The organism is Formivibrio citricus, assembly GCF_900115065.1.
Taxonomy (GTDB): domain Bacteria; phylum Pseudomonadota; class Gammaproteobacteria; order Burkholderiales; family Chitinibacteraceae; genus Formivibrio; species Formivibrio citricus.
Map to the genome: position 1 here is coordinate 1 of NZ_FOVE01000009.1, position 55,671 is coordinate 55,671.

A 55,671-nucleotide genomic window follows, 5' to 3' on the forward strand; every position below is an offset into this window, starting at 1 on the left:
TTTCCCTGGGACTTCAAGTCCCCTGAAGGGTCGTTCGAGACCAGGACGTTGATAGGTCGGGTGTGGAAGCGCAGTAATGCGTTAAGCTAACCGATACTAATTGCCCGTGCGGCTTGATCCTATAATCTGAAACGCGTAAGCGAACAATCAAACCTAGTGTTACTTCTTCCAGATTCAGTGTGCTGTTCAAAGAACAGCCCACAACCAGTTATGTCTGGCGACCTTAGCGAGGCGGTCCCACTCCTTCCCATTCCGAACAGGACAGTGAAACGCCTCAGCGCCGATGATAGTGCGGAGCTCCCGTGTGAAAGTAGGTCATCGCCAGACTTCCCCTCAGAAAACCCCAGCCCAAAAAGGCTGGGGTTTTTGTTTTTAGCGGCGCCAATTAGATCGATTCGGCTTGGGCAGAGAATTGCAGCAGCGCCGCGCCTTCCCTTGAGCATCTTTCCCTGATGGCGGGATCGAGCGAGTTCAGCCAGCGCGCAGGCAACGCTCCCGGCCCGTAGTGCGCGCCGGCCAGCATGCCGGCGATTGCGCCGGTGGTGTCGGCATCCCCTCCGCGATTGACCACTTCTACCAGACATTCCTCGAAACTGTCCGTATCGAAAAAGGCCTGCAGCACTGCCTGGCTGGTGTCGACCACGTAGCCGCTGGGGTAATCGCGCCGCTTGGGGCGAAAAGCGAAGGCCGGATAGGTCTTGGCGAACGGATGGGCGATTTCATGCAGCAACTGGCGCTTGCTGGCGCCATCCAGCACCGCGCGCATGAGACGCATGAAAAGCTCGCCGGACTGGTCGGACAAATCGTTGTGGTGGGTGGCGTGCGCCTGTGCGCGCCAGCCGGCCATGACCGTGTCGAAGTCTGCGCCGTGGGTTGCAAGCGCGACGGGGAGACAGCGCATCAGCGCGCCGTTGCCCGCCGCTTCTTCCGAGTGTTTGACGTGCGGCTCGCCGGTCAGCCGGAAGTTGGAAATTCCGCGCCTCACCGTGTTGCCGATGTCGACGGGTTTGTTGCGCATCCAGGTGTCGAAGGCGCGGGCACAGGCGTGGGCTTCGATTTTGCCGTTGCAGGCATGGATCGCGTCGGCAAGTGCGAGCATCATGCCGGTATCGTCTGTGATTTGGCCGGGTTTGACGCGCAGCCAGCCGCCTCCCGTGATGTCGCGGTGCACGCCGAACTGCGCCCGGATTTCAGCCGGGGTCATGAATTCGAGCGTCGCTCCCAGCGCATCGCCGAGGGCAACACCGAGCATGGCTGCATTGGCGCGTTCGGCTATGTTCACTGTCACTGTTCCGGCCCGAAGCATTCGGGTTGGTCCTTGCACTCGGCGCAGGACGGGGCGCGGCAGACGTAGATGCCTTCCTCTTCGCACAATTGCTTGTAGAGAAATTTCTTCCATTTCATGTCGCGATTGTTTTTGGCTGCCAGGCGCGGGAAATTCCGCTGGAACAGATCGGACAGCTCCTTGCGGTTGTTCAGCCCCAGATCCTGCCAGAGGTGATCCTTGCCCCGGCAGGCAGTGGCGACGATCACGGCGATGTCGTATTCGCTTTCATCCAGACCGGCGCGGTAACGCAACAGCAGGTTAACGAGCTCCTGATGCTCCGGTAGCGGATCGGTGGGCGTCCAGCTTTCCGGCAGGATGAATGAGAGCTTGGGGAAGTGCCGGTGTGCCATCGCGGCGAGCCGGGCTTGGCCCAGCCCGAAATCGGGCGGCAGCGAGCTGTGCCCCAGCGACTGGCTGGAGATGATGGTGGCCAGCAGCGCATCGTTGGGAAAACCCGCGGAATGCGCCATGAGTTCGGAATGACGCAGCAATTTATACACCTGACGCCAAGCGGCAAGCGATTCCTTGTTGAGAGCGACGGGCAGGTTCATGATGCTTCCTCCTGTTCCAGAGGGGATAAACCTTTATGGCGACGGACCGGTTGATCCGTGCATGTCCAGCATTCAGCTTTCTTTGGCGCCTGCTATTGCGGGCGTCAACGATCCAGGCGGGTTCAGCGCTTCGCCCCACTCGTTTTCGATAGCGCCTTCGGCTGGGCAGATGCTGGCGCACTGCGGAGCGGCGTAGTCGCCCAGGCATTCGGTGCAGCGCTGCGGGTCGATCACGAACAGTCCTTCGACGTGGGCAATGGCTGCGTTGGGGCAAACAGTCATGCAAGCCCAACAGTCAATGCAGCGGTCGGTGATCGACAAGGCCATGATCAAGCTCTTTTGGTGTGCGCTTCTTGAACTTGTTCAAGCAGCTTTTGTGCCACGGCAAGGACGGAAGCCTCGATGCTGGCAAAAGCGTGCTCCACCACCGGCTGGATGCCAGCTTGCTCCAGTTTCTTCCAGGGAGCGTGGCCGATGCGCACGGCAAGAATGGCCGCGCAGTCGGCAAGCGATTGCACCAGTTTGGGGAGCGCGGCATCGTCGTCGCCGCAATCGCTCGGCCCCTGACAGTAGGCTGCTGTGCGGCGCAGGGCGACGAGCTTGACGCTTTGACCATCGCTTTCGTAGATGCGGAATGCCTCGGCATGGCCGAAATGCTGGTCGATGCGCTGACCGTCGGCGGAGGCGACGGCGATTTTCCAGCTTTGCCCTCCGCCGGCTTTCAGGCTGGCCTGCACTGCGGCATGGCGGGCGGCGATGGCTTGGGCGTCGAGCGTCAGGCTATCCAGATGTTCACGGGCAAATTCTGCGCCGCGGTCTTCACCGAGCATGCCGACCGCGTCGGCCCGGCACTGGTGGCAATGACCCATTTGCGGCAGATGAGCCGCACAGCGGGCACGTACGGATTCGATTTCTTCTTCGCTGGGCGCGCGCTGCCCGCTCAGGCCGAAATGGGTGCCGTGCGCCGGATCGGAAATCAGCGGCATGATGTTGTGGATTGCGACGCCCATTCCGGCGGCCTTGGCGCTGATTTTCGGCAGTTCGTCGTCGTTGAGCCCCGGAATGTAAACCGAATTGATCTTGACCAGCACCCCGGCGGCGGTCAGTGCCGCCGCGGCGCGCCATTGTTCGCGAATCAGAATCTCGGCGGCTTCCAGTCCGCGCCAGCGCTTATGCTCCCAGAAGACCCACGGATAGATGCGGGCAGCGATTTCCGGTTCCAGCGTGTTGATCGTCAGCGTGACGTGATCGACGCCCAGCTCGGCCAGTTCACCCACATGAGGCGCCACGTTCAGGCCGTTCGAGGACAGGCACAGCTTGAGCGCGGGGAGCATTTTCTTGACTGCGCGCAGCGTGGCCGAGGTGCGCGGCCAGTTGGCGAACGCGTCGCCGGGGCCGGCAATGCCGACTACCGAGAGCTGCGGGATGGCATCGGCCACGGCCAATACCTTGCGCGCGGCTTCTTCCGGGCTCAGTACTTCCGAGACCACGCCGGGGCGCGATTCGTTGCTGCAATCGTATTTTCGGTTGCAGTAGTTGCACTGGATATTGCAGGCCGGCGCAACCGGCAGATGGAGGCGCGCGTACTTGTGATGGGCATCCTTCGAGTAGCAGGGGTGGTCTGCAACGCGAGGATCGTGGCATTCGCCGTGGCTGCTGCCACAGGCGGAAGCGGGAGAAGCAAAGGGCAGAATCTGGGCTGACACGATGGGGCTCCGCAGGTGTTTGACATACTATTTGCAAGGGGCGTGCCAGTGCGCGAGCAAAAAAAATCCCGCTGAATCAGCGGGATAAGGAGTGGTTGCTGCGAGAGGTGAAATCAGTGTTGCAACAAAGCGGGGTGGATTGTCGGTGTTGTGACATGCCGTTTGGCTTCCCTGGCCTCTTTCTTGAACCCTAAAAACCTCAGTTGAACCACAGAGGCACAGAGAACACAGAGAAAAAACGAGCCGTCCTACCGGCGTAGGCCGGTATCCAGCAAAGAGGTCATTTTAAACCACTGGACCCCGGCCTTCGCCGGGGTGACGAAGTTCAAACAAAAACTGGCCGAATCAATAACAACGCACAAGGGGCTGATTTTCGCTCTTCTCTGTTCCTCTGTGTCTCTGTGGTGAGGGATTTGGGTTGAAGGGCGAGGGCGCTTATATATGCTTCATGGGGATATCCAGCGTCTGCACCCGATACGCAATCTGCCGCGGCGTCATGTTCAGGAGCCGTGCCGCCTTGGCTTGCACCCAGCCGGCCATTTCCAGTGCCGCCACCACGCGCTCGCGCTCGGACAGGTTGGGGTCATCGAGATCGATGCTGACCGGGCGCAGGGCGGCGGGGTTGTCGCTCAAGCCGCAGAGGGCGAGCACGTCGCGGTCGATCTCGCCGGTTTCGCTCATGACCGAAGCGCGTTCCAGGCAGTTTTGCAGCTCGCGCACGTTGCCGGGCCAGTGGTGGGCCAGGAGCACGCGCACGGCGCTGTCGGCCAGGGCCAGTTCCCGGCCCTGATCCTTGCCGATGCGTTCCAGCAGATGGCGGGCGATTTCCGGGATGTCTTCCATGCGCTCGCACAAGGCCGGAACGAAGATCGGCATCACGTTCAGACGGTAATACAAGTCTTCGCGGAAACCGCCTTCCTCGACGGCTTTTTCCAGATCGCGGTGGGTGGCGGCGATGACGCGCACATCGACTTTCAGGGTGCGGTTGCCGCCGACGCGTTCCAGTTCGCCTTCCTGCAATATTCTCAACAGCTTGGCCTGGAATGCGGCCGAGACTTCGCCGATTTCGTCGAGGAACAGCGTGCCGCCGTCGGCTTGTTCGAACCGGCCCTTGCGCTGGGTGATGGCGCCGGTGAACGCGCCTTTCTCGTGGCCGAAGAGTTCCGATTCCAGCAGGTTTTCCGGCAGCGCGGCGCAGTTCATCTTGACGAACGGTCCGCCGCCGCGCGGCGAGTTGTAGTGGATGGCGTTGGCGATCAGCTCCTTGCCGGTGCCGGTTTCGCCGCGGATCAGCACGGTGGTGTTCCACTTGGCGACCTGGCGGATCTGCTCGAAGACGCGCCGCATATCCTTGCTTTGCCCGACGATGTTGGCGAAGCCGGATTCGCGCTTGACGGTGCGGCGCAAGCTGTCGCGTTCCTCGGTCAGGTCGCGTTTTTCGCGGGCGACCTGCCAGGCCAGGCGCACGCTTTGTCCGACCAGGTTGGCGACCATCTCGATCAGTTGCGTGTAGTCGTCCAGACCGTCGGCGCTTTCGGGCTGGGCAGCGAGCACGCCGACCGTTTCGTTGCCGACCTTGATCGGAACGGCGATGAAGGGCAGTTCGGCGTTGAAGATGCCCAGGCGGTCGAGAAAGTGATCGTCGTCGGCGACGCGCTCGATGGAGATGGTCTGGCCGCGCGCCAATACCATGCCGGTCAAGCCTTCGCCGGCTTCATAGCGCACGATGGGCAGCGGGCCGCGCAGGCCGTGCACGGCGCTGACGGTGGCGCCCGCCTGTTCCTGGTCCGACAGGCTGACCACGCTCTGGTGGATGTCGGCTTCGCGGTCGAGGATGTGCAGCACTTCGCGCAGCGTTTCATTGAGGTTGAGTGAGCGCGACAGCACCTGGCTCACGCCGTACACGGTGGCGAGCGCCGCCTGCAGGCGGTCGAGCGCAGTCAAATCAATATCGGCGTAGTAGGGGTCAGTCATGTTCGATCCCCTCTAGTTCGACGGGGAGCCGCACCACGATCCGGCAGCCGTCCAGATAATTACTGTCAATTTCCAAACTGCCCTGATGGCGCAAGATGACTTCCTGCGCCAGTGTCATTCCCATGCCGGCGCGGGCGCCGCCCGGCCGGGTGGTGAAGAAGGGTTCGAAGACCTTGAGGCGCAGTTCTTCCGGAATGCCGGGGCCGCTGTCCATGATGTCGAGTTCGATCCAGTCGCCTTCCTGGCGGGTGATCAGCGCCAGTTCGCGTTTCGCCGGGCGGTTGTTGTGCAGGGCGTCCAGCGCGTTGGTGAGCAATTGCTTGATCGCACCGCGCAGCGCGATGGGTTGCGCCAGCAGCGGCGGCAGACGCATGGCGGGTTTCCAGTCGACGACCACGCCTTCGGCGAGCATGCGTTCGGCGAGCAGGTTAAGGACGTCGTGCAGCAATTCGTTGCAGTTGACCGGCATCCACGATTCCGTGCGTTGCGCCGGCATGGCCGATTGCAGCATTTCCAGCGCTGCCTCGCCCTGCTTGCGCGCTTCATCCAGCGCGTGCAGCGTGGGATCGGTGACCGGCAAGCGCTGGGCCATTCTTTTTTCGGCCGCGACGATCAGGTTGAGCGGGACCGAGAGCTGGAACGCTGCGCCGGAAAGGGTTTCGCGCAGGCGCGAGATCAGCTCGGTTTCCGCGAGCATGGTGCGCAGGGTTTGCAGCCATTGCGCCTGTTGCTGGCGCTTGTGGGCCGTGATGTCGGTGATTGCCAGCAGCAGGTAGCGCTGCGGCTCGGCGTTGAAGAAGCGGTCGACCGAGGATTCGCTCTGGTCGAACCAGCTTCCGGAGACGGCGAACCAGCGCGGGCCGATGCCGCCGGGGCGGTCGAAACGAAGCGGCAGATCGGCGAATTCGCCCTGCGCCTGGATTTTTGCCCAAGCGGCATCGCCCTGCTCGGCTTGCAGGCTGGCCAGCAGCGCGCGTGCGGGCTCTTCCTTGCCGAAGCTGCCCATGAGCTTCTTGTATTCCTGGTTGTCCAGAACGACACCGCCATCCTCGCGCAGCAGCGCGATGGCGACGGGGGCGAGGTCGATGATCGATTCGGTCAGCTTTTTCTGGTTCTGCAGCCGCTCGTTGAGGCTATGCAGCTCGGTGATGTCCCGGTGGATGCCGAGGAAGTAGCGGATGTCGCCTTGCTCGTCGCGGATGGGAGTGATCGAGAGTTCGGCCAGATAGCGGCTGCCATCCTTGCGCTTGTTGATGAGCCGCCCCTGCCAGGGCTGGCCGGCTTCGATGTTTTCCCAGAGCACCGTGTAGATTTCCCGCGGCGTGGTCTTGTAGGACAGCAGCGAAGGATTGGCGCCGATGACCTCTTCAATTCCGTAGCCCGTAATCGCGCAGAATGCCGGGTTCACATACAGGATGCCGCCTTTGGCGTCGGTGATGGTCACGGCCACGGGCGCGGCTTCGACCAGCTCTTGGAAGAGCGTGTCGGGGAGCCCGGTCGGGGCGGCTGAAGGGGGGAGGGTGATCTTGTCCATGTAGGGGTTATCAGCAATAACCATGCCGACGGGCGGGCATTGAAGACTGGCCTGTCGCTGCTGTAGTCGCCGAGTCTGCCGGTACCTGTGCCTGCACCAAAAAAGGCCGGTTGCCGAATCGATCCGCACCATCTTGCAGCCGGCAAAACATGAGGCCGGCTGTGTAGAGAAGCCGACACAGCTGCGCGATCTTTGTCGCACCCCGTACTGCTGTGCGGCCTGTTTGTATTCATGTTTTGTTCAATTTAATCAATGTGTTGTTTGTTTTTTGTCGGCATGGAATGCCCTTTGCAATGAAGGGGGCAAAGGAGGCTGCCATGCGTGAATACTTTTTTCTGATCCTCTCGACGGTGCTCGTCAACAACGTCGTGCTGGTGAAATTTCTCGGGCTTTGTCCGTTCATGGGCGTATCGCGCCAGGTATCGAGCAGTGTCGGCATGGGAATGGCGACGACGTTCGTGCTGACGCTGGCCGCTGCTGCGGCGTGGATGCTGGAGAACTGGCTGCTGCTGCCGCTGGGCCTCGCGTACCTGCGCATCCTGGCTTTCATTCTGGTGATTGCCGCGCTGGTGCAATTCGTCGAGCTGGTGATCAAGAAGACCAGCCCGGCGCTGTACCAGGTGCTCGGCATCTTTCTGCCGCTGATTACCACCAACTGCGCCGTGCTGGGCGTGGCGCTGCTCAACGCGCAGGAGAAAGCCGGCTTCGTGCGCAGCACCCTGTCCGGATTCGGCGCGGCGCTGGGTTTCAGTCTGGTGCTGGTGTTGTTCGCCGGCGTGCGCGAGCGGCTGGCGGTATCCAAGGTGCCGGCGGCGTTTGCCGGCGCGCCGATCAGCTTCATGACCGCAGGATTGCTGGCGCTGGCCTTCATGGGCTTTGCCGGCCTGCAACTCGGGTGAGGGGACGATCATGTTGATACCTGTAGTTTCGATTGGCGCGCTGGGCGGCGTGCTGGGCATCGGGCTGGCTTTTGCGGCGCGCCATTTCAAGGTCGAAGGCAACCCGCTGGTCGAGGAAGTCGCGGCCATGATGCCCAACTCGCAGTGCGGATTGTGCGGGCAGGCAAGCTGCTCGGTTGCCGCCGAGAAAATGGTCAATGGCGAAATCCCGCTGACCAACTGCCTGCCGGGCGGCAAGGCGCTGGCGCAGCGCATCGCCGAAAAGCTTGGCGTTCCGCTCCAACTGGATGGTTTCGAGGAAGTGACGCCGCAGGTGGCCATCGTCGACGAGCTGATCTGCACCGGCTGTTCGCGCTGCCTGAAGGCCTGCGGCAACGACGCGATCATCGGCGCGGCCAAGCATATCCATGGCGTGCTCAACGATCTGTGCAGCGGCTGCGGCAAGTGCGTCGATCTGTGCCCGACCATGGCGATCAGCATGGTTGAGGTGCCGGTGACGTTGAAAAGCTGGCGCTGGCAGAAACCCCGACTGGAAGAAGGAGTACGGGCGTGAAGATTCCTTACCTGGAAAAACTGTTCAACTGGCTGGAGCAGTCCTCGCACTGGGGCGTGCATCCGGACTACCGCAAGGAGCCGGCCGCAAGCCGCCTGATCAGTAAATTGCCGCTGCCGCCAGTGCTCTACCTGCCGCTGGTGCAGCATGCCGGCGCGCCGGCCGTGGCGGTGGTCAAGGTCGGCGACCGGGTGCTGGCCGGGCAATTGCTGGCCGAAGCCGGCGGCAACATCTCGGCGCCGATCCATGCGCCGGCTGCGGGTGTGATCGAGGCCATCGGCCCGCATATCGCGCCGCATCCGTCGGGCCTGATGGTGGAAACGATTACGCTGCGCGTGACCGGCACCGAATCGGTCGAGCTGCAGACCTGCGCTGATCCGTTCAGTCTGCCGGCCGATGAGCTGGCGCGCCGCGTGGGCGAGGCCGGGGTGGTGGGTTTGGGAGGAGCCACCTTCCCGGCCTCGCCCAAGCTCAACCTCGGGCGCCGCGCCGCGGTGCATACGCTGGTGATCAACGGCAGCGAGTGCGAGCCCTACCTTTCTTGCGACGACCGGCTGATGCAGGAGCGCGCCGAAGGCGTGATCGAAGGCATCCGCCTGATCGCCTACATGATCGGCGCCGGACGCATCCTGGTCGGCATCGAAGACAACAAGCCCACGGCCTACAAGACCATGTGCATGGCCGCCGCGCCGTTTGCCAACATTGAAGTGCATTCCGTGCCGACCCGCTATCCGATGGGCAGCGGCGAGCAACTGATGACCTGGTTGACCGGTGTCGAACTTCCGGCCGGGCAGCGCATGGCGAGCATCGGCGTGCTGGTGCACAACGTCGGCACCGCGTATGCGATCCACCGCGCGCTGCGCCATGGCGAGCCACTGACCCACCGCATTGTGACCGTCGCGGGCGGGGCGGTGCGTCAGCCGCGTAACCTGGAAGTGGCACTCGGCACGCCGGCCTCCGCACTGGTGCATTTCTGCGGCGGGTTGACCGAAGAACCGACCCGGCTGGTGATGGGCGGGCCGATGATGGGCCAGACACTGCCCAGCCTCGATGCGCCGATCATCAAGGGCGCGAGCGGCGTGCTGGCGCTGACGCTGGCCGAGAGCGGCAGCCCGGAAGAAGGCGATTGCGTGCGCTGCGGCATGTGTACCCACGCTTGCCCGTTGCATCTGATGCCGCTTGACATGGCGGCTGCGATCCGCAGCGGCGATGTGCCGGCCGCGCAGAAGATGGGGCTCGACGATTGCCTGACCTGCGGCGCCTGCGCCTATCTGTGCCCGGCGCATATCCCGCTTTCGCATTACTTCAGCTACGCCAAGGGTGAAACCTGGGCGGCCGAGCAGAGCCAGCGCCAGCAGGATCAGATCCGTCAGTCCGGCGAGGCGAAGAAAGAACGGCTGGCCCGTGAACTGGCCGAGCGCCGTGCCGCGATGGCCAAGCGCAAGGCCGAACAGGATGCCGCCAAGGCTGCGGCGAAGAAAGAGGAGGCTACATCGTGATCTCGTCACCCCATGCGCCGCATGCGCGCGCCGTCGGCTCGATCGGCGAAATCATGCACAAGGTGATGCTGGCGCTGGTGCCGGCGACGCTGTTCTCGTTCTGGACCTTCGGCTGGCCGGCTTTCTGGCTGTGGCTGGTGACCATGCTGTCCGCCGCGGGCTGGGAGGCGGTCTGCATCAAGTTGGCCGGCAAAAATGTGGCGACCAAACTGCGCGACGAATCGGCGCTGCTCACGGGCTGGCTGCTGGCCTTGTCCCTGCCGCCGTGGGCGCCGTGGTGGATCGGCGTAGTCGGCAGCTTTATCGCCATCGTGCTCGCCAAGCAGGTGTTCGGCGGGCTGGGGCAGAACCCGTTCAACCCGGCGATGGTGGCCCGCGTGGCGCTGCTGATTTCCTTCCCGGTACCGATGACGCAATGGGTGCAGGCGCTGCCGCTTTCCCCCGCGAGCGTGGGTTTCTGGCAGGGCTTGCAGATCACGTTCGGCGGCCTGCCGGTGGTCGATGGTGTAGCCAGCGCCTCGGTGCTGGGCGGGATCAAGACCGAACTCGCGCGCATCGGCCACCTGCCGGGGCTCGACGGCTTGTTCACGGCCTGGCAGTCCGGGATTGGTCTGCGGGCCGGGAGCCTGGGTGAGTCCTCGGCGCTGTTGATCCTGCTGGGCGGCTTGTGGCTGATGCGTCATCACATCATCGGCTGGCGCACGCCGGTCGGCATGCTGGCCGGAGTGGCGGTGCCCGCGGTGTTTTTCTGGCTGCTGGATTCGGCGCACTACGCCTCGCCGCTGGTGCATCTGTTGTCGGGCGGGCTGTGGCTGGGCGCGTTCTTCATCGCGACCGACCCGGTTTCCTCGCCGACCACGCGCACCGGGCAACTGATCTACGGCATCGGCTGCGGAGCGCTGACCTACATCATCCGCACTTGGGGCGGCTACCCGGAAGGCGTAGCTTTCGCCGTGCTGCTGATGAATGCAATCACGCCGCTGCTGGGCCGCGTGACCACCCCGCGCATCTACGGCCGTACCCGTGACGGCAATCCCCTGGAGGTCAAACCATGACGCTCTCTGAAAAATTCGATGTCTGGCGCAGCAAGATGCCTTATCAGGCCGGTTCGCTGGCGCTGGTCGGCATCCTGACCAGCGCGGCGCTGGCGCTGGCCAACCAAGCGACCGAGAAACCGATCGCCGATAGCTTGCAGAAGGATTTGAAGGTGTCGCTGGCGCAGGTGCTGCCCGTTGGCAGCTTCGACAACGACTTGGCCGGGACGACCGTGAAGCATCAAGGGCGCACCGTGTATCTGGCGAAGAAGGGGGGCAAGCTCACCGGGGCGGTGTTCGAGACTTCCAGCAAGGGCTATTCCGGTTCGATCAATGTGGTGATGGCAGTCGATCCGCAGGGCAAGGTGCTCGGTGTGCGCGTGTTGAGCCATACCGAAACGCCGGGCCTGGGCGACAAGATCGAGACGCAGAAATCGGACTGGATCAAGTCTTTCATCGGCAAGACCCTGCCAGGTGCCAAGTGGGCGGTGAAGAAGGACGGCGGCGAATTCGACCAGTTCGCCGGAGCGACGATCACGCCGCGTGCCGTGGTCAAGGCCGTGCATGAAGGCTTGCAGTGGTATGTGCAGGAAAACGCAGCCATTTTGAAGGAGGAAAAGTGATGGATGGCGAACACAAGACCAACCGTTATGTCGGCATCTTTCGGGATGGCATCTGGAACCAGAACATCATCTTCTCCCAGACCGTGGCCCTGTGCCCTGCGATGGCCGTGACCAGTTCTGCGACCAACGGCCTTGGCATGGGCCTGGCGACGACGGCCGTGTTAACGGCGGCCAACGTGCTGATCTCTTTTATCCGCAAGGGTGTGAGCAACGAAGTGCGTATTCCGGTGTTCATCGCATTCATTGCGACCTTGGTGACGCTGGTGGACATGGCGATGAACGCCTGGGCGCATGACCTTTACAAGGTGCTGGGGCTGTTCATCGCGCTGATCGTGGTCAACTGCGCGATTCTGGGCCGGGCCGAGGCGTTTGCCTCGCGCGAGAAGCCGCTTGCGGCACTCGTCGACGGCATCGGCATGGGGCTGGGTTTCACGCTGGCGCTGACGACCATCGGCGCGATCCGCGAAGTGCTCGGCACCGGCATGCTGTTCCAGCAGGCGCATCTCTTCTTCGGCCCGGGCGCCAAGTGGCTGGAACAGACCGTGTTCCCCGGTTACGGCGGCATGCTGATGTGGATTCTGCCGCCCGGCGGGTTCATGGTCATGGGCATGCTGCTGGCCGCCAAGCGCGTGATCGAAACCCAGCGCAGCCGCCGGCCCGCGGTGAATGCGCAAGTGGTGCATTGCTGAGAATTGAGAGAGTCAGGAGAAAACCATGTCCCTATCCGTAAGTGTGGCCTGTGTCGAAGCGTTCCGGCAGGTATGGGTGAAACTGGAACTGGAGGAGGGCGCGACGGTGGCCGATGCCATTGCCCGTGCCCGGCTGGAAAAAACCATTCCCGGCTTTACGCTGGAGGGCCACCGTTTCGGTATCTTCGGCAAGGCGGCCACGGCCGAAACGGAGCTCAAGCCCGGCGACCGGGTCGAGGTGGTGCGGCCCATCGTCTGCGATCCGGAGATGGTGCCCAGAAGGCCGGGTTCCGAGGAAGAATAGGCGTGGCGGATGCCACATACGACTTTGACTTGTACAATCCCCTCCCTGCCAAGGGCGCTGGAGACTCATAATGATAACCGCTTTGATTTTGCTGTTTATTCTGGCCTATGCGGCCATCGCGCTGGAGCACCCGCTCGGCGTCAACAAATCGGCCTCGGCGCTGGTGGGGGCCGGTCTGCTGTGGAGCATTTACGCCATGGCGACGGGCGATCATCATCTGGTCGTCCATCAACTCAACGAAACGCTGGCCGGGACGGCGCAGATCGTGTTTTTCCTGATCGGAGCGATGACGATTGTGGAAGTGGTCGATGCCCACGACGGCTTTGAAGTCATCACCTCGCGCATCAATACCTCGTCGCTGTCTTCGCTGATGTGGACGATTGGCATCGTGACCTTTTTCCTCAGCGCGGTTCTGGACAACCTGACCACGACCATCGTCATGATCTCGCTGATGAAAAAGCTGCACGACAAGCAGGACGAGCGCCTGTTCTTTGCCGGGATCATCGTCATTGCCGCCAACGCCGGCGGCGCTTGGACGCCGATTGGCGACGTGACCACGACCATGCTCTGGATCGGCGGTCAGGTGAGTACGGTCGGGATCATGAAATCGCTGCTCATCCCTTCGTTGTTCAACCTGGCTATTCCGCTGGTCTTTGCCGCGATGGCGATGAAGGGGCGCAAGGTGGTGACGCCCGTCGTGAACAATCAAAACGATGGCTATGTGACCACCGATTTCGAGCGCAAGGTGATGTTCTTCCTCGGCATCGGCATTCTCGTGGCTGTGCCGGTCTTCAAGACCATTACCCATCTGCCGCCCTTCATGGGCATTCTGTTCGGGCTGGGTATTCTCTGGCTGGTCGGGGAGTTGATTCACCGCCACAAGGAGGATGAGGAAAAGGAACACCTCACGCTCGCCAGTGCCCTGCGCCGGATCGACATGGCTTCGGTGGTGTTCTTTATCGGCATCCTGCTCGCGGTGGCGACGCTGGAACACACTCACATCCTGTCCGGGCTGGCACACTGGCTGGACAAGACGGTGGGGCGGCAGGACATCATCGTGATCCTGCTCGGGCTGGTGAGCGCCATCGTGGATAACGTACCGCTGGTGGCGGCCTCGATGGGCATGTACAGCATGACGCAATTCCCGACCGATTCCTTCCTCTGGGAATTCATCGCCTACTGCGCGGGAACGGGCGGCTCGATCCTGATCATCGGCTCGGCGGCCGGGGTGGCCGCGATGGGGCTGGAGAAGGTGAACTTCATCTGGTACGCCCGCAAGATCAGCCTGCTGGCGCTGGCCGGATACGCGGCTGGGGCGGTTGCCTACATGGTGCAGTACCAACTGGTCCATTAAGGAAACTCTGAACAATTGCTGTGAAGGCACATGGCGGCCCCTTCGACCGGAGGGGCCGTTGTCAATTGCCGTGGGCGAAGAGCACCCAGGTGTTGGCGATATAAAGCATGAAAAGCCCCAGGCTGATCCAGCTCAACCCCAGCAATACCCGGCCTTTGGGCCGGAAAATCAGCCCGACGATGACCAGCGTGTTCATCATCACCGCAGCCAGCGCGGTCAGCGCATGGGTGTTGTTCACGGAGGCCAGCAGCGGGCCTTGTGTAAAGGCGATGTCGTCGATGGCAAGGATCGTCATGTTGAAAAGGTTGCTGCCCAGCAGGTTGGCAATCGCCATGTCGAGCGCGCCCAAGCGCAACGCTGAAAGCGTGACGGCGGCCTCCGGCACGGTGGTGACCGCGGCGACCAGCAGCGTGCCAACAAAGCTTTGCTCCCATCCCATCTCTGCCGCCAGCGCCTTGGCGACAAAAGGCAGCAGGATGCCCGCCGCCACGATCGAGACAGCCGCCAATGCATAACGGATCATGGCTTGGCGCAAGGTGATGCCCGCGTAACGGTCGGCCTGCTCCTCGACGAACTCGGCGACGGTGCGCTGCTCGTACTGATACACGGCGCGCATGGATACGAGGTAGAGCACCAGGATGAACGGCGTATAGGCGCCGACATGCCCCAGGCGCGGGCTGATTCCCCCGTGGTCGAGCAGCAGGCTGAAGCCGACGAAGGAGATCATGAGCGCACCGAGCGCCGCCGAGAGGATATGTCCCTGCGCCGCGCGGGAATACAGCGTTTCCTTGCGGTACAGCGCATCCAGAACGACCAGGAAAACGAGGTTGAACACTGCCGCGCCCAGAACATTGCCGACCGCGATGTCGGGCGCCCGGGCGGCTGTCACAGCCGATACACCAGCCACCAACTCCGGCAAAGAAGTGGCGGTTGCCAGCAGGATCAGGCCGACCCAGGAACCGGACAGCCCGGTTTTCCGGGCGATGATGTCGCCGTTGATCGAGAGGTGCCAGCCGGCGATGCCGATGACTACCAGACAAAGCAGCAACTGGAGCCAGAGACTCATAGCGTATCTTCCGGGTTGGGGTCTGTGTTCGAAGTCTAGCTGGTATTTCTTTTTGCGAGATCCTTTCTGGACCGGCCTACCGTTCTACCCCCGCCATTTGCACTACCCCAAGACTTGGGCAAGCGTTTCACGGGAGGATTCAGACGTGATTTCGGTGATCTTGTCCAATCTTGGCAAGCTGCAGGTCCGCGAGTGCGCTATAGAGCGGAGAGCAAAACAGACGCGAAATTAACGAAGCAAGCATGGAAGCGGCCATCAGGCTGATCACCATTCCGTGACCATCAATCATTTCCATGACAATAATGAACGAAGTCAGGGGGGCTTGCGTAACTGCCGCGAGGAACCCAGCCATGCATAGCGCATAAATCGATACCGGGCTGACCGAGGCAAGAAACGGTTGGATTTCTGCGCCTATGCCGACACCAATCGCGAGACTGGGGGCAAAAATTCCGCCGGGGATACCGCTGAGGAAGGTAAAGACCGTGGCAGCAAATTTGACTGGTGCGTAGTACCACGGCATGTGTAATTGTCCTTCCAGTGTGCCAAGCGTGAAAAAGTAGCCAGATCCGTGAGCTGTTCCTTGGCTGACGAGCCCGAGCAGCGCAACCATCAATCCACAAAAACCTGCCCAAAGATAAGGATGTTTGCTGCGCCAGCGACCGAGCCTGCTGGAGTCAGGTCGGGCATGGTGTGCCAAGATCCTGCTGAACAGTCCGCCTGCCACGCCGCAGACCAGGGAGCAAACGAAAACTGGCAAGAGGATGCGGTAATCAATATTCGATATGGCCAATCGGCCGAAATAGATGTAATTCCCCTGAATGGAAATGGAGATCAGGCCAGCCAGAACGATGGCCGAAATCAGTACGCCGTTGGTTTTTTCCTCGAAGCGTTTTCCCAGCTCTTCAATGGCGAAAAAAATTCCCGCTAGTGGAGTGTTGAATGCGGCTGCGATACCAGCGGCGCCTCCTGCCAAGATCAAGTGCTTGGAGTTCCTTTGAGTATGCTGAGGCAGAAAGCGGCGGAAGGCATGCATGATGCTGGCTCCAACCTGTACCGATGGTCCTTCTCTACCGGCAGAGAAGCCAGCGGCCAGCGCGGCCGTCCCAAGGACAATTTTCCCCAAGGCGATGCGGGTCGAAACGAAAATTCCGATTTTTTCCGGTGTGGTTTCCGGTTTTAATGCAGCGATAACCTGCGGAATGCCGCTGCCTTCTGCGCCAGCAAAGAAACGTCGTGTCAGCCATGCAAGCAGAATGGCGGCAGAAGGGCAGATTGCGAGAGCCAGCCAACCATGCTGACCGGTCATTGAGCCAAACAAGGCGATGGCATGTTCGGTCAGGTGTGCAAACAGAACCACGATCAGTCCTGTGACAAGGGCTGCGAGCCAAATGATCGCACGTTCTTTCCACGCGCCCCGGTCGGTCAGACGATGGTGGCTGGCTGATTTGTGCAGGCGCCGAATCGTGCTCGTTATATGCTTTTGCATTTAAATCTCTGCCAATGGCGTGTCTTTGTCTTTCAGGTCCGCCGACTCAAACATGGCGAGCAAGACATTCAGGTTTTTGTGCAGATCCCGCAATGTGGCATAGGGTAGTTTTCCCAATGCTTCAGGCAACAGGCCGCGCACCGGAGCGGGTGCCAACCCCAGTTTGACCTGGCCTTGTCCCGAGATGAACAGACCCGTTATGCGATTATCTTTGCCATTGCGAGTCTTGCTGACCAAACCCAAGCCAACAAGCTTGCTCAGGATATTGCTTGCCGTGGATTGATGTATTGACATTGTTTTTGCCAGTTCTGAGACGCTGATTCCCGGTCGCACGGATATTTCTGACAAAGCCCAGAGCAGTGATCCGCTAATGCCAAGCCGGTCTTCGACCTCCTGGAAATGTTTGCGCACCGATTTGAAAATTATGCGGAATTGCCGAAGCACTTCCATGTCCAGTTCGGTTCCGGTACTTGCCGGAGTGGAGGGCTTGCCGGTGTGGGGTGGCGCCGTGGAGGCAGTATCATGTTTCATGGTGTTTCTTCCGTTTCGCGCGGATGATTTTGTCCAGTTGCTGGATAAGTTCAAGCATTTCATCCTGAGTATCCAGGCAATAGCGCGCAGCTGAACCATCCATACAGCCGACACGGATTGTCATCCAATCCGGCAACGCCTTCCGAAAAACGCTCTCGTCGGTTTCATCGTCGCCGACGAACAGGGCATTCGTGGCATTCTCGGCGCGCAGGAGCGCGAACAGGGCATCGAATTTATCCGTGGCATCGGCGGGCAGCAGGTTGAAGACGCATTTGCCGCCGATAACGCGCGGGGCCGGGTGGAGTTGCCGGATCATGGTCTTGATGGTGGTTCGCGCATCTTCCTGGTTTTGGGCCATGCGGTAATGCAGTGAAAGCGAATACCGTTTGTTTTCAACCCGTGTACCTTCGGGGAGCGTGTTCTTGATGGTGAGGATCTGTTTTTCCCATGTGGAAACGTCGGCAAGAGCGCCTTCCGTTTCTGCCTCCCCCGCGATTCCCTCCGCGCCATGATTGCCGATCACATGCTTGGGCTCGAAATGCAGTCGTTTGCGGATGTCCGCGATGCTGCGCCCGGTGATGATTGCCACTGTGGCGATTTCGGTTAGCCGTGCCAGGGCTTGGGCGATGGCGCCCGGCGTGTTGGCATCTTCCGGGTGGGTTACGATCGGCGCCAGGGTGCCGTCGAAATCGAAGGCGAGCAACGTTCGTTCGTCGATCTGCGAATGCAGTGCCTGTATGCCCTGCGGTGAGAACAGAAAATGCATCAGCTTTGCCTCTTGTGGGAAAGCAGGCGGGCTTCAATGCGCTCCCTTCGTCGGGCATGCGCTGCGTCTTGCAGCATGAAACCTGCCCATCGGTAAACATTGCGTTCGCGTACCGTGGCTCGAAGGCTGCGTATTCGTTCGCGTTGCTCCGCTTCAGGCATGGTCAGGGCCTGGTACAACGCATCGGCCGTTTCCTCGACATGATAGGGATTGACGATCAGCGCTTCGGGCAGCTCTCCTGCTGCACCGGCGAATTGGCTCAGGATCAGTACGCCCTGCATGTCGTTGCGACAGGCAATGAACTCCTTGCTGACCAGATTCATGCCATCGTGCAGGCTTGTCACGATACATGCGTCCGCTCCGCGGTAATAGCGGGTCAGTATTTCGCTGCCTTGATGTTCCGCCAGAAGAATGAATGGTTGATAGTTGTCCCTGCCAAAACGTCGATTGATTTCTTCTACCCGCCGCGAGAGCCGTTCCTGGAAGTAACGGTATTCGTCGAGAGAGCTGCGCGATGGCGCGGCGATCTGGATCAGGGAAAACTTGCCGATCATATCCGGATGTTTTTCCAGCATCCGTTCCACGGCATTGGCGCGTTCAAGGATGCCTTTGGTGTAATCGAAGCGATCGACGCCAATTGCCACCAGATGGGAGTCTGACAGGTTGAAATTTCTGCGAAGCATCCTGCGACACTCTTCTGTCTCCGGCCAGGCGGATTCTTCCTGCTCGTCCGGCCAGTGTATCGAAATCGGGTAATTCTTGATCAGTGTTTCACGGCCATCGAGCGTGATGGTCGAGTGTTCGTGTTCGATGCGAGTTTCGAGATAGCGATCCACGGTGTCGATGAAGTTCTTGCAATGGAAGCGGGTATGGAACCCCAAAATGCTGCTTCCCAGCATGCCCCTTAACAGCTCGGCGCGCCATGGACAGATGCCGAACGATTCGGGATTGGGCCATGGGATGTGCCAAAAGGTAATGATGGTCGCGCGTGGCAATTTTTCCCTGATCAACTGCGGCAGGAGCGCGAAATGATAATCCTGCACCAGGATAACGGGATCATCGGTGCGCGCCGAGGCGATGACCTTGTCGGCGAAACGCCGGTTGACTTCCTTGTAGTACTCCCAGTCCGAAACGCGGAAGACCGGTCGAACGTGGGCGATGTGGCAAAGCGGCCAGAGTCCCTCGTTGGCAAAGCCATAGTAATAGCCTTCCTCTTCTTCGCGCGTGAGCCAGACTCGCTTCAGCGAGTACGTCGGGTGATCCGGAGGCACCATGACCACATCGTTTGCGTCCACCACATCGCGGTCAGCCGAGCCGCTGCCGTGAGCGACCCATGTGCCGGAGCAGGCGCGCATGACGGGCTCCACTGCGGTGACCAAGCCGCTGGCCGGGCGCTTGACCACGATGCCGTTCGGCGTCTTTTCATGAATGTATGGCTCACGGTTGGATACAACCAGGACTTCGTCACCTTGTAGGTCGTTGTGCAGCAGTGCACGCAGTTTTTCCGGGGTCCAGGCGTCGAGAGGGCTTTCCCTGCTTCGGCGCTCATCTTCCAGCTCGCGCAGCAATGTGCGTAGATCCTGGACCAAGGGTTGCAGTTCCGGTGCCGGCAGATCAAACGGATTGAGCAGACCCTTGCCCTGCAACAGCATTCGTGTGCCTGCCACCCAGCCGCGCAGGCTCAGATGCGCGGTAATCACGGTGATCAGGGCAATCACGCCGCCGAGAACGATGAACAGGAGAATCAGGTATTGCCGTGTATCGGCGCCCCTTCTTTCCGCATAACTCAGGTCGTGCACGAGTATCAGTTCCCCGATGATCGTATCTTCACGCTTCAGGGGTTCAATGGCGATATGGACGGAACCGCGAGCCAGTTGCATGGTGGGTTCCGCGTTCTTTGCCGTTTTGTTGGCTATGCTGCAATTGATCCCATCGGGGAACCCGCTCGATTTTTCGAAAAGCCGGCCTTCCTGGTCGCAGATGGCGATGCCCAATACCCGCTCATCCTTGATCAGTCGATTGAAGATGCCGGCCAACCGTTCCTGCGACTGCTGGGTAACGGCATCAAAAATGGCATCGTTGATGGTGTTCGCGATCAACTGGGAGCGGATGTTGAGGTCGCGCACCGTCCAGCGCAGGGAAAGCTGATCGACAAGCGGTACGGTCAGGTACGCTGAGATTGCAATAACGATGAACAGCGGGACCAGGAAACGAAATTGCAGTCGCAGGGTATTCAAGGCTCAACTCCGGAGAAGGAGGGTGGGGGTGGCCACAGGCCGGCGGGGTACATGGCTCATGGCATTTGTTCCTGAATTGCATTTGCAATAATTGTATTTGTACAAATGCAATTTGTCACCGTTGGGCGATATGGGGTACATGCGTGCCTGCCGTATGGGGGGCACGGCCAAGGAGAAGGAAATGAACAATCTGAATCTGGGTTTGACTGGAAATGGCGCAGTCAGCGCATTGATCGATTCACGCGGGGCGATCGTCTGGAGTTGCTTTCCCAGGTTCGATGGCGACCCACTTTTTTGTCACCTTCTTCAGCCCGAAGGTCATGCGGAAGGTCGCGGCGCATTCTCAATTGAGATGGTCAACTATTCACGCGCCGAGCAGTTCTACGAAACCAACACCGCAATTTTGGTTACGAGGCTGTTCGACGCGCAAGGTGGTTGCCTGGAAGTGACTGATTTTGCACCAAGGTTTCGTCTGTATGGCCGGATGTTCCATCCCGTGATGCTGGTGCGCCGCGTGTGCAGGATCAGCGGAACTCCGCGCATGGCGGTCCGGATTCACCCCTTGTTCCACTATGGTGAGCAGGAGCCGGAAGTAACCTTTGGCAGCCACCATATCGGCTTTTCCGGACCTGAATTGAAGATCAGGTTGACCACCGATGCCTCGATACATGCCATCCTGGAAAATCGGCCTGTGTTCGTCGATGACACGGTGACCTTTGTGCTGGGGGAAGATGAAACTCTGCATGAAGCGGTGAGCGCAGTGGGAACCCGCTTTCTTGAAGAAACGAAGAAATATTGGCATGAATGGGTTAGAGGGTTGTCTGTGCCAGCGGAATGGCAGGATGAGGTGATCCGGGCCGCGATCACCTTGCAGATGAATGCCGTAGAGGATACCGGTGCGATTGTGGCGGCGATGACCACCTCCATCCCCGAACATGCCGATTCCGGGCGAAACTGGGATTATCGCTATTGCTGGTTGCGCGATGGTTATTTCGTCGTTAACGCGCTCAACCGTTTGGGCGCGACCAGTACCATGGAAAAATATCTCGGCTATATCCTCAACGTGGCGGCTGGTGAAGAGCATGGATTGTTGCAGCCGGTGTATGGCATCAGCGGCGAGGAATGGCTTGATGAACGCCATGCCCCCCAATTGGCTGGTTATCGCGGAATGGGGCCTGTTCGGGTGGGGAATCTTGCCTATGAGCAGATTCAACACGATGTTTACGGTTCGGCGATCCTCTCGGCCACGCACATGTTTTTTGACCATCGCCTATACCGGCGCGGTGACCTCGGCCTTTTTCAACGCCTTGAGCCGTTGGGGCAGAAGGCCATCGAGCATTTCGATCAGCCTGATGCCGGTATTTGGGAGTTGCGCGGCAAACAACGGGTGCATACCTATTCCAGCGTAATGTGCTGGGCTGCGTGCGATCGTCTGTCGCGCATTGCCAAGCAGTTGAAGCAGACGGAACGGGAACACTATTGGCGTGAGGAGGCGGATCGTATCCACAAGGTGATCTGCTGCGAGGCATGGAGCGACACCCGGCAAGCATTTACTGCGGCCTGGGGCGAGGATGCACTGGATGCCAGCATGCTGCTGCTGCATGAATTCGACTTTCTGCCGGCAACCGATCCCCGGTTTGTTTCGACGGTTGCCGCCATCGAATCCGAGCTCAAGCATGGCGATTTCATTTACCGCTATGCGGAAAGGGACGATTTCGGCGAGCCGGACAATGCGTTTGTCGTCTGCACGTTTTGGTATGTGTACGCATTGCAGGCGCTGGGACGAAAGGACGAAGCGCGGCGAACCTTCGAGACCTTGCTGGCATGCTGCAGCCCCCTCGGGCTGCTGGCCGAGGATTATTGCAGCGCCACCAGAGAGCAGTGGGGCAATTTCGTCCAGACCTACAGCATGGTCGGCCTGGTCAATTGCGCGCTGCGCCTTTCCTGCCGCTGGGATCAAATGTGCTGAATGGCGCGCCTGATCGTGCATGAATCAGGCGCGGAGGTTGCCTTGGTCAAGGCTCCCGGAATATGCCCGCCGGGAGCCCTGGCCAAGCCTTTTTTCAAACCAGACTATTTTTTGCCCTGGATTACAATTTCAACACGGCGGTCGGGGGCAAGGCATTCAACCAGTTTTTTGAACGGATGCACCTTGTCACAGGTGTGACCAGTGACTGGCTGGGTTTCCCCCATTCCCATGATCTTGATTTTTTCTTCCTGCTTGCCCTTTGCCATCAGATAGTCTGCCACCGTGCGGGCTCGGGCCTTGGACAGCTTCAGATTGTATTTTTCGGTTCCGATTCGATCGGCATGCCCGGTCACGCTGACAAACCCATTGCTTGGGTCGGCAGCTTTTGCCTGCCTGTAGAGTTCGTCGAGCGCTTTCTTTCCGCCAGGTTTTAATACGTACCTGTCAAAATCAAACAGGACATCGGCCTTGAGTGTATAGACCTTGGGTTGTGGAGGGGATTTCGGTTGGGGCTGAACTACAGGGGCAGGTTCTGGCTTTTCTGCGGCAGGGGCTGGCGGGACTGGTTTTACGTAACCATCGCAACCTTCCACCGTGGCGGCTTCCTTGGTCCAGGTTCCTGTGCGCCAACACTCGCCATAACTGTTTTTCCAGGCCGGCGTCGCGGTAGCCCCTTGGACATAGACTTCGATTCCAGAATGGGAAATCGAGCTTGCTGCACAGAAAATTCCGGCAGCGATCAGCATGTTGGGTGACATCGCGCTCTCCTTTTTATTTGATGGCAGGATGAAAACAAACACTGCTTGCGAATTTCGAAAGTAAACCGATACACCCGGAGGCACACTCCATACTGTTCAGATTCACGGATGAACGGTCATTTTTCTTCTGTTTTTTTGCGCGTTGCATCATATGGTGTAGCCTCGAAGTGAGTGCTTCTTTGTGTGCTGTTGGACAAGTGGCAGGTGTCATCATGAAAACGAGCAAGTTGTCGCGCTGGCTCTTTGTCGATGTTTGGAACGGCTGGCGTCTTTGGCTGGCGAGGTCGGTTTGTATTGGCTTGATACTGTTGCTGGGAACGTTCAGGTTCGCAACGGAAGCAGAGTTTTCCCTGGCTTCACTTGCCATGTTGCCGGTCATCGTTCTTGCATGGGGTCGGGGGCTAAGGGAAGGTTTGTTGTTTGCGTTCTTTGCTGCCGGCATGTGGACGATTGGTGACATTTATGCGGAAGGCAAATTCAGCTTGCCATGGATTCCTTGGGTCAACGGCATGACGCGATGGATGACTTACAGCTTGTCCGCATATCTGGTTGCACAAGTCCGTCTGCAATTCGAACGAGAGCATGAACATGCCACTCGGGATGCATTGACCAAGCTGCATAACCGGCGGGCTTTCTTTGAGGCTGGAGCTTCAGAAGTCGAGCGTTCAAAACGCCATGCTCATTCCCTGGCAATTGCTTTTCTGGATTTGGATAATTTCAAGCAACTGAACGATACGCAGGGGCATGATGTCGGGGACTTGGCCCTGAAAGTCACCGCACGGTCGCTCAATCGCTCTTTGCGGCCCTGTGACATTGTGGCTCGTCTGGGGGGAGACGAATTCGCCATCTTGTTGCCAGAAATCGGGCACGACGAAGCTGTCGAATTGAGCCAAAAAATTTCTGAAGCCGTGAACCAGTCTCTGGAAAAGTTTTCTCCCGTGCAAGTCAGTGTTGGAGTGGCATGGTTTGAGACGGCGGACCGACAGTTCCCAGCGATGCTGAAGGTGGCAGACGAGCTGATGTACGAAGTCAAGGAAAGCGGCAAGGCCAATATGCATGTGCGTCGATTCGATGCACATGAACGGCAAGAAGGCGACTCGTAGCATATTTGTCTTCAACAAGACCTGAAAACCCGCACTGCCGCATCGACCATGCCCTGCGCGCCGCCTTCCTCGGCAAACTGCTGGCGCAGGAAGGTTGCGTGGTTGCCTTCGTAGGCAACTTCGCGGTGCAGTTCATCCAGGGCCGCCTGGCTGCCGAGTGCTGCAGCGTGCGGTTCCAGGCGGCGCAAGGTGGCGAGAATGTCTTCGCGCAGCGAGAGTTTTTCGCTGGTCTTGGGGTGAACCAGCATGCCGTCCAGGCCGAAGCGGCAAGCCTGGAATCGGTTGTAGTTGTAGACGAGGTAATCGTCCTCGGCGGGCGGCGGGTCGTTGCGCTCAAGCAGCATGTGGCACAGTGCCTGCAGATAGGCAGCGAGCGCTGCGGCGCGCTCGACGGTGAGCGGCGTATCGCAGACGCGCAATTCGATGGTTCCGTATTCCGGCTTGGGGCGGATGTCCCAGTAGAAATCCTTCATGCTTTTGACCACGCCGGTATTTTCCATCTTGGAAAAATAATCCTGTTCGAAATCCGACCATTTCAGCGTGAAAGGCGCGCGACCGCTCAAGGGGAAGGCGAAGACCGAATTCAGCCGCGCCGAATCGAACAGCGTGTCCACCCCTTGCGAGAAGGGCGATGAGGCCGAGAGCGCAATGAAGTGCGGCAGATAGCGGTTGAGCGCATGCAGCAGGTAGAGCCCTTCGTCGGCGCTGGCGCAGCCGATGTGCACATGCTGGCCGAACACCGTGAATTGCTTGGCCAGATAACCGTACAAGCCCGAAATCTCGATGAAGCGCGGCGTGGAAAAAATGCGTCGGTCGAACCAGCGCTGGAACGGGTGGGTGCCGCCGCCGCACAGCCCCACGTTGAGCCGGTCGCCGGCGGCAACCAGGGTGTCGCGGATCTGTCGCAATTGGGCCAGCATGGCATCGTGCCGGGTATGCACGTCGGTCGAGATTTCGATCATGCTTTCCGTGATCTCCGGTTTGACGTCGCCGGGGAAGGGTGCGCGCCCCAGAAGGTGAAGCATGTCGCTCGCGGAGGCGGCGAGGTCGAAATCGGTCGGGTTCACGAGCTGCAGTTCAAGCTCGACTCCCATGGTGAGCGAATCGCTGGGGTGGAATGCTTCCAGAGCCATGATCAGTGCTCCTCCGTGTGATGGGTTTCCTTGGCCCAGATCAGAGCGCGCTGGGTGAGGATGGGGCCGAGAACCTCAAGCAGCAGCGCGATTGCTGCCACGCCCGAAACTTGCTCAAGCGCTCCGATCTCCAGGTGGCGGGCCTGCTCCAGCAGCAGGATGACGAAAACCGACATCGGCATCATGGCCAGCCCGGTCAATGCGCCCTTGCGCCAGGTAATGCCGCCCAGACGGGCAAACGCGGTTGTGGCAATCGTTTTGACCGCAAGGCGGACCAGCACGACAGGCAAGGCCAGTTCGATACCCAGGATGACTTGTTTCCATTCAAGGGAGGCGGTCACGAAAACAAACAGCAGAACGGTCAACAAATCGCCGAGCGCCCCGAAATTGCGGTGCGCCTGGGAGAGCACGACCCGCCGGTGCCGGCTGACCAGACCGAAGGCCAGCGCGGCCAGGATGGGAGAAAACTTGAAGGCATGAGAGACCGCGGTGAGCAGCAAGGCGGCCAGGGCAAAGGTCACGGTGGCGTTTTTGTCTACGTTGCCGATGCTTCTCAGGAAACCGGGCGTGGCAATGCCGAACAAAGCGCCCAGGCCCGCCGAGGCCACGAGTACGACCACGCTGTTCCAGATTCCCAGGAAAACACTGCCGGAATCGGCCAGCATCCAGTAGCCGATGATGATCCGGAAAACAATGACTGCCAGCACGCAGTTAAAGGCGGAAAGATGCAGCATGCGCTCGGTGACCTGGCCCGAACTCTTGAGCTCGTTGGCAACGCGCAGCAACGCAGCCGGCGAGGTGGACATCGCCAGCGCGGCTAGCAGCAACGCTGGCATCATCGGCATGGAAAACGCTTGGGCCAACAGAAAAACGGCGATGAAGGTTCCCGCGGCTTCGGCCAGACTGGTCACGCCTAGCCAGGGGTTGGCTTGCAGCCAGCGCAGGTTGATCCGGTAACCCAGCTCGAAAAGAATCAGGGCGAAGGCGAAGTCGGCCAACTGGGCAACGGCACTGCCCGACGGATCGGCCAGAAAGCCGCCCTGGCTTGCCGCCATGAAAAAACCGGCGATGCCGTAACTGCTGATGCGCGGCAGCGAAAACCAGCGATACCCAAGCTCTCCGGCAATCCACGCTATGGCAAGGGCCGCAGGCCAGGCAATGCCAGTCAGCGTGATCATAAGCGCTTCCGTCATGACGTTTCCTCAAGCATTTGCGAGCGGACAGGCTACCGGCGGGAGCTGGCATTGTCGAGAAAAAGGACATAAAGGATGCAACCAAAAGGCTCCGGATTCGTTTATGCATGGTTGTTGCAACGCCGCAAGAACAGGTAAAATCGTATCGGGTGTCAGCATCGGTGTTCGATGCTACAGGTTCATGCGATGGTCGGGCCGCCATTGCGGAGTGTTGCGACCATGAACCTTCTGCCCAGCCACGCCACCGAGGCGTTCGGCGCCGTTATCTTTGCGCTGGCGCTGATCCATACGTTTTCCACCAAATTCTTCGAGCATCTCGCCCATCGGCATTCCCGCCACGCGGGCGTCTGGCATTTGCTGGGCGAAGTCGAGATCGTTTTCGGCTTCTGGGCCATGGTCCTGATGCTGTTCATGTTCGCGGTCGATGGCAAACGGGTTGCTGTTACCTATCTGGATTCCCGGAATTTCACGGAGCCGATGTTCGTTTTCGCCATCATGGTGATCGCGGGAACACGGCCTGTGCTGCAATTCATGGCCACCGCCGTGCAAGGCATCGCGCGCTTCATACCGCTCAACCGGGGCATGGCCATGTATTTCCTGCTGTTGGCTTTTATCCCCTTGAGCGGTTCGTTCATCACCGAACCCGCGGCCATGACGCTGGCGGCGCTGATGCTGCGGGACTGGCTGTTTTCCGGTGAGGTTTCAACCCGGCTCAAATACGCCACGATCGGCGTGCTGTTCGTGAACATTTCGATCGGCGGCACGCTGACGCCGTTTGCCGCGCCGCCGGTGCTGATGGTGGCGGGGAAATGGAATTGGGATATCGGGTTCATGATGACGACCTTCGGCTGGAAAGCCGCCCTGGCCGTCATGCTCAACGCAGGCGTGGCAACCTGGCTGTTCCGCCGCCAGATCGGGAGCATGGAGCCGCCAGCCCGCGCCGATACGCGCCCGGTTCCGCTTCCCATCATGCTGGTGCATTTGCTGTTCCTGGCGGTGCTGGTGGTGTTTGCGCATCATCCCGCCGTGTTCATGGGGGTGTTCCTGTTGTTTCTCGGGGTTGCCTCTGCCTACCAGCGGCATCAGAACCCGCTGATCCTGCGCGAAGCCTTGCTGGTGGCATTTTTCCTTGCCGGGTTGGTGGTGCTGGGCGGGCTGCAACAATGGTGGCTACAGCCGATCCTGATGAGAATGGACGCGACGACCGTATTTTTCGGCACCACGATACTGACGGCTATCACCGACAACGCTGCCTTGACCTATCTGGGCTCTCTGGTCGAAGGCTTGAGTCTGGACTTCAAGGTGGCGCTGGTGGCGGGAGCCGTCACGGGAGGTGGTTTGACGGTGATTGCCAATGCGCCCAACCCCGCCGGTATCGCCATTCTGCGGGACGGCTTTGACGAAAAGGCTGTTCACCCGTTCGGGTTGTTGATTGCAGCGCTGCCGCCAACCGCCGTGGCGATGATCGCTTTCCTGGCGCTGTAGCGGCTGCACCAGCCCGGAAACTGGCGTTAGAACCTGTTCACAATCTTGCTGCGAAACCGTGATCGGGGCTCATGTGCTGCTCGGAATCCTCATTTATCCGCATAAACTCCGGTTCCTGCGCTGCTCTTCGCCCCGCTGACGGCTTCTCGCGACAGATCGTGAACAGGTTCTTAAAAAACCGTTCAGGTTTCGGCCTGAACGGTTTCTTGTCTGGCTGGATCAGTGTGGCTGTTCCGTCGGAGCGTCCGGTGTGTTTTCGGGAAGCGGCGAGGCCAGCACCTTGTCGATGCGTTTGCCGTCCATGTCGGCGACCTCGAAGCGCCAGCCTTCCCAGTCGCAGTGGTCGCCGGTTTCCGGAACGCGGCCCAAAAGCAGCATGACCATGCCGCTCAGGGTGTGGTAACGGCCCTTGTCTTCTTCCGGCGCGGCTTTCAGTTCGAGCCGGTCTTTCATTTCCGGGATCGGAATCGCGCCGTCGAGCAACCAGGAGCCGTCTGCCCGCTGCACGGCCCAGGAATCTTCTTCGTTGGACGATGCGAATTCGCCGGTCACGGCTTCGAGTACGTCCTGCAGGGTGACGATGCCTTCGATTTCTCCGTATTCGTCGATCACGAAAGCCATCTGTATGTTGTTGGTGCGGAAGTGTTCCAGCAATTCCATGCCGGTCAGGGTTTCCGGCACATAGATGCCGGTATGCAGGTGGGCGGAAAAATCCAGTGCTTCGCCCCGGGCGACGCTGGCCAATACCTGTTTGGCGTGAATGATGCCCAGTACGGTGTCGAGACCGCCATCGCAGACCGGAAAGCGGGAATGCTCAGATGCGATCAGGCGTTGCAGGTTTTCCTCGAAGGGCAGCTTGGTATCGAGGTACACGATGTCCGAGCGCGGAACCATCAGCGAGCCGAGCGGGCGGGCATCGAGACGGAACACGTTGCGGACCATCTCGTGCTGGTGCTGTTCGATCACGCCGGCTTCCGAGCCCTCTTCGAGCATGGCGTGTATTTCTTCTTCGGTGACGCTGCTCTGGCTGGTTTGCCGGGCGCCGATGAGCTTGAGCAGCGCATGGGTCGAGACCGTGAGCAGGACGACGAAGGGGCGGGTGATGAATGCCAGCGCCTGCATCGGGCGCGCCACCAGACGCGCGATGGTTTCGGGATTGAGCTGCCCGATCCGCTTGGGCACCAGTTCGCCGATGACAATCGAGATATAGGTGACCAGAACCACGACGACTGCCGTGGCCGAAACATGGGCCGTGGCATTCGGAACGCCGAGTTCAAGCAGCTTTTGGGCAAGCGGCGCGGCGAGCACCGCTTCGCCGACGATACCGTTGAGGATGCTGATCGAGGTAATGCCGATCTGGATCGTGGACAGGAAACGGGTGGGGTCTTCGCCCAGCTTGAGCGCCACGGAGGCCGCATGGTCGCCGTCCGAGGCCAGCTTCATCAGGCGCGCCTTGCGCGCAGTCACGAGAGCAATCTCGGACATGGCAAAGACGCCGTTGAGCACCACCAGGCCGATCAGGATCAGGATATCCATGGGTGGACTCCTGTTTCAGTCTGGGCAGATGCGCGGCGGTCTTGCTTGCAGGGCAGGGGAAAGAATGAGTGCCAATTTCGGTAACTGGAACAGTCCATATTGGTAGTCGGGCCAAGTTGTTAGTCACGCAAACCCGCGTGATGGACTACTAACCCGAATGGTCCTTTTTTCATGTCAGGAATGATTGCATCTTAGCGCCCATGAACAGACGGTGCAATTTGCGTGGCCAGCAAGCTCAATCGAGCAATGCCACGGCCTTGATCTGCGCCCAGACCGGCTTGCCCGGTTGCAAATCCAGAATGCGCAATGAGCGGCGGGTGATGCGGGCCAAGAGCGGCGTGCCGCTGGCGTCGAGGCGCACCAGCACGTTGGCGGGGTTGTCGGTATCGGCGTAACCGGTTACGTGCGCCGGAACCAGGTTGAGAATGCTGGTGTCGTGTTGTTTTTCGAGTGCCAGGCTCACGTCGCGGGCGTGGATGCGGCAGCGCAATTTATGACCGATGGGCCGGCTTTGCTGGCTGACAAAGAGGTGCCCGCCGGGGAAATCGAGCCGGCTCAGCCGATCCTCCTCGTCATGCGCGCCGAGGGTGGTATCGAGCACCACGCCGGCATCGTCGGCAAACGCGGCGGGCAGGTCGATGCGCGCCAGCGTTTCCTGCAGCGGGCCGCTGGCGACGACCTGGCCTTCGTTCATCAGCACCAGATGATCGGCCAGTCGCGCGACTTCGTCGGGCGAGTGGCTGACGTAGACCAGCGGGATCTCCAGCTCGTCGTGCAGGCGCTCCAGATAGGGCAGGATTTCCTGCTTGCGTTTGAGATCGAGCGCGGCGAGCGGTTCGTCCATCAGTAGAATCTGCGGGCGGGTCAGCAGGGCGCGGGCGATGGCGACACGCTGGCGCTCGCCGCCGGACAGCCTCTCCGGTTCGCGATCCAGCAGGTGGGCGATGCCCAGCCGCTCGGCCATCGCTTCCAGCTCGGTTTTGTCCTTGGACGCGGGCTGGCCGAAGGTCAGATTCTTCCTGACCGAAAGATGCGGGAACAGGCTGGCTTCCTGGAATACATACCCCAGCGCACGCTTGTGGGTGGGAACGAAATGGCGGCCATCCTGCCAGCACTGGCCGTTGACGTGGATGCGCGCCTGCGGTGCGCGTTCCAGCCCGGCCAGACAGCGCAGGAGCGTGGTTTTGCCGGAACCGGAGTGGCCGAACAGCGCGGTGACGCCGCGGCCGGGCAGGTCGAGATCGACTTCCAGCCTGAACGCCGGGTAGGCGAGAGAGAGCTGGATCTGGATGCCGACATTCTTGGGAGCGGTCTGGGGCATGGTTCAAGCCTTTTTGCTGTCGGGGCGCCAGACATAGAGCGCCAGCAGGACCAGGAAGGAGAACACCAGCATCACGGCCGAGAGCCGGTGCGCATGCAGGTATTCCAGCGCTTCTACATGGTCGTAGATCTGTACCGAGGCGACGCGGGTGACGCCCGGAATGTTGCCGCCGATCATCAGCACCACACCGAATTCGCCGACGGTATGGGCAAAGGTCAGGATGCCGGCGGTCAGGAAACCGGGCAGCGCCAGCGGCAGCGCTACCTTGAAAAAGGCCGCGAGCGGCGAGGCGCGCAGTGTGGCGGCGGCTTCCAGTGGGCGCTCGCCCATGGCCTCGAAGGCGTTCTGTACCGGCTGCACCATGAAGGGCAGCGAGTAGAACACCGAGGCAATAACCAGCCCCCAGAAAGTGAACGGCAGCGCGCCCAGCCCGAGCCAGTCGGTGAACTTGCCCACCGGCCCGTTCGGCCCCATCGCCAGCAGCAGGTAGAAGCCGAGCACCGATGGCGGCAGTACCAGCGGCAGCGCCACCACCGCGCCGACCGGGCCTTTCCACCACGAGCGGCTGCGTGCCAGCCACCACGCAATCGGCGTGCCGATCACGAGCAGGATCAGGGTGACGATGCCGGCCAGCCGGACGGTGAGCCAGATGGCCTGCAGGTCGTTGTCGGTCAGCAGCATGGCTGTGTTCCTCGCATGGAATCAGATTTCGTAGCCGCTGCGCTGGATCAGCGCCTTGATCTTGCCGCTCTTCAGGTAGGCCAGCAGCGCTTCGGCAGCCTGGTTGTTCCTGCCTTTGACCAGCAGTACGGCATCCTGGCGGATCGGGTCGTGCAGGCCGGCCGGCACGATCCAGACCGAACCCTTGGCAAGCTTGCCGTCGACCATGACCTGCGACAGCGCCACGAATCCCAGGTCGGCATTGCCGGTGGCGATGAACTGGTAGGTCTGCGAGACGTTTTCGCCCTGTACCAGCTTCGGTCTGACTGCTGCCAGCAGGCCCAGTCGGGTCAGAGTCTCCTCCGCCGCCGCGCCGTAGGGGGCGAGCTTGGGCGAGGTGTTGGCCAGCTTGTTGAACGTGCCCTTGCGCAGGATGTCGCCATTCGGGTCGACCAAGCCGGGTTTGGCGGACCAGAGCACGAGCTTGCCGGTGGCGTAGGTGAAGCGGCTGCCCGGCACGGCGAGCCCGTCTTTTTCCAGTTGCGCGGGCTTTTCGTCGTCGGCGGACAGGAGCACCTGGAACGGCGCGCCGTTCCTGATCTGCGCGTAGAACTTGCCCGAAGCGCCGAAGGCCAGTCTGGCCTTGTGGCCGGTGTCCTTTTCGAATTCGGTGGCGATTTTCTGCATCGGGCCGGAGAAATTGGCGGCGACGGCGACCTGCACTTCGTCGGCCCGGACGGAGCCCGAGGCCAGCGCTGCAAGCGCAGCAGCCCCGGCGACCGCATGGCAAAGCGCGGGCAGGAAACAGTGTGCCGGCGCACCCTGCCTCCCCCTTTGCAAAAGGGGGATTGAGGGGGATTTGGACCTTGCCATTTTATACGCTTGCCGCAAAATCCCCCCCAGCCCCCCTTTTGCAAAGGGGGGAGCCGCCGCCCCTCTGCGTCCGCAGCCGTTTCTTGAAAGCGTGTCGAACCATGAACGGCCCTTCAACGGGGTTGCGGTCAACGGAAAATCTCGATTCATGGCAATCCTCCTTTGAAAATCAGACCCAGGAAACCAGCGTGACGCTGCTGGCTTCGAAAATGGCGCAGGCTTTCTGGTCCGCGCAGAGATTCAGGTTTTCCACGCTTTCGCGGGTGATGACGGCGGCGATGGTCTTGCCGCCGGGCAGCGTCATCGTGACTTCGGCATTCACCGGGCCGGCGTGGATGTGGCTGATCTCGCCCCAGAGCTGGTTGCGGGCGCTGGTGCTGGCGTGGTCGTGGGCCAGCAGGATCACCGACGAAGCCTTGACCAGCGCATGGACCTCCTTGCCGAGCGACAGGCCGAGGTTTTCCGCGCTTTCGCGCGTGACGAGCGCGACGATCTCGTTGGCTTCGTCGAGCCGCAGGCAGACTTCGACGCTGACCGCCCCTTCGCGCAGTGCCACGATGGGCCCGGCGAACTGGTTGCGCGCGCTGGCCTTGATCGACATGCGCCGCAGCAGGGTCTGGAAATCACGGATGTCGCCGCCTTCGAGGTGCGCCATCTTGCCGGCAAGGCGGTCGAGCGTGTGCTGGTATTCCTGCTCCATGGCCCGGTACAGCGCCACGATCTTGCGGCCGTAATCGGTCAGCGTGGTGCCGCCGCCGTTCTTGCCGCCGGCCGTGCGAGTGACCAGCGCTTGCTCGGACAGGTTGTTCATCGCGTCGATGGCATCCCATGCTGCCTTGTAGGACAACGGCACTGCACGCGCCGCCTTGGTGATCGAGCCGTGGCGCTCGATGGCTTCCAGCAGGCGGATGCGGGTCGCGCCCAGATAGCTGCCGGATTCCGTATCGACCGAAAAATGACCGACCAGTTTGGGGTGGGGAGTGTTCATGGCATGACAACCTTGGGTGTGCCGGTATGAGACAGCTTGAGCAGCAGTCGTGCCAGGACGGCGTGCCGGCGGGGAAACGGCGTGGATTGAGGCGGTTTTCGCGGCTCGGGTATCGCAGGTTATATCGGCACGGATATAGCGAAATCAGGGGCTTGCGTGTGGTGGCGTACGAAGCGTATCGGGCATGAGCGGTGCGTCATATTTGCCTGGATATGACGCATGGGGTGCCAAAGATTGTGTGGTGAGTGTTACAAAATGGCTGGCTGATGTGGTGGAGCCGACAGTGCTGTAGACAATGGTTCGGCGTAGAGTGGCGATTACGGGATTCAGTTTTTGATGTGAAATAAAACAGGCGATCAGGAGTGTGTCACCCCGCCCAAATCCACCCGGTGGCGCATCGCCCGCCCCATCCGTCCTTCGGTCATGAATGAACCCGGATCGCTCCAGGAGTGCGGGGCGTAAACCGGCTCGGTCAGGCCGGCGACCAGCAGGAAGAGCGTCAGCGCCAAGCCATGGCGGGCGATGGCCGGCAGGGCGGCGAACCAGGCTCGCGCGGCGTAGAACAACGAAACCATCAGCAGTACGGCGGGAGAGAGGAGTACGCGTTCTGCAAATAGCCAACCGAACGTGGGCGCATCGGTCTTTTTGTCTTTGGCTGAACCCGCGCGCGGCATCAGGGCGCGTTCCAGGCGGTAGGTGCGCAACTCGGGCAGCGTCAGCAGGCTCACGACGGGCGAGGCCGTCAACGAGGCAACGAGGTGGCGATCGGGGGGGAGTGATGTCAGCAGCATTTTCACGGCTCCCTTTTGTTGGTCAATAATATTGACTAATGTGATGCAGGTTCCGTGCCAGTCGGTTGCGGGGTGACAAAAGTACCAGGAGAGAAAATGACATCCTGCCGGCGCAGGCGGGGATGACGGCTTTATGCGAGTCGGGAGGTTTGCGTCTCTGTGTTGTCAGCGGGAGGGGGGCAGAGTGGGCCGGCAAGCTGCACCAAACTGGTTCGGGTTGCCTTGTTTTGGGGACAAGAAAAACCCCGCCCTGTCGATCGGGGCGGGGTTTGCGAGCGGGTACCGTGTGGGCGTTATTGGCCGCAGCTCCTTACCCTGCCCTTGTCATCGAACGAGATTCCTTGCCCACCCTTGCAGGTCACAGAAGAACCATTGGGCAGATGGTAGCTGGAGTTGCCTGCCAGTGTGCAGGAGGAAACACGGCCCTTCGTATCGAAGTGGATCGATGTTCCGGCTTTACAGGTGATGCTGGAACCGCCTGGCGTGTGGTAGCTGGAGTTGCCAGCGAGCGAGCAGGATGTGACCCGGCCTGTTTCATTGAAGTTGATCACGGTTCCTGATTTGCAGGTAATACTGGAGCCGCCGGGGGTGTGATAGCTGGAATTGCCGGCCAGCGAGCATGTTGTCACTCGTCCTTTTTGATCGAAGTGGATCGATGTCTTGGCCTTGCAGGTGATGCTGGAACCGCCCGGCGTGTGATAGCTGGAATTGCCGTGCAATATGCACGAACTTACCCGCTTCTGGGCGTTGAAAGATGGGATGTTCTCGCAAGTGATCGATGAGCCGCCCGGCGTATGATGGCTTGAAGCGCCCCAAGCCATGCTTGCTCCGGCAAGCAGGAATGTGCCGGCGAGTGCCTTGAAAAAACCTTTGCTCATGAGAATCTCCTTGTGACCGGGGCGGGATTGCCCCCAACATTCTCACGATAGCGCCAAACGCTTCTAACTTAAACCCCGCAACCAGCTTTTCTGCTGCCGCCGCTCGCGCTGCTCCTGCAGGCTGGCGAGCAGTTTCTGCTTGATTTCGTCGAAGGGCTTGGTCTCGGCGGGGCGGATGTCCGTGCATTGCAGGACATGAAAACCGAGCGGCGATTCCAGCGTGGCGCTGATTTGCCCGGCGGCCATGCCGAACAGGGTGGTGTCCAGTTCCGGGTAGAGCTGGCCCTCTTTCACCCAACCCAGCTCGCCGCCTTGCAGCGCGGTGGGGCATTCGGAGTATTGCAGCGCCAGATCGGCGAATCTTTCCGGTTGGGCAGCGAGTTGTGCTGCGATGGATTCGATGCGCGCGCGCGCTTCGTCGCGGTGGTTGCCGGCCAGTGTGTCGTTGATGGTGACGAGGATATGCCGCGCCTCGCGCGTTTCCGGCACCTTGAAGCGCTCGATGTGCTGCCAGTAGAAGATTTCCGCGTCTTGCTCGCTGACGCGGGGCGCGCGGGCCGCGACGAGCGTGAGGACGGCATCCACGCGCAGTTCGCGCGCCAGCGCTTCTTTCAGCAGCGTTTCGTTCATGCCGTTGGCGGCCAGATCGGCGAGAAAGCTGCCGCGGTCCGGGTAGCGGTTGCGCAGAGTGGTCAGGGCATCGTCCTGGCTTGCGGGCTCGACGATGCAGGCGAGCGCTTCGGGCGTGGCGAGGATTTTTTCCTCCAGTTGCCACTGGCGCACGGCTTCCTGATGGACAGCCTGTTTTTCCGCCGTGCTCAGTTGCGCCACGGGTTTACCGTGGTGCGCCTGGGCGGTCTGGAATTCAAGATAAGCCAGCGTCTGCATCGGGGTTGATCTCCGTGAGCAGGGTTTCCGGAAGCTGCAGGATGCGGTCGCCAAAAATCACCTGGTATTGCACCGGCTCGCTCTGGTTCAGCACTTTCATGACCTGGCCGATGTCGCCGGCACGGGCGCGGATTTCGCCGCCGATCGAGAGATGGCCGGCGGCGCGCACGCGGTCGCGGCTGTCGAAGCGGTGGGCAATCCACGGATCGCCGGCGGCCTGTACTTCTTCCTCGCGGCAGCCGACGATGCGGTTTTCGTCGATGAACAGCACGGCGTAGATGATCTGGTCCTGAAGGAAGGTGCCGACATCCTGCACCACGCCCTTGCTGCCGCGCCGTATCAGCAACTCGCCCCGCGCCTTGCCGGGATAGGTGCCGTCGTTGCGGATCGGCCGCAGTACGCGCACGGCATCGCCGGCCTGGAATTGGCTCTTCAGTGGCATACCGCCCCCTTGCGCCGCCCGCCGATGGCGGACAGCGGAATGCCGACGATCTGCGGCTTGAAGACCTTGAACAGTTGTTCGTCGCGCGCACTGGAATGCGCCAGGTTGGCGTAGGCCATGCCGAACAGCGTGCGCAGCTCGGCGTAATCCAGCGCGCCCCAGTCCTGCGGCAGCAGATCGTGGAAGCGTTGCAGCACGGCCAGCCGGTTGCGTGCCAGCAGTCCCTTGTCGTAGTCGATGCCGAAGAAATTGCAGTAATCCTCGGCGCTTTCGAGTTCGGCGAAATCCTGTTGCCAGTCGGCGGTGATCGTGGTCATTTGGTGCTCCTTGTGAAGTATTCCCTCCCCATTTCAGGGGGAGGGTTAGGGTGGGGGTGAGGCCGGACGTATCTTCCGACGCTGGCCATTTACCCTCACCCCGGCCCTTTCCCTGTCAGGGAGAGGGGGCTAATGTGTCCCCATTTCCAAATGCGCCTCACCAATCCAGCTCCTCAACTCCGAAAACTCCGGCGCGCGCTTGTACTGGCTGGCGAAGCGCCGCAGGCGCGGCAGCAGTTCCTGTGCGGTATTGCGATCGATGTAGAGGCCGTTGTCGGCGCAGAAGCGGATCACCGACTGGCTGCCGGAATGCTTGCCGAGCTGCCATTCGTGGTGCCGCCCCAGCCAAGCCGGATCGACCACCTGATAATTGGCCGGGTCTTTCATCAGCCCGTCGACGTGGATGCCGGATTCGTGCAGGAACACGCCGGAGCCGATTCCCGGTTGCTGCGGGGTGACGGGGCGGCGGGCGGCCAGTGCGACGAGTTGGGCCAGCGCGGGCAGGCGCGTCAGGCGCAGCCCGGCCTCGTCGTTGAACAAGGTCTTGAGCGCCACGGCGATTTCTTCGAGCGCCGCATTGCCGGCGCGCTCGCCCAGCCCGTTGACCGTGGTGTTCACGTGCGTCGCCCCGGCGCGGATCGCGGCGAGCGTGTTGGCGGTAGCGAGCCCCAGATCGTCGTGGGCGTGGATTTCGATGTCGAGCGGCGTGGCTTGCCGCAGGGTGGCAATGCGCTCGAAGGTGCTGAACGGATCGTGCAGGCCGAGCGTGTCGGCGTAGCGGATGCGGTCGGCGCCGGCTTCCTGCGCGGTGGCGGCCAGCTCGGCGAGGAAGGCCGCATCGGCGCGGCTGGAATCTTCCATGCCCAGCGTGACGGTAAAGCCTAGATCGCGGGCGCGCGGAATCCAGATGCGGATCTGTTCCAGCGCCCAACTGCGCGGCTTGCCGACCTTATTTTCCAGTTGCTGGTCGGAAGCCGGGATCGAGAGATTGATGCGTGTCAGCGGCAGTTTGGCGCAGGCGGTGAAATCCTCGTGGCACATGCGGCCCCAGCCGGTGAGCTTGGCGCCGAGCGGGGCCATGGCGCGGATTGCCTCGCATTCGTCGCGGCCCATCGCCGGCGTTCCGGCCTCGATCTCGGTGATGCCGGCAGCGACCAGCGCTTCGGCGATGGCGACCTTTTCGGTCAGCGTGAAAGCCACGCCGGCCGCCTGTTCCCCGTCGCGCAGGGTGGTGTCGTGGAGGGTGACGTTCATGTTCAATCCTTCCAAATCGTCTCACCACAAAGAACACAAAGATCACGAAGAAAAGCGAAGCCTTGAGAGGTGTTCCTTGGTGTTCTTCGTGTGCTTCGTGGTGAGCCCGGTTTTAAGGTTCAGGCGTATTCCGGCTGGAAAGCCTTTTGCGCCGGGCCGGTTTCACCCCAGTAGGGCGAGAGCTTTCTGAGCTTGGCGATGATCTGCGGCACGGCGGCGATGGCGCGGTCGATCTCGGCTTCGGTGGTGTAGCGCGAAAGCGAGAAGCGCACCGTGCCGTGCGCGGCGGTGTAGGGAATCCCCATGGCGCGCATCACGTGCGACGGCTCCAGCGAGCCCGAAGTGCAGGCCGATCCGCTCGATGCGGCGATGCCAGCGTGATTCAGGTGCAGCAGGATGGCCTCGCCCTCGATGTACTCGAACGCGATGTTCGCGGTATTGGGCAGGCGGTTTTCGGTGTCGCCGGTCACGAAGGCATACGGCGTTTGCAGCAGGATGCCGGCTTCGAGGCGGTCGCGCAGGCGCTTCACGGTGGTCCACTCGGCTTGCATGTGCTCGCGCGCCAGTTTGGCGGCAATACCCAGGCCGACGATGCCGGTGACGTTTTCCGTACCGGCGCGGCGGCCGCGTTCCTGGTGCCCGCCGCGCAGCATCGGGCGGTAGCGCATACCGCGGCGCAGGTAGAGCGCGCCGATGCCCTTGGGCGCATGCAGCTTGTGGCCGGAGATCGACAGCATGTCGATGGCGCTGTCCTTGAGGTTGATCGGCGCCTTGCCGGCGGCCTGCACCGCATCGGTATGGAACAGCGCGCCCACGCCCTTGGCCATCTCGGCCATTTTCAGCACCGGGAACAGCGTGCCGGTCTCGTTGTTGGCCCACGTGATGCTCACGAGCGCAGTTTGCTCCGAGAGCAGGTTCTCGTAGTAGCCAAGATCGATCCGCCCGCGCCCGTCCACCGGCAGCACGTGCAGCGTGTAGCCTTCGTGCTCGGCCAGATGCTTGCACAAGCTGAGGATCGCCGGGTGTTCGACGGCGGAGGTGATGATCTCGCGCCGGCCTTCCTGCACCTTGAGCGCGGAAAGAATCGCGGTGTTGTTCGATTCGGTGGCGCATGAAGTGAACACGATTTCGCTGTCGTGCGCCGCGCCCAGCAGCGCCTGCACTTCGCGGCGCGCTTCGGCGATGGCGCCGCCGACGCGGCTGCCGAACTGGTGCATCGAAGACGGGTTGCCGTATTGCTCGGTGAAGAAGGGCAGCATCGCGGAAACCACTTCCGGATCGCAGGCCGTGGTGGCGTTGTTGTCGAGGTAGATGGCGTTCATTGGTTCTCTCCTGCAAAGGCGTCGAGCTTCGGTTTGGGCCGTCATTCCGGCGCAGGCCGGAATCCAGTGGTTTTCAGTCATTGCCCTGGACCCCGGCCTGCGCCGGGGTGACGATCTGGGCTATCCCCAATCGCTAACAGGAACGAGCTGTATCGGCTCGCCGAGTTCGATGCGCAGTTTCTGTTCGATGCCGGCCAGCGTCATTTTTTCCATCTGGCAGCCCACGCATCCGCCCAGCAGCTTGACGAAGATATGCATGTCGTCGACGTCGACCAGCTCGATGTCGCCATGGTCGTTCTGCAGCATCGGGCGGATCGTTTCGATCACCGCCTCGATCTTTTTCAGGCGCGCCAGCTTGCCGCTGGGCTGGGGGCGAACCACGAAAGCGGGGGCTTCGGGGGCAGGCGCGGCTTCGACTTTGGCCAATACCTTGGTAATCAGGTTCTCGATTTTTTCATGGCAGGTCGCGCAAGCGCCGCCAGCCTTGGTGTAGTGCGTGACCTGCTCGACCGTGGTGAGCTGGTTGGCGCGCACCACGTCTTCGATCAGCTTGGAATCGATGGCGAAGCACTTGCAGACCAGCTCGCCTTCTTCGTGATCGTCGTGAAATGTCTCGCCGCGGTAGTTCGCAATCGCCGCCTGCAGCGCCTCGCGCCCCATCACCGAGCAGTGCATCTTTTCCGGCGGCAGTCCGTCGAGGAAATCGGCGATGTCCTGGTTGGAAACCTGCAGCGCCTCGTCGAGCGTCTTGCCCTTGATCATCTCGGTCAGCGCCGAGGAGGAGGCAATCGCCGAGCCGCAGCCGAAAGTCTGGAAGCGCGCATCGAGGATGATGTCGTTGTTCGGATCGACCTTGAGCTGCAGGCGCAGTGCATCGCCACAACTGATAGAGCCGATCTCACCGACCGCATTGGCTTCCTTGAGCTCGCCGGCATTGCGCGGGTTGAAAAAGTGGTCTTTGACCTTTTCTGTGTAGTCCCACATGGTGGTCCCCTTGTCGGAATGTGTCTGTGCGACTCATTCGCAGCAAGGGGCGTGCCAAAGGGTGCAAGCGGCGGAAGGCTTGATATTGCTGGGTTGGGCGGGAGGCTGGCGCGATGTAGTGGCGCCATTGCGACAGTACAAAATGCAGCGGTGTTGCAGATGCGACAAAGCTGGGGTGGTCATTCCGGCGCAGGCCGGAATCCAGAGGTTAAGCGCCTGTCGGCGCGTTGTTTGGGTGCCGTTTCCGCACGGCGGGCAGGAAGGGGGGCTTGCTTCGCCAAGCCCCCCTTCACCCCCAAGGCGACCCCATCGCCCGCCCTCCGGGTTCCCTGCGCTTCTCGATTGTCGCGGCGGCTGAGGAACTCGGCCTGCGGCCTCAAACAGTCCTCGCCGAAACCTCCGCGCCAATCTGCGATGCTCGGCGGGCTCAAGGGGAAGGTAAACCGTCTGCCATGGTGGCGGTTCGGAATTGCGTAGCCTGGATTAGCCGTGCAACGGCGTAATCCGGGTCGCCGCAGGCGATGTGAATCCTTAGGCGAAGAGGTGTTGCGGATTGTGTATTCGGCGAAAATCAATCGAGTCTGACCCCATTGATTCTGAAGGCAGAGGCTACGACTTCCGCCGCAGCAATGGCAGCCGAACCTTCCGGGGCTTCAATGTACTCAGTGCTCAGGACTGCCTGGAGCGCGCGACTTACGGGAGTGATGTCTTTTGACCTTGTACATTGCGCTACCCAGTCCAAGGCATCGTCATTGTCAAAGGCTCCTTCTCCCCATGCGCCGGCTTGGGCGAATGTTGTGGCAAAGAACATCAAAAATAGCGCAAAGAAGAATCGCATCTTAAGAATTCCAGTGTGATGTTGCCGCGGAGGGTAAAGCATTTTATCCGGCGCAATGCACTTCGCTTCGATTGCGCCCTACGGTCTGTTTGTGCACCGTACGCGGTGTGAATTGTGTATTCGGTGCAAATCAATTGGGACAGCCCCACCGATCTCTATTCTTATTTCGATTAGCCGCTCGACTGGAGTAAAGGGTTTGGTAGATCGAAACATTGACTTATCGCAGGCATATTGCCGGAAAAGAAACCTTCAAACACAAGCTGAAGACGCTCTCGGCATTCATACACTTGCTCTGTTTTAAGATTACGGATCTTGTAGCCGTCCTTGCTATCGAGATGCGCGCTTAGAGACATGAGGGTTGAGCTAAAGATACGGAAGACTTTCCAATTTAGTTGTGCATCGCGTGCTGGACTAGCTACAAGCTCGAAAAGAGCCCATTCAAGCAGCCAGTATTCGTCGAGGTGCCAAGTTGAGTCTTCATGGAGACGCCCGCAAAAAGAATTGTCATCCCACTCGAGGCACCAAGGAAAATTTCTGTCTAAGACGGTAAGTGCATTCATGTGACGAACGTGGTATCGCCACCACTGGCGGCATATTCAAATAAACCGTCACTATCGTTAACCCAGCGGGGTCAGGGCTTGTGACGGCACAAGATTTAATGTTTCTGCGGTTTGCTGTTGGAGTCGTTTAATCCGGGCAGGTGCAGCATGTTGAATCGAAGATTACACCAATCACACTGTGGCAACCAAGGCAGGCGGTTTTCCGTCCCCTCGGCCAGCGCCGAGGAAGTGGAGCGAGACCCAGGCTCGCGACCGACCGAGGGCAGCCCGGAGGGCCGCCAGGCGGGGTCGCCTTGGGGATGAAAGGGGAATTGGCGAGACAATTCCCCTTTCCCGTAGGCGGGGCGGAAACCCGCACCCAAATCACCGCGCCGGCAGGCGCATAACAAACTGGATTCCGGCCTGCGCCGGAATGACGAACCAGATAAATTTCCCAGACAAAAAAAGCCCGCCACAGGGGCGGGCCAAACGCACAGAGGAACCGGTACCAATGGCTCCAGGCACAGCACTCAACTATTTCCGGCTTCGATTGAACAAGCCGGTTGTGGGAGCGGACAAAGTCCGCGAAAAACCGTGGCTCAGTCGAGCGCATTTCGCGGTTTGCAACCGCTCCCACAAGTGGTTTTCAGACCTCCAGCGGCGAATGCGAGTAACAGTCCTTCGGGCAAACGCGGGTGCAGGCACCGCAGCCGATGCAGTCGGCTTCGTCTTCAATGGCCATGACCATGCTTTGGCTGTCGGAATCGTAGTCTTCGTCTTCGTTTTCGAACTCGATCAGGTTCAGCACGTCGCGCGGGCAGACCTTGTAGCAGCGGCCGCAGCCGATGCAGGTTTTCTGGTTGATGGCGGTGACGAATTCCGGCGTCCAGTCGGCGCCGCCGCGGGTTTTTCCGGTGAGGTTGCTCATGGTTCTTCTCCCTGAGATAAGTGATTAGATTAAAGTTTTGCTGCTTCCGGGAACTTGCCGATCAGCCCAGTGGCGACGGCAAGCAGTTTTTCCGCTTCGGCCTGCATGGCCTGCGGGGTGGCGAAGCCGAAACGGCCGGCATCGCGCACGGTTTTGTCGAGGACCACCAGCCGCCCCACGAGCAGCAGCACGCGGCCGAAGCCTTCTTCGTTGATGTTGACGACGAGGCTCGCCATCTGCCCGCATTCGCCTTCGATCAGCACGGCCAGTGCCTGGTAGAACGTGGTGACGCGCAGCAGCGAGGCGCGGTCGATCGTGCAGCCGGCGGCGCCTTGTTCGCGCTTGCGGAAAAAAGGCTCCAGCAGGCGCTCGGCCGACCAGCCGTCGTGGGTGCCGTACTGGTCGTGCGCCTTGATCTGGCGCAGCAGTTCGGTCATGAAGGCCGATTGGTAGATGCTGGTATCGGTGGCGGATTCGCTCATGATTCTTCCTTTGCGGTATGAAGCGGTGGCAGGGGGGCGGCTTGTGCGGCAAGGATCTTGAGGGGGGGATGTCTCTTGGTAGCCATGAATCCCCCGGCGATGAATCCAGCGATCAGACCAAACAGTGCGCCGAGCAAGGCTGCCACGTCGCCCCAAAGTGCTCCGGCGAGCAGCCCGCCGATAAACCCGGCCAAGGGCAGGCCATAAGCCAACGTGGCGGCATGCCAGACGGCGGTTTCCGGTACGCTGACCGTGACGCGTTCCCCCGTTTTCAGCGCGGTTTCAGTGGCTAACCATAATTGCTGCGTGTGCGGGGTTTCCTGCTGGCTGCCGCACTGGGCTCTTTCGGCACAAGCCTTGCAGGCGCTCTGGCGCGAGACTTCCAGCAGGGCGCGCCCCGGTTCGGTATTCAGCACGGTGGCGGGGGCCAGGACGGTGTGTTCGTGGCAGCTCATTCGGCCCACCCCTCTTCCAGAAAGCGTTCGAAGCGCGCGGCATCGGTGCTGGCGGGGGCCAGACCGATGCGGCCGGCGGCCCAGTCGGCGAGCAAGTCGCTGATGGCGGCGCCTTCGGTCACCCGGACCACGTCGATCCCGGCTTCGCGCAGCAGGCGCAACGCGCTCTGGCCGATCTCGGTGCAGAGCACGGCGCGGCAGCCTTGCAGGGCGGCGATGCGGCGCGCCAGGCGGCCCGAGTCGTGGCCCTCGCCGACATCGCACTGGATGATGGCGTTGCGCTGCGCGCCTTCCGGGTTCAGCGCGTAGACGTGGAAGCGGTGGGCCGAGCCGAAATGGTCGTCGACCCGGTTGCCGTCACTGCTGGCAAAGGCAAGTCGCGTGCTCATGATGCGTTCCTTTACAACAAGATTCAGTTTGCGGATCGTCCCGGAAGCGGGAGACGTAGGGTTTGGGTCCGGCGGTGTGTTCATGGTGTTCAGTCCACAGGTTGCCGAGATCGAAAAGGGCCTGGCGCGCGCCGCGGTAGCCCAGCCATACGCGCTGGTAACCGCCCAGCCAGTCGTACTGCGGGAAGCCCGCGCGCAACAGCGGTATGCCGAGCCGGCGTGAGGCCTGCAGACCGTGCGAATTGGTGATGAGCAACTCTGCGTCGCCAGCCAAGGCTTCGTCCTCCCAGTCTTCGAGGTCGCCGACGGTGACGTTTGGCAGCGGCAGTTCTTCCAGCCAGCCGGGGTTGGACGCGCTGACGGCGCTGACCGGAATGGCGCCCACTTCGTTGAGCATGCCGGCGAGCTGGCCGAGGTGATCGGGCTCGGCGGCGAGTGCCACCTTGGCGCCGGTGAGCATGAAATGGCTGTCGAGGAAGGCATCCTGCAACTGCTGGCGCTGGCGCGTGAATTTGGCCGGGACCGGCTGGCCGGACAGTTCGGCGAGCGTCATCAGAATCTGGTCGGTGGCTTCCAGCCCCAGGCATTGGTCGAACTGGATCGACGGTACCCCGGTGCGCGTGGCGAGCAGATCGCCCGCGCTACGCAGGCTGCGGCCGAATACCAGGCTGGCCCGGGCGGAACCCAACTGCTTGATGTCGGTAACGGGAATGCCGCCCTGGCTGACCGGGTTGAGGCGCTCCACGCCAAGGTGGCCGTCGAGCGAATCGGCCAGATTGGGCAGCAGGACAGGGCTAAGGCCGAAAGCTTCGACGATTTCGGCCAGCGCTTCCTGATCGCCCGGCGTCATCCAGGCCGGGCAGAGGAGGTTGATACGGCGGGATTCGTGGGAGCGGATGGAATCCGCGAATGGCTGCGTTTCGCGGATTGCATCCGCTCCCACGGGGAGAAGCTGGTCGATCAGGCAATACACCGCCTCCGCAAACCCCTGTTCGAACCCGCCGCGGAAATCCGGCGTGCTGGCCCAGACGATGCGCGTGGCGGAAAACTCCGGATGGCGGGTGCGGAAAGTCTTGATGATGCGGGCGACATCCGCCCCCTGGGTTTCCGCCAGCCCAGAGGTGGCGACGCCGATCAGGTCGGGCTTTTGCTTGCTACTGAGAAGCAGCAGTGCCTCGATCAGGTTCTCGTCGGCGTTCATGACCGTGGCGACATGATCCATGGCGGTGTTTTGCAGCGGAATCGGCTCGCGGAAATGGCGCACGAAAAAGACCTTGGCAAACGCGCTGCAGCCCTGTGCGCTGTGCAGCAGCGGGATCGAGCGGTCCACGCCCAGAAACGCCAGAGTGGCGCCACTGCAGGCGTTGGTCTTGAGCGGGTTGACCGACAAGGGCTTGCTGGATTTCTTGATGATGGCCATGTCAGTTCTCCGATGCTCTTCTCCCTCCCCCTTGATGGGGGAGGGGCGGGGAGAGGGTGAGGCGGGTCGAGTTCATTCCGGTGCGCATGTCGCCCCCTCTCCCCAGCCCTCTCCCGCGAGGGGCGAGGGAGTTTGTGCGGCAAGTCGCGCGCATCATTTTTTTTCTCCCGTACTGTTTTCCCACGGCGCCGGGTTGCGCACCAGTGGCCAGATCGGGCTGTCGATGGTTGTGACCAGGCGCTTGGCCAGTTCGACCATGCCGTCGTAGCCGGCAAAGGCGAATTCGCGTTCCTGGTTGATGTCGAGGAAAGGAATGCGGGCTTTCAGCGCGGCATACAGGCTGCGCCCGCCGGCGACCAGCACATCGGCTTGGTGCTGGTCGACAAGATCGATCAGCTCGCGCGGGGAACCTTCCTCGAAGGTCTGGGCGTCGTCGCCCATCAGTTCACGGATGCGCCCCTTGTCCGCTTCGGTGGATTTGCGGATGCCTGTAGCCATGATTTCCATACCGAGGTCCTGCAGCGCGGAGATCATCGACCAGGATTTCACGCCGCCGCCGAACAGGATGACCTTCTTCCCGGTCAGCAGCTTGCGATAGGGAGCCAGCTCGATATCGAGCCGGGCTTCTTCGCGGGCGATCAACGCTTCGGTGCGGGCGCTGAGGTCGGCGTCATTGATGATGCGGGCAAAATCGCGCAGGCACTGGCTCATGTCGCGGATGCCGAAGAAGCTGCCTTCGAACCACGGCGTGCCGAATCGTTCCTGCATCTTGCGCGTGACGTTCTGCAGCGCCTTGGAACAGACCAGCATGTTGACCTCTGCGCGGTGCATGGTCTGCAGCTCGGCAAAGCGGCTGTCGCCGGCGAGGGTCGAGAGCAGGCGCAGCCCCAGTTCGTCGAACAGCGGCGTTACATGCCACAGCTCGCCGGCGATATTGAATTCACCGATCAGGTTGATGTCGTGAACGCCGGCCGGAGCGGGCTCCGGTTCGCGCGTGCCGATCACGTACTTGAGCAGCGTTTCACCGGCGATGCGGTTGCCCAGATTCTTGCTGCCGTAGAAGCCGGCGCAATCGACCGGGATCACCGGCAAGCCGAAGCGGCTCTCGGCGGCCTTGCACAGCGCGGTCAGGTCTTCGCCAATCAGCGCGGTCACGCAGGTGGCGTAGACGAAGACGGCCTTGGGGCGATACCGCTCGACGGCCTGCTTGATGCCAAGGAACAGGCGCTTCTCGCCGCGGCCCATGATGATGTCCTGCTCGGACAGATCGGTGGTCATGCCGTAGCGATACAGCGCCGGGCCGGTAGTGCGCGCGCCGCGGTTGTCCCACGAACTGCCGGCGCAGCCGATCGGGCCATGCACGATATGCGCCGCATCGCTGATCGGCAGCAGCGCAATCTGCGCACCGTCGAATGCGCAGCCAGCTTGGGTCGCGCCGGGCTTGGGGCGGCTGCAGCCGGTCTTGGGCTTGGCTGCTGTCTGGTGTTCGCAGGACGGCTCAACCATCAGTTGGTTCAGGTCGCGGGCGTTCATGATGGGCTCTCGCAAGGATTCGCCCTATGTCTATCAAGATGCGTGCCAGCCAAACCCCCGCGGGTTTGCTGGCAATGTCGGGCGGCGTTGTCACAGTCGCGACAAGAGCGGCCGGTATTTTGTATGGTTTGCGCGCTTGACCGGCATCAAACGAAGCGAAATGCCCCGGTTTTTGTGCGCATGGTCTTTGCTAGATTGGGAATGATGTTCAATTGCAGTTGCTTTGGTGCTGGCAAACAACGGGAGAAGGGTCATGGCTTTTTGGGGACGGAATCAGGAATCGAAAGAAGCGGAACGACGCGTGACTCTGCTGGAGCAGGAACTCGCCGCGCGCGATGCCAGTCTGGCCCGATTGACCAAGGATCTTGAAGAGGCAAGGGCCGAAGCTGCGGCAAAAAACGCCGAAATCGGCCGCATGACGGCGCTGTTGGGTAATTTCAGATCGTTCCACGAATCGCTGGTCAACAGCCAGGCAAGCCTCGTTTCGCTGATCAACCTGCTCAAGTCGGAGAAAGAACGTGCCGGCGAGGTGCAGCGGGTGTCGGTTACCAGTCGTTCTTCGACCGAGCGGATTGCCGACGATCTGGTGAAGCTGGCGGCCGATTCCGGTGGCGTGACCCGGCGCATCGACGCGCTGGATGCCGAGGCGCAGAAGATCGGCGGCATCGTGCAGATGATCAAGGAAATTGCCGACCAGACCAACCTCCTGGCGCTCAACGCCGCGATTGAGGCCGCTCGTGCTGGCGAGCAGGGGCGCGGCTTCGCCGTGGTCGCGGATGAAGTTCGCAAGCTGGCCGAGCGCACTTCGGTTGCAACCGGTGAAATCAGCCAGTTGGTTGGCAAGATCAGCGCCGAAACCACCGGCAGCCACGAAAGCATGCAGCAACTGGCCGGCTCGGCCGAGGCTTCAAGCCAGGACGGCCTACAGGCGGCCGATTCGATGCGCGAGCTGCTCGGGCTTTCGGATGTCCTGCAGCAGAGCATCACAGGCACGGCGCTGCACAGCTTCTGCGACCTGGCCAAGCTCGACCACATCATTTTCAAGTTCCGCGTCCATCGCGTGCTGCTCGGCCAGTCGGACGAGGCGCGCGGCAACTTCAGCGATCACACACTGTGCCGGCTCGGCAAGTGGTACTACGAGGGCGAAGGAAACGCTTGTTTCTCGCAGCATCCGGCTTTCCGTGAGCTGGAAGCGCCGCACAAGGCGGTACATGCCGCAGCGATCGCCGCGCTGGAAGCGCACGAACAGGGCGACGACGAGCGCGCCGCTGCCGGTGCTGCAGCGATGGAGGCCGCGAGCCAGAAGGTGATTGCGGCGCTGGACCGGATGGCGAGCGGCAGGCATTGATCCGGCCGGAGAAGGCCGGTATCCCGCAACGGCGGACTGGCGCACCTTGCGTCCCCCTTTGCAAAAGGGGGATTTGAGACTGTTTGTGTTCCAGGAAATCTCCCCCTCACCCCAACCCTCTCCCGCTAGGGGAGAGGGAGAAAATGCAGCGCGTAGGTTGGATAAGCCGCAGGCGCCATCCGCCGCATAAACCTCAACCGCCGGAAGACGCTTCGTTTTTCCGACCTCGCTGGCAGGATCAAATAAGAATTTTCATGCGCCTGCGGCGCAGGGTTTACAGCCGGTTCCGCCCGGCAAACGGGAAAGGGATTTGTCTCGCCAAATCCCCTTCACCCCTAGGCGAGCCCACTCCGGCGCCCCTGCGGGGTTCCCTGCGATGCGCGCAAGACGCGGCGGCTGCGCAACTCGGCCTGCGGCCTCAAACAGTGCTCGCCGAATTCCCGCGCCTTGCTGTGCTTCTCGGCGCCTTCCAGGGCGGGGCGTGCTGCACGCGGCTTTGATCAATGGTCCCGCAGCAAGACGGATAATGAGCAGCCTTCCCAGGCTTCTCTGCCGATTCAGCAGCACTCATGCTCGATCTTGTCGAGCAGTTCCAGCGCGGCATGGTCCTCGTGGAGTTCGAGCTGGTCGCGCAGGATGTTGAGGTGGGCGTGGATCAGGAAAAGTTCGTCGTGGCGCGGTCCGCTTTCCGGGGCGAGCTTGCGCGCGAAGAGTTCCCAGAACGCATTGCGTTTTTCCGGGTCGTCCATGTACGGGCGCAGCAGGGCCACGAGCCGCCTGGCCTGTCCGTCGCAATCCAGACCGGCAAAGCTCACGTAGCGGTCAGGTGATTCAGTCTTCATCATCATCGTCGGTCAGGGCAATGGCCAGCCCGCTGGCGGATTCGGGATCGGAGGTCAGCGTGGCGCAGTGGCCGTTGCTGCCGATGCCGTACAGGGCAAAGCCCTCGCCCGTGGTCAGCGGTTTGTGGCGCGAGGGAATGTCGTTGTCGTCACAGAGCGAGAAGGCAATGCCGGGAAAGGCTTCGCGCAGCTCGCGATCTATGCCCGGGCGCCGCGCATTGCCTCCGGCGAGCGCCTGGCAGACGGTCTCAATCAATTCCGGTGCGATCATGCGGCCTCATCCTCTTCCGTAGCGTAACGGGACAGCGAACGTGCCGTCACGCCCATGACGCGTGCCAGCCACGGCGGAGGGGATTGCAGGGTTTGCTGCAGGCGCTCGATGCTGGTTTGCGCCGGTCCGCCCTGCGGGAACTTGACCGGATGAATGCCGGCGCGGATGACCTTGGCTGCGGCGGGGCCGCCGATGGATTGCACGTAGAGCAACTGGCAATCGGCGAGCATTTGCGCGCGGGCGGTGTTCGGGTCATCGGCTTCGACGCAGGGAGCGGGGTCACGGATCTCGATCAGCCGTGCTTCCTGGCAGGAAACCTGGTAGACGAGAAAACGCTTGCACGAGCCGAAGTGGCCGTCGAGGTTTTCCGTGGTGTTCGAGGCCACGGCCAGCCGTACCGACTGCGGCATGTCGCCCTCTGCGTAGGGCAGGGGCGTGGGCGGGGGCGCGGCACCGATGCCTTCGCCCCAGAGGTAGTGCAGGGCTTGGCGCATTTCCTCGCGTTGCGGCGCATCGCGGCTGGCGCTGAAAAGCTGATCCAGATCCTTGAGGGTCAGGCTGCCCAGTTTTTCCGTGGTCAGTGGTCCGCCCAGCTTGCCGACCAGTCCTTCCACCAGTTTGCCGATCTCGCAGCCGGGCAGGCTGCGCGCCGCCAAGCCGATGCGTTCGGCCACTTCCTTGACATGCCCTTGGGCAACTTGCTGAGTCATGGTTTTGCTCCCCGACGTGGATATGCGTCCGTGGATGAGGGCGGGTATCTGCCCTCGTCGTGCGGATTCAAGGGTCAGGCCGGAACGATGCAGCCTGCGGTACAAACGTCCACGCACTTCTGGAATTCGGAAATGCCTTCGCACTCGTTGCACTTGTCTGGATTGATCTTAAAGAAGGCGCCCTTGTTCATGATGGCGCTGTTCGGGCATTCGGCGGCGCAATCGCCGCAGGCGGTGCATTCGTCGGCGTTGATCTTCATTGCCATGATGGTTCTCCTTGCTTGCGTAGGTCGGAAAAGCGCAGCGCCTTCCGACGTGGTGATGCCTTGGGGATGTCGGATGGCGCCTTCGGCTTATCCGACCTACAAGTTTTATTGCTCTGCCGCATCCAGCCTTTTCGCTCGCAGGCTGAGCGGGAAGCGCGCGGGCAGGGGCTGCGGATCGATGTAATACACGCCGCCATTGGCCAGCTTCAGTTCGCCGCCCCATTTTTCCGGGGTATCAAACTCGATCGAGGTGACGGTATCTTCCAGATCGCGCTTGGGCAGGTAAAAAACCAGTCCGCCCGCGGCGGATTTGCGAATCATGATGTTGGCCATTTTTTAACTCCAGGGAGTGGGGAGTTGTGAATGGGGAGTGGAGGGCGGGTTCTAGTCCCCACTCTCTACTCCCCATTCCCTGCTGTTAACGCACCAGATCGTAGGCGTAGTCCGTCACACCCAGATGCTTCGTATCGTTATCCAGCTTTTCCAGAACCGCGTTGGTCAGCGTGGTCACGATGTACATCGCGCCTTCGTAGCCCAGCGTGGTCATGCGGTGCAGGTGGTGACGGTCGAAGATCGGGAAGCCCAGGCGGATCAGCGGCACTTCGAATTCCGGGCCCTTTGCGAGCGTATCGCGCTGGATGCTCTTGCCGAGGCTGCTGCCGATGATGAAATCGGGCTTGTCGGTAAAGCACAGGCTGCGCAGGTGCCACAGGTCGCAACCCGGATACAGCTTGGCGTTCGCGCCGTAGGGCGAAGATTCGAGCAGCTTCTTCATCGCTTTTTCCCAACGCTTGTTGCTGTTGTTGCAGACGATGTGGGTCGGCTCGATACCGAGCTCCAGCAGCAGGCTGGTCAGGCCGAGCAGGAAGTCCGGGTCGCCGAACAGGGCCATCTTCTTGCCGTGCAGCCAGGCGTGCGAGTCGGTGATCATGTCGACCAGGCGGCCGCGCTCGGTGGTGAGCGATTCCGGAATCGGCTTGCCGGTAACTTCGGAAACCTTCATCAGGAATTCATCGGTACCGGCGATGCCCATCGGAATGCCGATCTTCGGTACTTCGTGCTTCCACGTGGTTTCAACGAATTTCCGGCTTTTTTCCAGTGTGGTCGGCTGCAGGAAGAAGGTGGTCTTGGCGTTCGGCGCATCCTTGACTTCGGCAATGGTGGTGCCGCCCGCGTACATGCGGAAGGTGCCGTCGGCCGGCGTGTCGAGCACTTCTTCCGGATCGGACAGGAAGGTGTAATCGACATCCATTTCCTTGAGCATGCGCTTGATCACGCGGAAGTTGCCCAGATAGGTTTCGAAGCCCGGCACGATGTTGATCTTGCCGTTGCTGCCGACGACCTTGCCTTCCATGTCCTTCTCGGTGAAGTAGGTCAGAATGCCGTCGAGCATGTTGTCCCAGCCGGTGATGTGCGAACCGACGAAAGACGGGGTGTTGGCGTACGGAACCGGGAAGTCCTTGTCGACATAGCCTTCGTTCTTGGCGTTGCCGATAAAGGCACCCAAGTCGTCGCCGATCACTTCGGCGATACAGGTGGTGCAGACAGCGATCATTTCGGCGCCGTAGAGCTTGGTCGCGTTCTGCAGACCTTCGTGCACGTTCTTCTGCCCGCCGAACACGGCGGCGTCTTCAGTCATCGAGTCGGCGATGAAGGCGATCGGTTCCTTGAAGTGGCGGTTGAAGTAGGTACGGAAGTACGCGACGCAACCTTGCGAGCCGTGGATGTAGACCATGGTCTTGTTGAAGCCGAGCGCGCACAGGCTGGCGCCGAGCGGTTGGCAGGCCTTGGCCGGGTTGATCGTCAACGCTTCGCGCTTGAAGTTGAGTTCCTGGTATTCCGGCGAGGTAGTCCAGTCGAAGGTTTCCTTGATCTTCTCCTTCGGGTAGGCCTCTTCAAAGGTGCGCTTCTTGTCCATCAGCTCCTTGTAGCGGTCTTCGCTGAAGAGCGGGAAGCAAGGCTTGATATTGTCTACGGTTTGCATGTCTTTTCTCCCTGCCCGGCCACCCATCTGTGGACGCGGGCGAAAGTGATTGGGTTCCTGCTTTATTCAGAGCAGAGTAGAAAGCGCGGAGTGTCCGAGCGAGGCGGCAAAGGGCAAGGAAGCCGGAGCGCAGCAACCGGAATGGACACAAAGTCCATGAGGATTGCGAGCACCGCCTGACGCCGCCATTTGCCGCCGCAGCCGGTCAATCAAGCTTTCCAGGGGGCCTGCATCATCTTCCACACCGGATTGTTCAGCGTCATGTCCATGTCGCGGGCGAACACGGCAAAGCCGTCGTAACCGTGGTAGGGCCCTGAGTAATCCCAGCTGTGCAACTGGCGGAACGGGTAGCCCATCTTGTGGAAGACGTACTTTTCCTTGATGCCGGAGCCGATCAGGTCGGGTTTCATGGCCATCACGAAGTCTTCGAGTTCATGGCCGGTGGCATCGTCGTAGATCAGGGTGGCGTCGCCCATTTCCTTGATCGTGCGGTCGTAGTCGTCGTTGTGGGCAAATTCGTAACCCGTGCCGACCACTTCCATGCCGAGGTCTTCGTAGGCACCGATCACGTGACGCGGGCGCAGACCGCCGACATACAGCATGACCTTCTTGCCTTCGAGACGCGGCTTGAACTTGGCGATGATTTCTTCCATGGCCGGCGTGTACTTGGCGATCACACGCTCGGCGCCTTCCTTGATCTTGTCGTCGAAATGCGAGGCGATTTCGCGCAGGCTTTCCTTGATCTTGGTCGGGCCGAAGAAGTTGTATTCCATCCATGGAATCCCGTACTTCTCTTCCATGTGGCGGCTGATGTAGTTCATCGAGCGGTAGCAGTGCAGCAGGTTCAGCTTCACTGCCGGGGTGTTTTCCATTTCCGGCAGGGTGCCGTCACCGGACCACTGCGCCACGACATTCAGGCCCATTTCTTCGAGCAGAATGCGGCTGGCCCAGGCATCGCCGCCGATGTTGTAGTCGCCGAGGATCGCCACATCGTACGGGCCGGCTTCGGGGCGCTTGTCGTCGCGGGTCGGCAGAATCCAGTCGCGCACCGCGTCGTTGGCGATGTGGTGGCCGAGCGATTGCGAAACGCCGCGGAAACCCTCGCAACGTACCGGAACGATGGTTTTGCCGATTTCGGCAGCCTTCTTCTTGGAGACGGCTTCGATGTCGTCGCCGATCAGGCCGACCGGGCATTCGGACTGGATAGAGATGCCTTTCGAGAGCGGGAACAGCGTTTCCAGTTCATCGATCAGCTTGGCTAGCTTCTTGTCGCCGCCGAACACGATGTCCTTTTCCTGGAAATCTGAGCTGAAATTGATGTCGCAGAACGAATCGACGCCGGAGACGCCGTTCATGTAGTTGCGGCGGCCGCCACGGGCATACTGGCCGCAGCCGATCGGGCCGTGCGAAATATCGATGATGTCCTTGATCGGGCCCCACACCACGCCCTTGGAGCCGGCGTAGGCGCAGCCGCGCATGGTCATCACGCCCGGCACGGACTTGCGGTTGGAGGTAATGCATTTCTTGGCCGATTCCAGCGCCTTGTCGTTCACCATCAGGTGCTTGGCGCGGTCTTTTTTGGCCTTCTCCGGATACACTTCCAGCACCTCGTGGATCAGGTTCTGGAGTTCCTCGCGGTTGGTCGTACTCATGTCAATTTCTCCTTGCGCCTGTCGCCTATCCGGACAAGGCGCGTTGGTATCTCAACGCCCTCTCCCGTGAGGGGAGAGGGGTGGGGTGAGGGTGAAGCCTTATGCCGGAAGGGCTTCCTTGGCTTTGCCGACGACGGATTCGTCTTCCACTTCCATGATGCCGAATTCCATCAGCAGATCTTCGAGGTCTTCCATTTCCAGCGGAGTCGGGATCACGAACAGCTTGTTGTCGATCACCTTCTGGGCCAGCGTGCGGTACTCGTAAGCCTGCTTGGCTTCCTTGTCGTACTCGATCACGGTCATGCGGCGGATTTCGGCGTGCTGCACCACGTTGTCGCGCGGCACGAAGTGGATCATCTGGGTGCCGAGCTTGGCGGCCAGCGCCATGATCAGTTCGTCTTCGCGGTCGGTCTTGCGGCTGTTACAGATCAGGCCCGCGAGACGCACACCGCCAGAGGTGGCGTACTTCACGATGCCCTTGGCGATGTTGTTGGCTGCATACATGGCCATCATTTCGCCGGACACCACGATGTAGATTTCCTGCGCCTTGTTTTCGCGGATCGGCATGGCAAAGCCACCGCACACCACGTCGCCCAGCACGTCGTAGAACACGAAGTCGAGGTCTTCTTCATACGCGCCTTCTTCTTCCAGGAAGTTGATGGCGGTAATCACGCCGCGGCCGGCGCAACCCACGCCAGGCTCCGGGCCGCCGGATTCAGCGCATTTCACGCCGCCGAAACCCACTTGCAACACGTCTTCGAGTTCCAGGTCTTCCACGGAGCCGGCGTCGGCAGCAAGCTGCATCACGGTGTTCTGCATCTTGGCGTGCAGGATCAGGCGGGTGGAATCGGCTTTCGGATCGCAGCCGATGATCATTACTTTCTTGCCGGCTTCAGCCAGAGCCGCAACCAGGTTTTGCGTGGTGGTGGACTTGCCGATCCCACCCTTGCCGTAAATCGCACATTGACGAAGTGCCATGATATAAACTCCTTGCAGTTGAACACGGGTTGACGGCCTTGCCGCAGAACGCACAACAGCCAGCCACGCCCCCTACTGTGCAAACGCTGTGCCAGCAGGATTGTTTGTGTGTAACTGATTGAATCTATGTGGGAAAATGTATGGCATCGACTTCTTGCAGCAGTGTGGCATGCAACAAAGCGCCCGATCCATGTCGCGACAACGACAAAGCTTCCGACAATCCCGCCTTGCCCGCGAATGCGCGCCAATCCCTCAACCGCTGCAACCTGCCCGCCGCGATCCTCGGCAGCCTGACCTTCCAGAAACACCCTTCAAAACTGGAGCTCGACGGCGTGGCCGAACTGCACCGCGAGCTTTTCCGCCTGCTCGATGCCCGCCCCGATCCGCACGAGCGCGCGCAGGTGTTTCACGACTACATGACCGTGCATTTCCGGCTCGAAGCGCTCGAAGACGCGGGCCTGACCGCGGAAACGAAAAAGAACCGGGCCAAGCTCAGCTACCTCAAGCTCATCCGCGGCTGGCATTTCAATTCGGACCAGATGGAAGGCGCGGTGCTCAAGGCCTGGGTGGAATCGCGCTTCGGGCTATTGCCGCGTTACCACGGCGCGCCGATCCGCGATCCGGGCGGCGATGCCTACCAGCGCTACCAGATGCAGCGCGCTGCCGGCCTCTACAACACCAACGCGCTCGAAGCGCAGCTCGATCTCGTCTATACCTACACCCAGCACGAACTGCGTTGTCGCTTTCCCGACAAGGCCCACTTCCGCCTCTACCGCGGCGTCAACGGCTGGCAGTCGCATGAAAAGCTCGGGGAAAAAGACGGCGAAACGCTGGTGCTGCTCAACAACGTCAACTCGTTCAGCTCGGACGCGGAGCGTGCCGGCGAATTCGGCGACACCGTATTCGCCACCGACGTGCCGTGCGCCAAGATCATCTGCTGCGCCGAGGTGCTGCCCGGCAAGTTGCAGGGGGAAGGGGAATTTCTGGTGATTGGCGGGGTGTACGGGG

56 protein-coding genes, 2 rRNA genes and 1 pseudogene (1 of these 59 only partly in view) are annotated in these 55,671 nt (G+C 61.0%); 16 read left to right on the forward strand and 43 right to left on the reverse strand.

All coding sequences use genetic code 11. The features are described from left to right. Positions 1-121 (forward strand): 23S ribosomal RNA (locus BMZ36_RS07095); the annotation flags it as partial. 92 nt (positions 122-213) lie between these two features. Next, positions 214-327, forward strand: a 5S ribosomal RNA gene (gene rrf / locus BMZ36_RS07100). A gap of 58 nt (positions 328-385) precedes the next feature. Here rrf and draG read toward each other — a convergent pair. From draG to nifL, 6 genes are all read right to left on the reverse strand, one after another. Then, a complete protein-coding gene (gene draG, locus BMZ36_RS07105; RefSeq protein WP_091193523.1) occupies positions 386-1,282 on the reverse strand; it encodes an ADP-ribosyl-[dinitrogen reductase] hydrolase in 897 nt (298 codons plus the stop codon). A 2-nt stretch (positions 1,283-1,284) separates the two neighbouring features. Beyond that, positions 1,285-1,878, reverse strand: coding sequence for a nitrogen fixation protein NifQ (locus BMZ36_RS07110; RefSeq protein ID WP_091193530.1), 594 nt, complete (start codon positions 1,876-1,878; stop codon positions 1,285-1,287). A 72-nt stretch (positions 1,879-1,950) separates the two neighbouring features. Then, positions 1,951-2,205 carry a 4Fe-4S binding protein gene (locus tag BMZ36_RS07115; protein WP_091193533.1) on the reverse strand — a complete coding sequence of 85 codons (255 nt, stop codon included), beginning with the start codon at positions 2,203-2,205 and terminating at the stop codon, positions 1,951-1,953. Positions 2,206-2,207: 2 nt separating this feature from the next. After that, complete coding sequence (gene nifB, locus BMZ36_RS07120; RefSeq protein ID WP_218142656.1) at positions 2,208-3,584, reverse strand: nitrogenase cofactor biosynthesis protein NifB; 1,377 nt, start codon at positions 3,582-3,584, stop codon at positions 2,208-2,210. Positions 3,585-4,019: 435 nt separating this feature from the next. After that, a complete protein-coding gene (gene nifA / locus BMZ36_RS07125) occupies positions 4,020-5,558 on the reverse strand; it encodes a nif-specific transcriptional activator NifA (RefSeq protein ID WP_091193539.1) in 1,539 nt (512 codons plus the stop codon). Then, positions 5,551-7,116: a nitrogen fixation negative regulator NifL gene (gene nifL / locus BMZ36_RS07130; RefSeq protein ID WP_177187816.1), complete on the reverse strand. Its 1,566-nt coding sequence runs from the start codon at positions 7,114-7,116 to the stop codon at positions 5,551-5,553. The genes nifA and nifL overlap by 8 nt, the downstream gene beginning before the upstream one ends. A gap of 293 nt (positions 7,117-7,409) precedes the next feature. Between nifL and rsxA the strand changes: the two genes are divergently transcribed. The 8 genes from rsxA to nhaD all read left to right on the forward strand — a co-directional run bounded on the left by rsxA (position 7,410) and on the right by nhaD (position 14,047). Next, positions 7,410-7,991, forward strand: coding sequence for an electron transport complex subunit RsxA (rsxA, locus tag BMZ36_RS07135; RefSeq protein WP_091193927.1), 582 nt, complete (start codon positions 7,410-7,412; stop codon positions 7,989-7,991). Between the two features lie 10 nt (positions 7,992-8,001). After that, the gene (locus BMZ36_RS07140) at positions 8,002-8,544 is read left to right on the forward strand and encodes an RnfABCDGE type electron transport complex subunit B (RefSeq protein ID WP_091193545.1); all 543 of its coding nucleotides are present in this window, start codon (positions 8,002-8,004) and stop codon (positions 8,542-8,544) included. Then, positions 8,541-10,043, forward strand: a complete 1,503-nt coding sequence (gene rsxC / locus BMZ36_RS07145) for an electron transport complex subunit RsxC (protein WP_218142657.1) — start codon at positions 8,541-8,543, stop codon at positions 10,041-10,043. The genes BMZ36_RS07140 and rsxC overlap by 4 nt, the downstream gene beginning before the upstream one ends. After that, positions 10,040-11,098, forward strand: a complete 1,059-nt coding sequence (locus tag BMZ36_RS07150; protein WP_218142658.1) for an RnfABCDGE type electron transport complex subunit D — start codon at positions 10,040-10,042, stop codon at positions 11,096-11,098. The genes rsxC and BMZ36_RS07150 overlap by 4 nt, the downstream gene beginning before the upstream one ends. Beyond that, the gene (gene rsxG / locus BMZ36_RS07155) at positions 11,095-11,700 is read left to right on the forward strand and encodes an electron transport complex subunit RsxG (protein WP_091193548.1); all 606 of its coding nucleotides are present in this window, start codon (positions 11,095-11,097) and stop codon (positions 11,698-11,700) included. The genes BMZ36_RS07150 and rsxG overlap by 4 nt, the downstream gene beginning before the upstream one ends. Continuing rightward, on the forward strand, positions 11,700-12,389 hold the full coding sequence (locus BMZ36_RS07160; protein ID WP_091193559.1) for an electron transport complex subunit E: 690 nt from the start codon (positions 11,700-11,702) through the stop codon (positions 12,387-12,389). Before rsxG ends, BMZ36_RS07160 begins: the two co-directional genes overlap by 1 nt. Before the next feature lie 25 nt (positions 12,390-12,414). After that, positions 12,415-12,693 carry an RnfH family protein gene (locus BMZ36_RS07165; protein ID WP_091193560.1) on the forward strand — a complete coding sequence of 93 codons (279 nt, stop codon included), beginning with the start codon at positions 12,415-12,417 and terminating at the stop codon, positions 12,691-12,693. A gap of 70 nt (positions 12,694-12,763) precedes the next feature. Then, positions 12,764-14,047, forward strand: a complete 1,284-nt coding sequence (gene nhaD, locus BMZ36_RS07170; protein ID WP_091193561.1) for a sodium:proton antiporter NhaD — start codon at positions 12,764-12,766, stop codon at positions 14,045-14,047. A gap of 61 nt (positions 14,048-14,108) precedes the next feature. On the opposite strand, the gene BMZ36_RS07175 is transcribed toward nhaD, so the two are convergent. The 5 genes from BMZ36_RS07175 to BMZ36_RS07195 all read right to left on the reverse strand — a co-directional run bounded on the left by BMZ36_RS07175 (position 14,109) and on the right by BMZ36_RS07195 (position 20,133). Next, positions 14,109-15,113: a sodium:calcium antiporter gene (locus BMZ36_RS07175; protein ID WP_091193563.1), complete on the reverse strand. Its 1,005-nt coding sequence runs from the start codon at positions 15,111-15,113 to the stop codon at positions 14,109-14,111. Positions 15,114-15,252: 139 nt separating this feature from the next. Beyond that, entirely contained in the window at positions 15,253-16,599 is a 1,347-nt protein-coding gene (locus BMZ36_RS07180; RefSeq protein ID WP_091193566.1) for a chloride channel protein, read from the reverse strand. Continuing rightward, positions 16,600-17,184, reverse strand: a complete 585-nt coding sequence (locus BMZ36_RS07185; protein ID WP_245747816.1) for a MarR family winged helix-turn-helix transcriptional regulator — start codon at positions 17,182-17,184, stop codon at positions 16,600-16,602. Continuing rightward, positions 17,120-17,896 (reverse strand): trehalose-phosphatase, encoded by a 777-nt coding sequence (gene otsB, locus BMZ36_RS07190; RefSeq protein WP_091193588.1) that lies wholly within the window; start codon positions 17,894-17,896, stop codon positions 17,120-17,122. Before otsB ends, BMZ36_RS07185 begins: the two co-directional genes overlap by 65 nt. Further along, positions 17,896-20,133, reverse strand: a complete 2,238-nt coding sequence (locus BMZ36_RS07195; RefSeq protein WP_091193593.1) for an alpha,alpha-trehalose-phosphate synthase (UDP-forming) — start codon at positions 20,131-20,133, stop codon at positions 17,896-17,898. The genes otsB and BMZ36_RS07195 overlap by 1 nt, the downstream gene beginning before the upstream one ends. 181 nt (positions 20,134-20,314) lie before the next feature. On the opposite strand from BMZ36_RS07195, the gene BMZ36_RS07200 reads away from it, so the two are divergent. After that, positions 20,315-22,102, forward strand: coding sequence for a glycoside hydrolase family 15 protein (locus tag BMZ36_RS07200; protein WP_091193937.1), 1,788 nt, complete (start codon positions 20,315-20,317; stop codon positions 22,100-22,102). Positions 22,103-22,206: 104 nt separating this feature from the next. Here the strand turns inward: BMZ36_RS07200 and BMZ36_RS07205 are convergent, their stop codons facing one another. Beyond that, positions 22,207-22,860: an OmpA family protein gene (locus BMZ36_RS07205; protein WP_091193596.1), complete on the reverse strand. Its 654-nt coding sequence runs from the start codon at positions 22,858-22,860 to the stop codon at positions 22,207-22,209. A 212-nt stretch (positions 22,861-23,072) separates the two neighbouring features. Here BMZ36_RS07205 and BMZ36_RS07210 point away from each other — a divergent pair, with 212 nt between their 5' ends. Beyond that, on the forward strand, positions 23,073-23,963 hold the full coding sequence (locus tag BMZ36_RS07210) for a GGDEF domain-containing protein (protein ID WP_091193598.1): 891 nt from the start codon (positions 23,073-23,075) through the stop codon (positions 23,961-23,963). 11 nt (positions 23,964-23,974) lie between these two features. Here BMZ36_RS07210 and BMZ36_RS07215 read toward each other — a convergent pair whose 3' ends face one another. After that, the gene (locus BMZ36_RS07215) at positions 23,975-25,096 is read right to left on the reverse strand and encodes a YbdK family carboxylate-amine ligase (RefSeq protein WP_091193600.1); all 1,122 of its coding nucleotides are present in this window, start codon (positions 25,094-25,096) and stop codon (positions 23,975-23,977) included. 2 nt (positions 25,097-25,098) lie between these two features. Beyond that, complete coding sequence (locus BMZ36_RS07220) at positions 25,099-26,289, reverse strand: cation:proton antiporter (RefSeq protein ID WP_091193602.1); 1,191 nt, start codon at positions 26,287-26,289, stop codon at positions 25,099-25,101. Between the two features lie 219 nt (positions 26,290-26,508). Here BMZ36_RS07220 and BMZ36_RS07225 point away from each other — a divergent pair, with 219 nt between their 5' ends. Beyond that, on the forward strand, positions 26,509-27,774 hold the full coding sequence (locus tag BMZ36_RS07225; RefSeq protein WP_218142659.1) for a putative Na+/H+ antiporter: 1,266 nt from the start codon (positions 26,509-26,511) through the stop codon (positions 27,772-27,774). A gap of 219 nt (positions 27,775-27,993) precedes the next feature. Here BMZ36_RS07225 and BMZ36_RS07230 read toward each other — a convergent pair whose 3' ends face one another. The 21 genes from BMZ36_RS07230 to nifE form a co-directional block, all read right to left on the reverse strand. After that, the gene (locus BMZ36_RS07230) at positions 27,994-29,310 is read right to left on the reverse strand and encodes a hemolysin family protein (protein WP_091193608.1); all 1,317 of its coding nucleotides are present in this window, start codon (positions 29,308-29,310) and stop codon (positions 27,994-27,996) included. 235 nt (positions 29,311-29,545) lie between these two features. After that, positions 29,546-30,631 carry a molybdenum ABC transporter ATP-binding protein gene (modC, locus tag BMZ36_RS07235; RefSeq protein ID WP_091193611.1) on the reverse strand — a complete coding sequence of 362 codons (1,086 nt, stop codon included), beginning with the start codon at positions 30,629-30,631 and terminating at the stop codon, positions 29,546-29,548. 3 nt (positions 30,632-30,634) lie between these two features. Beyond that, complete coding sequence (gene modB / locus BMZ36_RS07240; RefSeq protein ID WP_091193614.1) at positions 30,635-31,312, reverse strand: molybdate ABC transporter permease subunit; 678 nt, start codon at positions 31,310-31,312, stop codon at positions 30,635-30,637. 21 nt (positions 31,313-31,333) lie between these two features. After that, positions 31,334-32,164, reverse strand: a complete 831-nt coding sequence (modA, locus tag BMZ36_RS07245) for a molybdate ABC transporter substrate-binding protein (RefSeq protein ID WP_091193617.1) — start codon at positions 32,162-32,164, stop codon at positions 31,334-31,336. Between the two features lie 169 nt (positions 32,165-32,333). After that, positions 32,334-33,152 carry a TOBE domain-containing protein gene (locus tag BMZ36_RS07250; protein ID WP_091193625.1) on the reverse strand — a complete coding sequence of 273 codons (819 nt, stop codon included), beginning with the start codon at positions 33,150-33,152 and terminating at the stop codon, positions 32,334-32,336. A gap of 356 nt (positions 33,153-33,508) precedes the next feature. After that, positions 33,509-33,943 (reverse strand): hypothetical protein, encoded by a 435-nt coding sequence (locus tag BMZ36_RS07255; RefSeq protein ID WP_091193629.1) that lies wholly within the window; start codon positions 33,941-33,943, stop codon positions 33,509-33,511. Positions 33,944-34,236: 293 nt separating this feature from the next. Continuing rightward, positions 34,237-34,821, reverse strand: a complete 585-nt coding sequence (locus BMZ36_RS07260; protein ID WP_091193633.1) for a hypothetical protein — start codon at positions 34,819-34,821, stop codon at positions 34,237-34,239. A gap of 63 nt (positions 34,822-34,884) precedes the next feature. Next, positions 34,885-35,709: a nitrogen fixation protein NifM gene (gene nifM, locus BMZ36_RS07265; protein ID WP_091193636.1), complete on the reverse strand. Its 825-nt coding sequence runs from the start codon at positions 35,707-35,709 to the stop codon at positions 34,885-34,887. Continuing rightward, positions 35,687-36,151 carry a nitrogen fixation protein NifZ gene (locus BMZ36_RS07270; RefSeq protein ID WP_218142660.1) on the reverse strand — a complete coding sequence of 155 codons (465 nt, stop codon included), beginning with the start codon at positions 36,149-36,151 and terminating at the stop codon, positions 35,687-35,689. Before BMZ36_RS07270 ends, nifM begins: the two co-directional genes overlap by 23 nt. Next, on the reverse strand, positions 36,142-36,468 hold the full coding sequence (locus BMZ36_RS07275; RefSeq protein ID WP_091193640.1) for a nitrogenase-stabilizing/protective protein NifW: 327 nt from the start codon (positions 36,466-36,468) through the stop codon (positions 36,142-36,144). The genes BMZ36_RS07270 and BMZ36_RS07275 overlap by 10 nt, the downstream gene beginning before the upstream one ends. A gap of 129 nt (positions 36,469-36,597) precedes the next feature. Continuing rightward, the gene (gene nifV / locus BMZ36_RS07280; RefSeq protein ID WP_091193644.1) at positions 36,598-37,722 is read right to left on the reverse strand and encodes a homocitrate synthase; all 1,125 of its coding nucleotides are present in this window, start codon (positions 37,720-37,722) and stop codon (positions 36,598-36,600) included. A gap of 119 nt (positions 37,723-37,841) precedes the next feature. Further along, entirely contained in the window at positions 37,842-39,044 is a 1,203-nt protein-coding gene (gene nifS, locus BMZ36_RS07285; protein WP_091193647.1) for a cysteine desulfurase NifS, read from the reverse strand. A gap of 120 nt (positions 39,045-39,164) precedes the next feature. Next, on the reverse strand, positions 39,165-40,028 hold the full coding sequence (gene nifU, locus BMZ36_RS07290; protein WP_091193650.1) for a Fe-S cluster assembly protein NifU: 864 nt from the start codon (positions 40,026-40,028) through the stop codon (positions 39,165-39,167). A 571-nt stretch (positions 40,029-40,599) separates the two neighbouring features. Then, entirely contained in the window at positions 40,600-40,866 is a 267-nt protein-coding gene (locus BMZ36_RS07295) for a DUF4259 domain-containing protein (RefSeq protein ID WP_177187818.1), read from the reverse strand. Positions 40,867-41,036: 170 nt separating this feature from the next. After that, positions 41,037-41,426, reverse strand: a complete 390-nt coding sequence (locus BMZ36_RS07300) for an Imm41 family immunity protein (protein WP_091193658.1) — start codon at positions 41,424-41,426, stop codon at positions 41,037-41,039. Between the two features lie 625 nt (positions 41,427-42,051). Next, positions 42,052-42,333: a ferredoxin III, nif-specific gene (fdxB, locus tag BMZ36_RS07305; protein ID WP_091193663.1), complete on the reverse strand. Its 282-nt coding sequence runs from the start codon at positions 42,331-42,333 to the stop codon at positions 42,052-42,054. A gap of 29 nt (positions 42,334-42,362) precedes the next feature. After that, complete coding sequence (locus BMZ36_RS07310) at positions 42,363-42,815, reverse strand: NifX-associated nitrogen fixation protein (protein ID WP_091193666.1); 453 nt, start codon at positions 42,813-42,815, stop codon at positions 42,363-42,365. Further along, complete coding sequence (locus BMZ36_RS07315; RefSeq protein WP_091193670.1) at positions 42,812-43,270, reverse strand: SoxR reducing system RseC family protein; 459 nt, start codon at positions 43,268-43,270, stop codon at positions 42,812-42,814. The genes BMZ36_RS07310 and BMZ36_RS07315 overlap by 4 nt, the downstream gene beginning before the upstream one ends. After that, positions 43,267-43,659, reverse strand: a complete 393-nt coding sequence (locus tag BMZ36_RS07320; RefSeq protein ID WP_177187819.1) for a NifB/NifX family molybdenum-iron cluster-binding protein — start codon at positions 43,657-43,659, stop codon at positions 43,267-43,269. The genes BMZ36_RS07315 and BMZ36_RS07320 overlap by 4 nt, the downstream gene beginning before the upstream one ends. Continuing rightward, the gene (gene nifN, locus BMZ36_RS07325) at positions 43,628-45,079 is read right to left on the reverse strand and encodes a nitrogenase iron-molybdenum cofactor biosynthesis protein NifN (protein WP_091193677.1); all 1,452 of its coding nucleotides are present in this window, start codon (positions 45,077-45,079) and stop codon (positions 43,628-43,630) included. The genes BMZ36_RS07320 and nifN overlap by 32 nt, the downstream gene beginning before the upstream one ends. 153 nt (positions 45,080-45,232) lie before the next feature. After that, complete coding sequence (gene nifE, locus BMZ36_RS07330) at positions 45,233-46,612, reverse strand: nitrogenase iron-molybdenum cofactor biosynthesis protein NifE (RefSeq protein ID WP_091193682.1); 1,380 nt, start codon at positions 46,610-46,612, stop codon at positions 45,233-45,235. 652 nt (positions 46,613-47,264) lie between these two features. On the opposite strand from nifE, the pseudogene BMZ36_RS14850 reads away from it, so the two are divergent. Together BMZ36_RS14850 and BMZ36_RS14855 are read left to right on the forward strand one after the other, a co-directional pair. Next, positions 47,265-47,519 (forward strand): annotated as a pseudogene (locus BMZ36_RS14850) (methyl-accepting chemotaxis protein); the annotation flags it as partial. Between the two features lie 33 nt (positions 47,520-47,552). After that, entirely contained in the window at positions 47,553-47,960 is a 408-nt protein-coding gene (locus BMZ36_RS14855; RefSeq protein ID WP_245747828.1) for a CZB domain-containing protein, read from the forward strand. A 557-nt stretch (positions 47,961-48,517) separates the two neighbouring features. Here the strand turns inward: BMZ36_RS14855 and cowN are convergent. The 8 genes from cowN to nifH form a co-directional block, all read right to left on the reverse strand. Continuing rightward, on the reverse strand, positions 48,518-48,808 hold the full coding sequence (cowN, locus tag BMZ36_RS07340) for a N(2)-fixation sustaining protein CowN (protein ID WP_218142661.1): 291 nt from the start codon (positions 48,806-48,808) through the stop codon (positions 48,518-48,520). Continuing rightward, positions 48,792-49,073 (reverse strand): DUF6129 family protein, encoded by a 282-nt coding sequence (locus tag BMZ36_RS07345; RefSeq protein ID WP_091193689.1) that lies wholly within the window; start codon positions 49,071-49,073, stop codon positions 48,792-48,794. The genes cowN and BMZ36_RS07345 overlap by 17 nt, the downstream gene beginning before the upstream one ends. Continuing rightward, the gene (locus BMZ36_RS07350) at positions 49,070-49,783 is read right to left on the reverse strand and encodes a dinitrogenase iron-molybdenum cofactor biosynthesis protein (protein ID WP_091193694.1); all 714 of its coding nucleotides are present in this window, start codon (positions 49,781-49,783) and stop codon (positions 49,070-49,072) included. The genes BMZ36_RS07345 and BMZ36_RS07350 overlap by 4 nt, the downstream gene beginning before the upstream one ends. 74 nt (positions 49,784-49,857) lie before the next feature. Then, on the reverse strand, positions 49,858-50,124 hold the full coding sequence (locus BMZ36_RS07355) for a ferredoxin family protein (RefSeq protein WP_308417365.1): 267 nt from the start codon (positions 50,122-50,124) through the stop codon (positions 49,858-49,860). Positions 50,125-50,154: 30 nt separating this feature from the next. Beyond that, complete coding sequence (gene nifT / locus BMZ36_RS07360; RefSeq protein WP_091193703.1) at positions 50,155-50,382, reverse strand: putative nitrogen fixation protein NifT; 228 nt, start codon at positions 50,380-50,382, stop codon at positions 50,155-50,157. Between the two features lie 85 nt (positions 50,383-50,467). Next, the gene (nifK, locus tag BMZ36_RS07365) at positions 50,468-52,033 is read right to left on the reverse strand and encodes a nitrogenase molybdenum-iron protein subunit beta (protein ID WP_091193706.1); all 1,566 of its coding nucleotides are present in this window, start codon (positions 52,031-52,033) and stop codon (positions 50,468-50,470) included. A 209-nt stretch (positions 52,034-52,242) separates the two neighbouring features. Next, the gene (nifD, locus tag BMZ36_RS07370; RefSeq protein ID WP_091193710.1) at positions 52,243-53,685 is read right to left on the reverse strand and encodes a nitrogenase molybdenum-iron protein alpha chain; all 1,443 of its coding nucleotides are present in this window, start codon (positions 53,683-53,685) and stop codon (positions 52,243-52,245) included. 99 nt (positions 53,686-53,784) lie between these two features. After that, positions 53,785-54,663: a nitrogenase iron protein gene (nifH, locus tag BMZ36_RS07375; protein ID WP_091193715.1), complete on the reverse strand. Its 879-nt coding sequence runs from the start codon at positions 54,661-54,663 to the stop codon at positions 53,785-53,787. Positions 54,664-54,803: 140 nt separating this feature from the next. Here nifH and BMZ36_RS07380 point away from each other — a divergent pair, with 140 nt between their 5' ends. Further along, positions 54,804-55,671 carry the 5' portion of an NAD(+)--dinitrogen-reductase ADP-D-ribosyltransferase gene (locus BMZ36_RS07380; RefSeq protein WP_091193718.1) on the forward strand. It continues 14 nt past the right edge of the window, so only the first 868 of its 882 coding nucleotides appear in the window; its start codon is at positions 54,804-54,806; its stop codon lies off the right edge, out of view.

Coding starts and splice junctions, on each gene's coding strand:
- nifM (WP_091193636.1), bottom strand. CDS start 35,709: ATGCAGACGCTGGCTTATCTTGAATTCCAGACCGCCCAGGCGCACCAC.
- BMZ36_RS07295 (WP_177187818.1), bottom strand. CDS start 40,866: ATGCGATTCTTCTTTGCGCTATTTTTGATGTTCTTTGCCACAACATTC.
- BMZ36_RS07300 (WP_091193658.1), bottom strand. CDS start 41,426: ATGAATGCACTTACCGTCTTAGACAGAAATTTTCCTTGGTGCCTCGAG.
- nifV (WP_091193644.1), bottom strand. CDS start 37,722: ATGAACGTCACCCTCCACGACACCACCCTGCGCGACGGGGAACAGGCG.
- cowN (WP_218142661.1), bottom strand. CDS start 48,808: ATGATGATGAAGACTGAATCACCTGACCGCTACGTGAGCTTTGCCGGT.
- BMZ36_RS07115 (WP_091193533.1), bottom strand. CDS start 2,205: ATGGCCTTGTCGATCACCGACCGCTGCATTGACTGTTGGGCTTGCATG.
- nifL (WP_177187816.1), bottom strand. CDS start 7,116: ATGGTTATTGCTGATAACCCCTACATGGACAAGATCACCCTCCCCCCT.
- BMZ36_RS07140 (WP_091193545.1), top strand. CDS start 8,002: ATGTTGATACCTGTAGTTTCGATTGGCGCGCTGGGCGGCGTGCTGGGC.
- BMZ36_RS07110 (WP_091193530.1), bottom strand. CDS start 1,878: ATGAACCTGCCCGTCGCTCTCAACAAGGAATCGCTTGCCGCTTGGCGT.
- nifE (WP_091193682.1), bottom strand. CDS start 46,612: ATGAACGCCCGCGACCTGAACCAACTGATGGTTGAGCCGTCCTGCGAA.
- nifN (WP_091193677.1), bottom strand. CDS start 45,079: ATGGCCATCATCAAGAAATCCAGCAAGCCCTTGTCGGTCAACCCGCTC.
- nifU (WP_091193650.1), bottom strand. CDS start 40,028: ATGTGGGACTACACAGAAAAGGTCAAAGACCACTTTTTCAACCCGCGC.
- BMZ36_RS07310 (WP_091193666.1), bottom strand. CDS start 42,815: ATGAGCGAATCCGCCACCGATACCAGCATCTACCAATCGGCCTTCATG.
- nifT (WP_091193703.1), bottom strand. CDS start 50,382: ATGGCCAACATCATGATTCGCAAATCCGCCGCGGGCGGACTGGTTTTT.
- nifS (WP_091193647.1), bottom strand. CDS start 39,044: ATGAACGCCATCTACCTCGACAACAACGCCACCACGGCCTGCGATCCG.
- BMZ36_RS07175 (WP_091193563.1), bottom strand. CDS start 15,113: ATGAGTCTCTGGCTCCAGTTGCTGCTTTGTCTGGTAGTCATCGGCATC.
- modB (WP_091193614.1), bottom strand. CDS start 31,312: ATGCTGCTGACCGACAACGACCTGCAGGCCATCTGGCTCACCGTCCGG.
- otsB (WP_091193588.1), bottom strand. CDS start 17,896: ATGCATTTTCTGTTCTCACCGCAGGGCATACAGGCACTGCATTCGCAG.
- fdxB (WP_091193663.1), bottom strand. CDS start 42,333: ATGAGCAACCTCACCGGAAAAACCCGCGGCGGCGCCGACTGGACGCCG.
- nifK (WP_091193706.1), bottom strand. CDS start 52,033: ATGCAAACCGTAGACAATATCAAGCCTTGCTTCCCGCTCTTCAGCGAA.
- rsxG (WP_091193548.1), top strand. CDS start 11,095: ATGACGCTCTCTGAAAAATTCGATGTCTGGCGCAGCAAGATGCCTTAT.
- BMZ36_RS07215 (WP_091193600.1), bottom strand. CDS start 25,096: ATGGCTCTGGAAGCATTCCACCCCAGCGATTCGCTCACCATGGGAGTC.
- nifA (WP_091193539.1), bottom strand. CDS start 5,558: ATGACTGACCCCTACTACGCCGATATTGATTTGACTGCGCTCGACCGC.
- BMZ36_RS07225 (WP_218142659.1), top strand. CDS start 26,509: ATGAACCTTCTGCCCAGCCACGCCACCGAGGCGTTCGGCGCCGTTATC.
- BMZ36_RS07320 (WP_177187819.1), bottom strand. CDS start 43,659: ATGAGCACGCGACTTGCCTTTGCCAGCAGTGACGGCAACCGGGTCGAC.
- modA (WP_091193617.1), bottom strand. CDS start 32,164: ATGGCAAGGTCCAAATCCCCCTCAATCCCCCTTTTGCAAAGGGGGAGG.
- BMZ36_RS07165 (WP_091193560.1), top strand. CDS start 12,415: ATGTCCCTATCCGTAAGTGTGGCCTGTGTCGAAGCGTTCCGGCAGGTA.
- BMZ36_RS14855 (WP_245747828.1), top strand. CDS start 47,553: ATGCGCGAGCTGCTCGGGCTTTCGGATGTCCTGCAGCAGAGCATCACA.
- BMZ36_RS07275 (WP_091193640.1), bottom strand. CDS start 36,468: ATGACCACGATCACCGCCGACTGGCAACAGGATTTCGCCGAACTCGAA.
- nifD (WP_091193710.1), bottom strand. CDS start 53,685: ATGAGTACGACCAACCGCGAGGAACTCCAGAACCTGATCCACGAGGTG.
- BMZ36_RS07270 (WP_218142660.1), bottom strand. CDS start 36,151: ATGCCACTGAAGAGCCAATTCCAGGCCGGCGATGCCGTGCGCGTACTG.
- BMZ36_RS07180 (WP_091193566.1), bottom strand. CDS start 16,599: ATGCAAAAGCATATAACGAGCACGATTCGGCGCCTGCACAAATCAGCC.
- BMZ36_RS07250 (WP_091193625.1), bottom strand. CDS start 33,152: ATGAACACTCCCCACCCCAAACTGGTCGGTCATTTTTCGGTCGATACG.
- rsxA (WP_091193927.1), top strand. CDS start 7,410: ATGCGTGAATACTTTTTTCTGATCCTCTCGACGGTGCTCGTCAACAAC.
- BMZ36_RS07260 (WP_091193633.1), bottom strand. CDS start 34,821: ATGAGCAAAGGTTTTTTCAAGGCACTCGCCGGCACATTCCTGCTTGCC.
- BMZ36_RS07200 (WP_091193937.1), top strand. CDS start 20,315: ATGAACAATCTGAATCTGGGTTTGACTGGAAATGGCGCAGTCAGCGCA.
- BMZ36_RS07255 (WP_091193629.1), bottom strand. CDS start 33,943: ATGCTGCTGACATCACTCCCCCCCGATCGCCACCTCGTTGCCTCGTTG.
- BMZ36_RS07220 (WP_091193602.1), bottom strand. CDS start 26,289: ATGACGGAAGCGCTTATGATCACGCTGACTGGCATTGCCTGGCCTGCG.
- BMZ36_RS07350 (WP_091193694.1), bottom strand. CDS start 49,783: ATGACTCAGCAAGTTGCCCAAGGGCATGTCAAGGAAGTGGCCGAACGC.
- BMZ36_RS07345 (WP_091193689.1), bottom strand. CDS start 49,073: ATGATCGCACCGGAATTGATTGAGACCGTCTGCCAGGCGCTCGCCGGA.
- modC (WP_091193611.1), bottom strand. CDS start 30,631: ATGCCCCAGACCGCTCCCAAGAATGTCGGCATCCAGATCCAGCTCTCT.
- BMZ36_RS07160 (WP_091193559.1), top strand. CDS start 11,700: ATGGATGGCGAACACAAGACCAACCGTTATGTCGGCATCTTTCGGGAT.
- BMZ36_RS07230 (WP_091193608.1), bottom strand. CDS start 29,310: ATGGATATCCTGATCCTGATCGGCCTGGTGGTGCTCAACGGCGTCTTT.
- nhaD (WP_091193561.1), top strand. CDS start 12,764: ATGATAACCGCTTTGATTTTGCTGTTTATTCTGGCCTATGCGGCCATC.
- BMZ36_RS07210 (WP_091193598.1), top strand. CDS start 23,073: ATGAAAACGAGCAAGTTGTCGCGCTGGCTCTTTGTCGATGTTTGGAAC.
- BMZ36_RS07315 (WP_091193670.1), bottom strand. CDS start 43,270: ATGAGCTGCCACGAACACACCGTCCTGGCCCCCGCCACCGTGCTGAAT.
- nifH (WP_091193715.1), bottom strand. CDS start 54,663: ATGGCACTTCGTCAATGTGCGATTTACGGCAAGGGTGGGATCGGCAAG.
- BMZ36_RS07205 (WP_091193596.1), bottom strand. CDS start 22,860: ATGTCACCCAACATGCTGATCGCTGCCGGAATTTTCTGTGCAGCAAGC.